Origin of the sequence: Aerosakkonema sp. BLCC-F183 (assembly GCF_041929145.1) — a bacterium.
In the GTDB taxonomy this organism is placed as follows: domain Bacteria; phylum Cyanobacteriota; class Cyanobacteriia; order Cyanobacteriales; family Aerosakkonemataceae; genus Aerosakkonema.
In genome coordinates this window covers 1-53,143 of the sequence record NZ_JBHFNU010000046.1, presented here as the reverse complement: position 1 = coordinate 53,143, position 53,143 = coordinate 1, and the positions used below count along the sequence as shown (strand labels likewise).

The 53,143-nt window shown below is 43.8% G+C and carries 45 protein-coding genes and 1 pseudogene; 23 read left to right on the top strand and 23 right to left on the bottom strand.

All coding sequences use genetic code 11. The features are described from left to right. A partial coding sequence (locus ACE1CD_RS12980; protein ID WP_374824534.1) for an RNA-guided endonuclease InsQ/TnpB family protein occupies nucleotides 1-834 on the bottom strand: 834 nt, incomplete at its 3' end. Nucleotides 835-1,083: 249 nt separating this feature from the next. On the opposite strand from ACE1CD_RS12980, the gene ACE1CD_RS12975 reads away from it, so the two are divergent. From ACE1CD_RS12975 to ACE1CD_RS12960, 4 genes are all read left to right on the top strand, one after another. Further along, complete coding sequence (locus ACE1CD_RS12975; protein WP_374794454.1) at nucleotides 1,084-3,189, top strand: AAA-like domain-containing protein; 2,106 nt, start codon at nucleotides 1,084-1,086, stop codon at nucleotides 3,187-3,189. Between the two features lie 184 nt (nucleotides 3,190-3,373). Next, nucleotides 3,374-6,226 (top strand): AAA-like domain-containing protein, encoded by a 2,853-nt coding sequence (locus ACE1CD_RS12970; RefSeq protein WP_374794453.1) that lies wholly within the window; start codon nucleotides 3,374-3,376, stop codon nucleotides 6,224-6,226. Between the two features lie 80 nt (nucleotides 6,227-6,306). Continuing rightward, nucleotides 6,307-9,822: an AAA-like domain-containing protein gene (locus ACE1CD_RS12965; RefSeq protein WP_374824531.1), complete on the top strand. Its 3,516-nt coding sequence runs from the start codon at nucleotides 6,307-6,309 to the stop codon at nucleotides 9,820-9,822. A 425-nt stretch (nucleotides 9,823-10,247) separates the two neighbouring features. Next, entirely contained in the window at nucleotides 10,248-10,487 is a 240-nt protein-coding gene (locus ACE1CD_RS12960; protein WP_374794451.1) for a hypothetical protein, read from the top strand. A gap of 254 nt (nucleotides 10,488-10,741) precedes the next feature. On the opposite strand, the gene ACE1CD_RS12955 is transcribed toward ACE1CD_RS12960, so the two are convergent. Beyond that, on the bottom strand, nucleotides 10,742-10,921 hold the full coding sequence (locus tag ACE1CD_RS12955; RefSeq protein ID WP_374794450.1) for a hypothetical protein: 180 nt from the start codon (nucleotides 10,919-10,921) through the stop codon (nucleotides 10,742-10,744). A gap of 170 nt (nucleotides 10,922-11,091) precedes the next feature. Between ACE1CD_RS12955 and ACE1CD_RS12950 the strand changes: the two genes are divergently transcribed. Next, nucleotides 11,092-11,904 carry an adenylate/guanylate cyclase domain-containing protein gene (locus ACE1CD_RS12950; RefSeq protein WP_374824528.1) on the top strand — a complete coding sequence of 271 codons (813 nt, stop codon included), beginning with the start codon at nucleotides 11,092-11,094 and terminating at the stop codon, nucleotides 11,902-11,904. 57 nt (nucleotides 11,905-11,961) lie between these two features. Continuing rightward, nucleotides 11,962-12,129, top strand: coding sequence for a hypothetical protein (locus tag ACE1CD_RS12945; RefSeq protein ID WP_374794458.1), 168 nt, complete (start codon nucleotides 11,962-11,964; stop codon nucleotides 12,127-12,129). 33 nt (nucleotides 12,130-12,162) lie between these two features. Here the strand turns inward: ACE1CD_RS12945 and ACE1CD_RS12940 are convergent, their stop codons facing one another. The 3 genes from ACE1CD_RS12940 to ACE1CD_RS12930 all read right to left on the bottom strand — a co-directional run bounded on the left by ACE1CD_RS12940 (nucleotide 12,163) and on the right by ACE1CD_RS12930 (nucleotide 18,542). After that, a complete protein-coding gene (locus ACE1CD_RS12940; protein ID WP_374824525.1) occupies nucleotides 12,163-14,931 on the bottom strand; it encodes a CHASE2 domain-containing protein in 2,769 nt (922 codons plus the stop codon). A 27-nt stretch (nucleotides 14,932-14,958) separates the two neighbouring features. Beyond that, on the bottom strand, nucleotides 14,959-15,738 hold the full coding sequence (locus ACE1CD_RS12935; RefSeq protein ID WP_374824522.1) for a DUF928 domain-containing protein: 780 nt from the start codon (nucleotides 15,736-15,738) through the stop codon (nucleotides 14,959-14,961). A gap of 122 nt (nucleotides 15,739-15,860) precedes the next feature. Next, nucleotides 15,861-18,542, bottom strand: a complete 2,682-nt coding sequence (locus ACE1CD_RS12930) for a CHAT domain-containing protein (protein ID WP_374824519.1) — start codon at nucleotides 18,540-18,542, stop codon at nucleotides 15,861-15,863. A gap of 499 nt (nucleotides 18,543-19,041) precedes the next feature. Here ACE1CD_RS12930 and fmdA point away from each other — a divergent pair, with 499 nt between their 5' ends. Continuing rightward, complete coding sequence (fmdA, locus tag ACE1CD_RS12925; RefSeq protein ID WP_374824516.1) at nucleotides 19,042-20,217, top strand: formamidase; 1,176 nt, start codon at nucleotides 19,042-19,044, stop codon at nucleotides 20,215-20,217. A 130-nt stretch (nucleotides 20,218-20,347) separates the two neighbouring features. Further along, nucleotides 20,348-20,629 (top strand): FmdB family zinc ribbon protein, encoded by a 282-nt coding sequence (locus tag ACE1CD_RS12920; RefSeq protein ID WP_374794444.1) that lies wholly within the window; start codon nucleotides 20,348-20,350, stop codon nucleotides 20,627-20,629. 46 nt (nucleotides 20,630-20,675) lie between these two features. Here the strand turns inward: ACE1CD_RS12920 and ACE1CD_RS12915 are convergent, their stop codons facing one another. From ACE1CD_RS12915 to ACE1CD_RS12870, 10 genes are all read right to left on the bottom strand, one after another. Further along, nucleotides 20,676-22,031, bottom strand: coding sequence for a photosystem II assembly protein (locus tag ACE1CD_RS12915; RefSeq protein ID WP_374794443.1), 1,356 nt, complete (start codon nucleotides 22,029-22,031; stop codon nucleotides 20,676-20,678). After that, the gene (gene iscB, locus ACE1CD_RS12910; protein ID WP_374794442.1) at nucleotides 22,021-23,295 is read right to left on the bottom strand and encodes an RNA-guided endonuclease IscB; all 1,275 of its coding nucleotides are present in this window, start codon (nucleotides 23,293-23,295) and stop codon (nucleotides 22,021-22,023) included. The genes ACE1CD_RS12915 and iscB overlap by 11 nt, the downstream gene beginning before the upstream one ends. Nucleotides 23,296-23,534: 239 nt before the next feature. Then, a complete protein-coding gene (locus ACE1CD_RS12905; RefSeq protein WP_374824514.1) occupies nucleotides 23,535-24,434 on the bottom strand; it encodes a radical SAM protein in 900 nt (299 codons plus the stop codon). Between the two features lies 1 nt (nucleotide 24,435). After that, a complete protein-coding gene (locus ACE1CD_RS12900) occupies nucleotides 24,436-25,236 on the bottom strand; it encodes a DUF6065 family protein (RefSeq protein ID WP_374824511.1) in 801 nt (266 codons plus the stop codon). A gap of 2 nt (nucleotides 25,237-25,238) precedes the next feature. Then, nucleotides 25,239-25,571, bottom strand: coding sequence for a hypothetical protein (locus ACE1CD_RS12895; protein ID WP_374824508.1), 333 nt, complete (start codon nucleotides 25,569-25,571; stop codon nucleotides 25,239-25,241). Between the two features lie 294 nt (nucleotides 25,572-25,865). Continuing rightward, a complete protein-coding gene (locus ACE1CD_RS12890; RefSeq protein ID WP_374824505.1) occupies nucleotides 25,866-27,884 on the bottom strand; it encodes an ATP-binding protein in 2,019 nt (672 codons plus the stop codon). Between the two features lie 440 nt (nucleotides 27,885-28,324). After that, complete coding sequence (gene urtE, locus ACE1CD_RS12885; RefSeq protein ID WP_374824502.1) at nucleotides 28,325-29,047, bottom strand: urea ABC transporter ATP-binding subunit UrtE; 723 nt, start codon at nucleotides 29,045-29,047, stop codon at nucleotides 28,325-28,327. Between the two features lie 301 nt (nucleotides 29,048-29,348). Then, on the bottom strand, nucleotides 29,349-29,573 hold the full coding sequence (locus tag ACE1CD_RS12880) for a DUF2811 domain-containing protein (protein ID WP_190462557.1): 225 nt from the start codon (nucleotides 29,571-29,573) through the stop codon (nucleotides 29,349-29,351). A gap of 477 nt (nucleotides 29,574-30,050) precedes the next feature. Beyond that, nucleotides 30,051-31,703 carry an HD-GYP domain-containing protein gene (locus ACE1CD_RS12875; protein ID WP_374794457.1) on the bottom strand — a complete coding sequence of 551 codons (1,653 nt, stop codon included), beginning with the start codon at nucleotides 31,701-31,703 and terminating at the stop codon, nucleotides 30,051-30,053. A 31-nt stretch (nucleotides 31,704-31,734) separates the two neighbouring features. Beyond that, complete coding sequence (locus ACE1CD_RS12870) at nucleotides 31,735-31,947, bottom strand: hypothetical protein (protein WP_374794436.1); 213 nt, start codon at nucleotides 31,945-31,947, stop codon at nucleotides 31,735-31,737. Between the two features lie 342 nt (nucleotides 31,948-32,289). Between ACE1CD_RS12870 and ACE1CD_RS12865 the strand changes: the two genes are divergently transcribed. Then, nucleotides 32,290-32,550 (top strand): hypothetical protein, encoded by a 261-nt coding sequence (locus ACE1CD_RS12865; RefSeq protein WP_374794435.1) that lies wholly within the window; start codon nucleotides 32,290-32,292, stop codon nucleotides 32,548-32,550. 343 nt (nucleotides 32,551-32,893) lie between these two features. Beyond that, nucleotides 32,894-33,682: a pentapeptide repeat-containing protein gene (locus ACE1CD_RS12860; protein ID WP_374794434.1), complete on the top strand. Its 789-nt coding sequence runs from the start codon at nucleotides 32,894-32,896 to the stop codon at nucleotides 33,680-33,682. 8 nt (nucleotides 33,683-33,690) lie between these two features. On the opposite strand, the gene ACE1CD_RS12855 is transcribed toward ACE1CD_RS12860, so the two are convergent. Genes ACE1CD_RS12855 through rsmA form a run of 3 tightly spaced genes read right to left on the bottom strand, consistent with a single transcriptional unit; the run spans nucleotide 33,691 to nucleotide 35,818 of the window. Then, the gene (locus tag ACE1CD_RS12855; protein ID WP_374794433.1) at nucleotides 33,691-34,035 is read right to left on the bottom strand and encodes a DUF3082 domain-containing protein; all 345 of its coding nucleotides are present in this window, start codon (nucleotides 34,033-34,035) and stop codon (nucleotides 33,691-33,693) included. A 10-nt stretch (nucleotides 34,036-34,045) separates the two neighbouring features. Next, complete coding sequence (ispE, locus tag ACE1CD_RS12850) at nucleotides 34,046-34,990, bottom strand: 4-(cytidine 5'-diphospho)-2-C-methyl-D-erythritol kinase (RefSeq protein WP_374794432.1); 945 nt, start codon at nucleotides 34,988-34,990, stop codon at nucleotides 34,046-34,048. A 9-nt stretch (nucleotides 34,991-34,999) separates the two neighbouring features. After that, complete coding sequence (gene rsmA / locus ACE1CD_RS12845) at nucleotides 35,000-35,818, bottom strand: 16S rRNA (adenine(1518)-N(6)/adenine(1519)-N(6))-dimethyltransferase RsmA (RefSeq protein WP_374824499.1); 819 nt, start codon at nucleotides 35,816-35,818, stop codon at nucleotides 35,000-35,002. A 161-nt stretch (nucleotides 35,819-35,979) separates the two neighbouring features. Here rsmA and ACE1CD_RS12840 point away from each other — a divergent pair, with 161 nt between their 5' ends. From ACE1CD_RS12840 to urtD, 7 genes are all read left to right on the top strand, one after another. Further along, nucleotides 35,980-37,806 (top strand): hypothetical protein, encoded by a 1,827-nt coding sequence (locus ACE1CD_RS12840; protein ID WP_374824496.1) that lies wholly within the window; start codon nucleotides 35,980-35,982, stop codon nucleotides 37,804-37,806. Between the two features lie 740 nt (nucleotides 37,807-38,546). Beyond that, nucleotides 38,547-38,777: a hypothetical protein gene (locus ACE1CD_RS12835; protein WP_374794429.1), complete on the top strand. Its 231-nt coding sequence runs from the start codon at nucleotides 38,547-38,549 to the stop codon at nucleotides 38,775-38,777. Between the two features lie 95 nt (nucleotides 38,778-38,872). Beyond that, complete coding sequence (locus ACE1CD_RS12830; RefSeq protein ID WP_374824493.1) at nucleotides 38,873-39,655, top strand: hypothetical protein; 783 nt, start codon at nucleotides 38,873-38,875, stop codon at nucleotides 39,653-39,655. Between the two features lie 364 nt (nucleotides 39,656-40,019). Then, the gene (urtA, locus tag ACE1CD_RS12825) at nucleotides 40,020-41,357 is read left to right on the top strand and encodes an urea ABC transporter substrate-binding protein (protein WP_374824490.1); all 1,338 of its coding nucleotides are present in this window, start codon (nucleotides 40,020-40,022) and stop codon (nucleotides 41,355-41,357) included. Nucleotides 41,358-41,494: 137 nt separating this feature from the next. Then, complete coding sequence (gene urtB, locus ACE1CD_RS12820) at nucleotides 41,495-42,655, top strand: urea ABC transporter permease subunit UrtB (protein ID WP_374794426.1); 1,161 nt, start codon at nucleotides 41,495-41,497, stop codon at nucleotides 42,653-42,655. A gap of 497 nt (nucleotides 42,656-43,152) precedes the next feature. Beyond that, on the top strand, nucleotides 43,153-44,298 hold the full coding sequence (urtC, locus tag ACE1CD_RS12815; protein WP_374794456.1) for an urea ABC transporter permease subunit UrtC: 1,146 nt from the start codon (nucleotides 43,153-43,155) through the stop codon (nucleotides 44,296-44,298). A gap of 224 nt (nucleotides 44,299-44,522) precedes the next feature. Continuing rightward, a complete protein-coding gene (urtD, locus tag ACE1CD_RS12810) occupies nucleotides 44,523-45,266 on the top strand; it encodes an urea ABC transporter ATP-binding protein UrtD (RefSeq protein WP_374794425.1) in 744 nt (247 codons plus the stop codon). A 158-nt stretch (nucleotides 45,267-45,424) separates the two neighbouring features. Here urtD and ACE1CD_RS12805 read toward each other — a convergent pair whose 3' ends face one another. Further along, nucleotides 45,425-46,282, bottom strand: a complete 858-nt coding sequence (locus tag ACE1CD_RS12805; RefSeq protein WP_374794424.1) for an acyl-CoA desaturase — start codon at nucleotides 46,280-46,282, stop codon at nucleotides 45,425-45,427. A 191-nt stretch (nucleotides 46,283-46,473) separates the two neighbouring features. Between ACE1CD_RS12805 and ACE1CD_RS12800 the strand changes: the two genes are divergently transcribed. From ACE1CD_RS12800 to ACE1CD_RS12790, 3 genes are all read left to right on the top strand, one after another. Then, nucleotides 46,474-47,721, top strand: coding sequence for a TetR family transcriptional regulator (locus ACE1CD_RS12800; protein WP_374824487.1), 1,248 nt, complete (start codon nucleotides 46,474-46,476; stop codon nucleotides 47,719-47,721). A 147-nt stretch (nucleotides 47,722-47,868) separates the two neighbouring features. Continuing rightward, nucleotides 47,869-48,039 (top strand): photosystem II assembly protein Psb34, encoded by a 171-nt coding sequence (gene psb34 / locus ACE1CD_RS12795; RefSeq protein ID WP_374794422.1) that lies wholly within the window; start codon nucleotides 47,869-47,871, stop codon nucleotides 48,037-48,039. Between the two features lie 50 nt (nucleotides 48,040-48,089). Continuing rightward, nucleotides 48,090-48,326 carry a hypothetical protein gene (locus ACE1CD_RS12790; RefSeq protein ID WP_374824484.1) on the top strand — a complete coding sequence of 79 codons (237 nt, stop codon included), beginning with the start codon at nucleotides 48,090-48,092 and terminating at the stop codon, nucleotides 48,324-48,326. 249 nt (nucleotides 48,327-48,575) lie between these two features. On the opposite strand, the gene ACE1CD_RS12785 is transcribed toward ACE1CD_RS12790, so the two are convergent. Together ACE1CD_RS12785 and ACE1CD_RS12780 are read right to left on the bottom strand one after the other, a co-directional pair. Continuing rightward, on the bottom strand, nucleotides 48,576-49,328 hold the full coding sequence (locus tag ACE1CD_RS12785) for a winged helix-turn-helix domain-containing protein (RefSeq protein ID WP_374824481.1): 753 nt from the start codon (nucleotides 49,326-49,328) through the stop codon (nucleotides 48,576-48,578). An 82-nt stretch (nucleotides 49,329-49,410) separates the two neighbouring features. Then, nucleotides 49,411-50,136, bottom strand: coding sequence for a response regulator transcription factor (locus ACE1CD_RS12780; protein WP_190462525.1), 726 nt, complete (start codon nucleotides 50,134-50,136; stop codon nucleotides 49,411-49,413). A gap of 556 nt (nucleotides 50,137-50,692) precedes the next feature. Here ACE1CD_RS12780 and ACE1CD_RS12775 point away from each other — a divergent pair. Then, nucleotides 50,693-51,328, top strand: a complete 636-nt coding sequence (locus tag ACE1CD_RS12775) for a CPP1-like family protein (RefSeq protein WP_374794420.1) — start codon at nucleotides 50,693-50,695, stop codon at nucleotides 51,326-51,328. A 2-nt stretch (nucleotides 51,329-51,330) separates the two neighbouring features. On the opposite strand, the gene ACE1CD_RS12770 is transcribed toward ACE1CD_RS12775, so the two are convergent. After that, nucleotides 51,331-51,507: a hypothetical protein gene (locus ACE1CD_RS12770; RefSeq protein WP_374794419.1), complete on the bottom strand. Its 177-nt coding sequence runs from the start codon at nucleotides 51,505-51,507 to the stop codon at nucleotides 51,331-51,333. A gap of 8 nt (nucleotides 51,508-51,515) precedes the next feature. Further along, nucleotides 51,516-52,631, bottom strand: a complete 1,116-nt coding sequence (gene hppD / locus ACE1CD_RS12765; protein ID WP_374794418.1) for a 4-hydroxyphenylpyruvate dioxygenase — start codon at nucleotides 52,629-52,631, stop codon at nucleotides 51,516-51,518. Nucleotides 52,632-52,675: 44 nt separating this feature from the next. Between hppD and ACE1CD_RS12760 the strand changes: the two genes are divergently transcribed. Both ACE1CD_RS12760 and ACE1CD_RS12755 read left to right on the top strand, forming a co-directional pair. Beyond that, complete coding sequence (locus ACE1CD_RS12760) at nucleotides 52,676-52,897, top strand: hypothetical protein (RefSeq protein WP_374794417.1); 222 nt, start codon at nucleotides 52,676-52,678, stop codon at nucleotides 52,895-52,897. 106 nt (nucleotides 52,898-53,003) lie between these two features. Beyond that, nucleotides 53,004-53,143, top strand: a pseudogene (locus ACE1CD_RS12755) (IS607 family transposase); the annotation flags it as partial.

Below are 53,143 nucleotides of genomic sequence, written 5' to 3'. Positions count from 1 at the left end.
GCGAACCATGCCCTTGACATGAAGATTTTCTACTATGACAGCTTGGCTATCGCTGACCAACTTGTAACTAAGTTTATGCAGAAAATCTTGCCGTGAGTTACTAACCCGTTCGGACACTTTGGCAACAACTTTACGATATTTGTTTCGAGAATTACTCCCTTTTTGTTTACGTGCTAATTTCTTTTGCTTGCGTTTCAGGTTTTTTTCATGTTTAGCAATGTGTCTGGGTTTGTCATATTTAGAAACCTTTTGGCCGTCAGTTACCACAGCGAAATGCTTGACTCCTAAATCAATGCCATAAATCTTTCCTTCTGTTGTAGTAGGGTATTTTTCTTCTACTTCAGTAAGGATAGATGCCAAATATTTACCTGATGGGGTTTGGCTGATAGTTACAGTCTTAATCTTCCCTTCAATTGGTCGATGTATCTTGGCTTTGATTATGCCAATATTGCCTGGGAGTTTTACATTACCATTTACGATTTTGACGTTTTGAGGATACTGAATAGACTGTTGACCGTGCTTAGATTTGAATTTAGGAAACCCAGCACGTTGCTCAAAAAAGTTTTTATATGCTGCGGTCAAATTGAGTGTTGTAGCTTGCAAAACTTGACTGTAACAATCAGCTAACCAACAAGTTTCTGCGGCTTTTTTTAGTTCAGGTAATAGTGCATTGAGTGCTGAACGTCCAAGTCCTTTACCTGTTTCTTTATAAGTTTCAATTGACTTATTCAAAGCATAATTCCACCACCACCGCGAGCATCCAAATGTTTGTGCTAGGGATGTTTGCTGCTCTTTGGTTGGATATAAACGGACTTTTACGGCTTGATGCAACACTCAATATTACCTCCTAGTTTTTTTATGATATCACAATATGTACTTAGCGATAAGACTAATCCGAAAATTGGGAAATAGCTCGGACTTACCGCAAGCGGTAAGTCCGAGCTATTTCCCGGCTATCCATCCCCACCACTAGGCGGATGGGGAATTCCGCCGCATTTGTTAAACATTTTCTCTCCTGCAATCCGATTAAACTGTACTCATTAGACTATCCCTCACTCTGCCGGTACTCGCGACACTGCGCCTATGGAACCAATAGAAAATGCCGCACTGCCGAATCTGGGAGCAGAAAGTACCCTCGCCGCCATCGTTTTTACAGATGTAGAGGGCTATACTTCCAGAGTGGCGATCGACCAAGCTCATGCCCTCGCTTTAACCAACCGCGACCTTGACCTGATGAGTGAAATATGTCAGCGTTTTCAAGGCCGGGTTGTTGCTGACACGGGTGATGGGTTATTTATGTGCTTTGCGAGTGCAGCCAATGCGGTGGCGTGCGCCATAGAAATTCAAAAAGCACTTTTTGTTGCTGCTGCCGAACTACCTGCCCATGATGTGCTAAAGCATCGGATTGGTATTCATCTGGGAGATGTAGCTTTTTTTGGCACTCAGGTCAAGGGAAATGGAGTGAATATCGCCGCTCGCCTGCAAGTAGTAGCGAAACCGGGAGGTATATGTATTTCCCAGACAGTTTACGATGTCGTCAAAAATCACCTGCCTTTGCCGGGAATGTATAAGGAGGTGCGGGAGCTAAAGGGAATAGCAGAACCGATGCTAGTTTACCAAATTCTGCCGTTATCTTTACCTAAAAGAGTTTTCATCAGCTATCGCAGCCACGAACCAGACGTGAGCCTCGCGCAGCAGTTTTACGAAGCTTTAAAAGCTGCCGGACACAAAGCATTTATGGCCGGACACAGCATTCGGCTGGGAGAAGGATGGCCGCAGCGCATTGATGCGGAATTAACGCAGTGCGATTATTTGCTGCTGCTGCTGTCCGAGCAGTCTGTTACCAGCGAAATGGTAACAGAGGAGGTGCGACGGGCCAAGGAATTGCGGGAAGCCAATCCGGAGGGTAAGCCAGTGATTTTACCGATCCGCGTCAATTTTCCGCTGAGTTCGCCGTTGAACTACAATCTGCGGGGTTATTTAAATCGCATTCAGCAGCGAGAGTGGCGATCGTCTGTCGATACTTCAAATCTTATTCAAGAAGTGATGCGTTTGGTGGCAGAAGGTCGAGTCCCGGAGGAATCGCCGGAACCTGGGCCAAACCCACCCCCAGCATCGTGTGGCCCGGATGGTAAACCAGTTCCGATGGCGACACCGGAACTGCCCCAAGTTCCAGAATTGCCAGAAGGTCAAGTAGATTTGGCTTCTGCTTTTTATGTAGAGCGACCGCCGATCGAATCTCGCTGCTACGAGACGATTTTACAACCGGGTGCCCTGATCCGCATCAAAGCACCGCGACAGATGGGCAAAACTTCGCTGATGGCGAGAATTCTCCATTATGCCTCCCAGTCTGGCTGCCAAATTGTGCCTTTAAGCTTTCAGCTAGCGGATGGAAAAGTGTTCGCAGACTTGGATAAATTCTTAAAATGGTTTTGTGCATCTATCTGTAGAAGACTGCGTTTGCCAAATCGCATCAATGATTATTGGGATGAAATTTTTGGCAGTAAAGATAACTGTACGGCTTACTTTGAAGAGTATTTGTTGGAAAATATAAACAATCCGTTGGTGTTGGGGTTGGATGAAGTCGATTATGTGTTCCAACATCCCGAAATTGCCTCAGACTTTTTCGGACTGTTGCGAGCGTGGCACGAGGATGCGAAAAACCGCGATATTTGGAAAAAGCTGCGTTTGGTAGTCGTACACTCGACGGAAGTTTACATTCCCCTGAGTATCAACCAATCGCCGTTTAATGTGGGTTTGCCGATCGAGTTGCCAGAGTTTACGCCGCAGCAGGTATACGATTTGACAAGATGGCACGATCTGGATTGGGATACTGCCCAAGTTGAGAAATTGATGACAATGGTAGGCGGACATCCTTATCTCGTGCGATTGGCTCTCTATCATATTCGGCGACGGGATATGACGCTAAAGCAGTTGCTGGAAACGTCTCCTACAGAAGCTGGAATGTACGGAGATCATTTGCGACGCCACTTGTGGAATTTGCAACAGCATCCAGATCTGGCAACAGCGATGGCACAGGTGGTTGCTCTTAATACGCCGGTGCGGTTAGAGTCGCTACAAGCGTTTAAGTTACACAGTATGGGTTTAGTGCATTTGCAAGGTAATGAGGTGACGCCTCGGTGCGATTTGTATCGATTCTATTTTCGCGATCGCTTAGAAATCGGCTAAAGTTTTGCCTTTGTTAAGGGCGACTGTTGGGGTCGCCTGTATTTGACTTTTTTGTGGAAGCCATTGTTTATTTTTGAACATTTTTGAATGCTTTATATAGCTTCCATCGACTCTAAGATGAAGTAAGGTGTTTGTGAGATGGGGACAATGCGATCGGTTGACCAAATTAATATCAAATTTATTTATGACGACCCTAGAAACCTCTGCCTCCCATTATCAAGTCGGAGGAAGTCTACCTGCTGATGCTTCTACTTACGTGCAGAGGCAGGCAGATACAGATTTCTACGAGGGATTGAAGGCGGGCGAATTTTGTTATGTTCTCAACTCTCGGCAAATGGGCAAGTCTAGCTTGCGGGTACAAACCATGCGCCGATTGCAACAGGAGGGTGTCGCCTGTGCGGGGATCGACTTGACGAAGATCGGTTCCCAAAATCTCACGGCGGATCAGTGGTATGCGGGTGTAGTTCGCAGTTTGACGATCGGTTTCAATATTGCGGATAAGATTAATTTGCGTACTTGGTGGCGCGATCGCGATTTACTTTCCCCCGTGCAACGCTTCAGCGAATTTATCGAGCAGGCATTGCTAGTAGAAATAAGCCAAAATATTGTCATTTTTATAGATGAAATCGATTGCATTCTCAGCTTAAATTTTAAAGTAGATGATTTTTTTGCAGCGATTCGGTCTTGTTATAACCATCGCGCCGACTACCCGGAGTACAAGCGTCTTACTTTCGCTTTAATTGGCGTAGCTACTCCTTCAGAATTAATTCAAGATAAAAACCGCACTCCTTTTAACATCGGTCGGGCAATTCAACTTAGTGGTTTTCAAGTGCATGAAAGCCTTCCTTTAGCGAAAGGATTGGCGGAAAAAACGAACAATCCCCAAGCGGTGTTAAAAGAGATATTAGGTTGGACGGGGGGTAAACCTTTTCTCACCCAAAAAGTTTGCAAACTTGTGCTTCAGGAAATTTCTTTTATTCCTCCATGTGCGGAAAGGTTATGGGTGGAAAAACTCGTGCGATCGCGAGTTATTGAAAATTGGGAAGCGCAGGACGAACCGGAGCATTTACGGACAATTAGCGATCGCTTGGTGCGAGGAAGTTCCGATCCGAGTCAGCTACTGACACTATATCAGCAAATTCTACTCAATGAAGAAATCCCGGCTGACGATACTCCCGCACAAATGGAATTGCGTCTTACCGGATTGGTAGTCAAGCAACCAGGAAAAAAATATTCTCAGTCTGTACTGAGAGTTTATAGTCGCATTTACGCAGAAATTTTTAATTTAAGCTGGGTTGAAACACAACTAGGTAATTTGCGTCCTTATAAAGTGGCGCTGACATCTTGGTTAGCTTCTGGTTGTCAGGATGAAACGCTTTTATTAACTGGGGAAGAATTACACAAAGGTTTAACTTGGGCGGCAGATAAAAAATTAAGCGCACAGGATAATCAATTTTTGAGCGCCAGTCAGCAAAAGGCTTCGGGAGTGAAAAAAAGTATACAAAACCTGGTCAAAATTACCAATGTTTTAGAAACGCAAACCCTCCCTCTCTTAAACCGAGACGAGAAGAAGAAAAAGTTAGAAAATCCGACAAATAACCAATCCCAAATCAACCATCAGCAATCGCTTATCAGTCATCAAAAATGGCTAAATAAAGATAACCGAGAACCGAAAGCCGATCGCCCATCCCTAACTACGAAATCTATTGCTTCTACTCCACCTCCCCTGATTCTAACTAACCCGGCTTCCCCTAAAATATCATCTCCCAAACTTTCTTACGAGCGCCGGACAGTCGGAGACGAACAAATTATATACGATCACTTACTTTATTGCGTCCAAAAGGAATCGCCAAGCGAATTGATCGAGCGTTTCCACAAATTATTTATCGATGGTGTGGGGTATCCCGACCCGGAGATTGAAGCTGCTTTATACAGAATTATCGCTATTTTATCCAACGAAATAGAGTTTAAAAATCTGCTTTGTCGTTGTTGCTATATTTTGATCAACCGCTGGCAAATACAATTTCAAAAGCAAGCTGCGATCGCAGAGCTAGTGGCTTTATTTAAAAATGCTTTGCCCCGCTTTCAAGGAGTAGCTTCTCGTTCTCGCGTAGTCATGCGTTTGCGAGAGCTAGTAAGTCAGTTCCGGGAAAGTAACGAGTATTTGGCTATGCAACGTTTGGTAAAAGTTGTCGAACCAATACACGAGGCAGAGCGCAAAGAAGACAATCCATCTTTGGGTAGATTAATTCATCGATATCCTTACTTATTTTCACATAATTTACTTGTGCAAAATAGCTCTTTCGAGCATCAGCAAATTATTCGGGAAATTCAAGCTCAAAAACAGCGACAATTTGAGGTTAATTTATCTCAATACGTACCTTATTTAATGAGAATATCGGAAATAGCTTCTCATCCTGTTAAAGATGTCCAAATTATACAACCACTGCCAAACCCAACCTTGTTGAGCGATCGCGAATTATTCTTGGCGTTGAAAAAGTTTGGTGGCAAAGTGGAAGGCTCTTACACTTATCGCGATTTAGCTGGAATCTTCCTGAATTATCATAAACAAACGAAATCTTACCAAGCTTTTAAAGCAGATTTATACGAATATTTAATTGCTTCTATACAGGCAGAATATGGAAATCGTCAATTCAATCAGCGGTTGTCTAAGTGCTTAAAAAACTCCTTTTCAGAAAATGATTCTCAGAAATTGAACGAGTTTTTACTTGTTCGCACTTGCAGCCAATTATTCAATTTTCTAGTTGTAGAAAGTCCGCAGCAACCCAACCACTATGTTTTTATAGATTTAATTTCTAACCTCGGTACGCTCGAAACAACAAGCTTGTTGCTCAAAATTGTGCTGCTTTCCCGTAAAGTTAAACCCGATTTAGAAAAGCGCTTTTCCATTTTATTCAATCATTATGAATCTCAGACTTTAAAAGATATTATGTGGTTTGTTAAGTCATTGGAAAATTTAAATGTAGCCTTGGTTGTTAATTTTGGTAGCGTAGATATATCCTGGCATCAAGCATAATATTTGGTTGACATATATGGATTAAAAATGCTAATAATGGAGATTTGAGTAATTATTTGCTAAACGCAGAACCAAACTTAATGTCTCAGTATCAAGTTGGCGGAAGTTTGCCTCCTGACTTTCCCACCTACGTGAGGCGAAAGGCAGATGAAGATTTATACAACGGTTTGAAGTCTGGCCAATTTTGTTACGTGCTGAATTGCCGACAAATGGGTAAGTCTAGCTTGCGAGTGCAAACTATGAAAAGGCTGCAAGCAGATGGAATTGCTTGTGCTGCGATCGATCTCAACAAGATTGGCAGTCAGCATATTACACCAGATCAATGGTATGCGAGTCTTATTCGTAACTTGGTCAGTAGTTTTAACCTCGGCGATAAATTTAATTTAAGAAATTGGTGGCCGGCTCGCGATCATCTTTCTTCCGTGCAACGTTTCAGCGAGTTTACCGAAGAAGTTTTGCTAACAGAAATATCGGCAAGTATTGTCATTTTTGTGGATGAAATTGATAGTGTTTTGGGTTTAAATTTTACTATAGACGATTTTTTTGCATTTATTAGAGCTTGCTATAACAAACGTGCCGACAAACCAGAATACAAACGTCTTTCTTTTGCTTTATTGGGAGTGGCAACACCAAGCGATTTGATTACCGATAAGAATCGGACGCCGTTTAATATTGGTCGAGCTATTGAATTAAAAGGCTTTCAGCTGCACGAAGCAGGATCGTTAGCGATAGGTTTATCAGGAAAAGTAAGCGATACTACCACTGTACTGAAAGAGATTTTAGCGTGGACGGGTGGACAACCGTTTCTCACACAAAAAGTTTGCCAACTAATTTTATCCGATACCTCATCTCCCAACTATTTGTTGGCAAAGCATCCAGAGAGAGAAGCCGAGTCGATTGAAGATTTGGTGCGATCGCGAATCATCGAGAATTGGGAAAACCAAGATGAACCAGAACATTTGAGAACAATATCCGATCGCATTTTTAAGAATGGGCAGCGCACAGCGAGGCTGCTGGGGCTGTATCACCAAATTTTACAACAGGGAGAACTAATCGCCGATGACAGTTCCGAGCAAATGGAGTTGCGCTTGTCGGGGTTGGTAGTAGAAGAACAAGGAAAGTTAAAAGTTTATAACCGCATCTATGAATGTGTTTTTAATCAAAATTGGGTTGAAAAAGAACTAGAAAATCTCAGACCTTATTCAGAAGGATTAACAGCTTGGTTAGCTTCAGATTGTCAAGATCGATCGCGCCTGTTGCACGGACAGGCTTTGCAAGATGCACTGGCGTGGGCAGCGGGTAAAAGTTTGAGCGATCGCGATTATCAATTCTTAGCTGCCAGTCAAGAATTAGACAAATTGCAAGTTCAAATTGCGCTAGATATACAGATAGAAGCTAATCGGATACTAGCTGAAGCAGAACAGAAAGCAAGGCGAACAATTCGCAAAGGTTTAGCGGGATTAGCTGTAATCTCAGTTTTGGCAATCGCAGTAGTAGTGTGGGCTAGCACAAACATAAAACAAGCACAGGAAAACTTGAACCAAGCACAGGAAAACTTGAACCAAGCACAAAAAAGCTTCGATCTAGAGCAGAAATCGGTTACTGCTGTCGGAAAATTTCTGATCGATCGTCAAGAAATAGAAGCCTTACTCTTAGGTATGGAGGCTGGACAAGGATTGAAAGAAATGGTGAAAGACTACCCAGGTATGAAAAACTATCCAGCCACCAGTCCTTTGTGGGTTTTACAAACGATTTTGGACAATATCCGCGAGCGAAGTCAGTTCATCGGTCATCGCGGTCGAGTCTACAGCGTCAGTTTCAGCCCCAATGGTAAACTCTTAGCTACCGTAGGAGAAGACGGCACCGCTCGACTTTGGAACCTTTCTGGCAAACAACTAGCTAAATTAACAGGTCATCAGGGTAAAGTCAGAGGAGTGAGTTTCAGTCCGGACGGACAGCGCCTCATCACCGCCGGCGAAGATGGCACCGTCCGACTTTGGAACCTTGCTGGCAAACAACTGGCTAAATTAACAGGTCATCAGGGTAAAGTCACGAGCATAAGTTTGAGTCCGAACGGACAGCGTTTAGTTACCGCAGCAGAAGACGGCATCGTCAGACTTTGGAACCTCTCTGGCAAGCAGCTGGCTGTATTCAAAGGCCATCAAACAGAAATCTGGAGCGTGAAATTCAGTCCCGATGGCCAGCGCATAGCCACAGCAGGAGAGGATCGTACCGCCAGACTTTGGAACTTGTCCGGCAAGCAGCTGGCTGTATTCAAAGGTCATCAACAGACAGTCCTCAGCCTCAGTTTTAGCCCGGATGGAAAAAGTTTAGTTACTACAGGATTAGATAGCACGATTCGATTTTGGAATTTGTCCGGCCAGCAGCTGGCTGAATGGAAAAATAAGGACTGGGTTTTGAGTGTGAGCTATAGCCCTGACGGTCAGAGCTTAGCTACTGGAAGTGCAGACGGCACAGTCCGACTTCGAGACTTATCCGGTAAGCAGCTGGCTGAATTAAACGGTCACGAAAACTGGGTTTTGAGCGTGAGTTTTAGCCCGGACGGACAAAGCTTAGCCACAGCAGGAGCAGACGGGACTGCGCGACTGTGGGACTTGTCTAACCCGCAGAAGCTATCAAGACAGCAACTGACTCAATGGCGAGGACATAAGAGCGAGGCTTGGAGCGTGAGTTTCAGTCCGGATGGTCAGCGTCTGGCGACAGCAGGACAGGATGGCAAAGCCCGACTCTGGAACTTGTCTGGCAAGCAGATGGCTGAGTTCAGCGGTCATACGGGTGGGGTTAATAGCGTCACTTTCAGTCCCGATGGCCAACGCCTCGCCACAGCAGGGAACGATGGTACGGTGAGAGTTTGGAACTTGTCTGGGCAGCAGCTAACTCTATTGAGCGGTCATCGTGGCAGAGTTTACGTTGTCAGTTTTAGCCCGGATGGAAAGCGCCTCGCCATAGCTGGGGAAAATGGCACGGCTCGACTTTGGAACTTCTCCGGGCAGCAGCCAATAGAATTTAAGGGTCATAAGAAATCAATCTGGAGTGTAAGTTTTAGTCCCGATGGGCAGCGCTTGGCCACAGCTGGAAGAGACGGCACAGTTCGACTGTGGAATTTGTCGGGGCAGGAGCTGCTTAGAATCAAGGCAGATGGAGATGGAGTGTTGAGCGTGAGCTTTAGCCCGGATGGACAGCGCCTCGTTACAACAGGCGCAGACACTACTGTTAAGCTTTGGAATTTGTCTGGGAAGCAGCTGGATGGATTTAATACTTATCAAGGCGGGGTTCTAAGTGCAGTTTTTAGCCCGGATGGACAGCGTTTGGCTACCGCAGGACAGGATGGTACGGCACAGATGCGTTTTCTGTCGGGGCAGCGGATTAATAAATTTGTTGGGCATCAAGGCAGCGTTTACAGTCTTAGCTTTAGCCGAGATGGGCGCTACCTGGCGACGGTAGGAATGGATGGTATGGTGCGGCTGTGGCGTGTGGAAGGATTGGACGAGCTGCTGAAGCGGGGCTGCGACTGGCTGAAGAATTACCTGGCTACTTATCCGGAAGCATCAAAAATTTGCTCCAAAGGCCGTTGAAGAGGCCGATCGCACTGATATCTCATCACAAAGGGATTGTCATCAGTGCTATACAGTGACTATAATTACTGTGCTCCCCTGGTAAATATGTAAAAATTAAGGTGGAGTGCATGACTTATCGGGGTGGCGATTAATATTTACCAGCATTTGCACAGCGAGAATTAGCTAGTACCGTAGAAATCTAAACTAGCGTCAATATACTCTTGAGTTGTGCCAGAGTTAGGGTCAGCACTTTCTGCGTTGAATCAATAATTGGCTGAAATTTTACGGGCAATAAAAATACCTCTCGAAATTGGGGTTATAACCTGATCTTTTCCATTTCATTAAACAATCTTTATCAAATCAATAAAAAGTGGGATGGAATATAAGGAACTCATCAGATAAACTTTTCATCTAAGAGCTTCAAATTGAAAAGGAAGGAACAAATGAACAAACTACTCATCATTCTTGGAATAGTCCTGCTTAGCGGTTCGGATGCCCTCAGCGCCGATTTGAAAAGTAATAAAAGCGTGCAATGCAGCTTGGAGACTGATAGCTGTGTCGCTAAAATGGCTATTAGAGGTGACATCCATATTGAGACGATCTTAGCCGCGTATGACCCGGCGTCTCCAGGGTCTCCGGATACGAGAGGGGGCCAAGGAGGTAGCTCCGGTGGGAGTCGATGAACCGACAATTGTTGAGTCAAGAGGTAACAGCGCATAACAAATGCGATCGAGTGCATCCCTACACAAGTTTAGTTTGGGTATAAAAAAATATCACTGATTCCGTGATTTTACTATTTTTCTTTATTAAGATAAACAGCAGGTAATGCCTGTAAAGTAATGTTATATGCAGCGGGTATTTATACTCGGATTAGGTGTACGATCGATTTTTGTATTAATAATTAATAATTTACAACAAAAAATTGAAAATTTTGATATTACAAAACAAAACTCAATTTGACGCTCATCACCAGTGGGAGTGTAGCAGCTGATGCTTGCAATCGCGTCAGTCTGGATGGCAACTTGGAGTAGCTGGATTTACTTAAGGTTCTCAAGTCAGTGATGTAAATCTCTCTACTATGTTGACGCAGGTCAATTATATCCATGTCGCTACTCATGGCGTCAAAAGCCTTTTACAGTCACTTTATATATAAGTACACTGACTGAAGCCTCCACTAAAACTGAAGTTGGCGATGTTTGGGGTGAGTTGGGACATCAGTGTGAGAAACCCTTTAGGAGTAGAATATAGCGCTATATGGCTCAGCAATTGATACAGGAGTTACCTAGAATGGATGAGGCCAAATTTCAGGGAGAGCGCCGGGATGTTTCGATTTTATTCTCAGGTATCCGCAGTTTCTCTACTTTGACGGAAAACATGGAGCCAGTAGAGGTAATCGGTCTGCTTAACGAATATTTTGAGGTAATGTCAAACGTCGTTATTAAATACAAAGGCACCTTAGATAAATACATTGGCGATTTAATAATGGTGACTTTTGGTGCAACCTCGCATTTAGAAGCTCGTGCCTGGATGACAGTGCAAAGTGCCCTAGAAATGCGCCAAAGTTTAGCAGAATTTAATGCCAATCTTGTGGCGAAGAAAAAACCAGCAATCCAAATAGGTATTGGCATCAATTCCGATCCCCTCATCACTGGTAATATTGGTTCCAGCAAACTAAACCAATTTACTGTCATCGGAGATGGCGTAAATATCGCGGCTTATCTGGAAGGTCTGAGTAAGGATTATGGCTGCGATATCGTTATTAGTAAAAGTACATACGAAAGTTGCTCGGAAAGGATCAGGGCTAGAGAACTCGATTACATTCATGCCAAAGGGAGAAACCAACCAATAGCTATTTACGAAGTTTTGGGGTTGTGTGCTGATGTAATTTCTGAGGAGAAGCAAAAAGCGATCGAACATTACAATCAAGGACGCGAACATTATCTGAATCGCAAGTTTCGGCGGGCAATGAATGAGTTTGCAGTTATTGTGGAGGATATGAAAATTAACGACAAACCCTCAGCTATGTTTCTGAAACGCTGTCAGTATTTGCTGCAACATCCTCCATCGGAAGATTGGGATGGGGTTTGGACGCTGACTTAATATTTTTTGGCTCTGAGATTACTTGTTTTTACAAGCTCGAACAAAAACGGTAGACTGGTGAGTGAAATTGAGCCTGCCGTTTCAGTCCAAATGAACTCAGCACAAAACTCAAACTACCAATATCAAGTTGGAGGGAGTCTGCCAGTTGACGCCCCTAGTTATGTGGTGCGACAGGCAGACTTCGATCTTTATGAGGCGCTGAAGGCGGGAGAATTTAGGCTTTGAGTAACTTTTTCAACATTTTACGTCCGCTACTTGCTATTCATTGATTAATTTCATACTTAAATCTATAAGTACGTCAAAGCGAAAGTCGTGCGCCAAATCGGTTAGGGCGCGAACCAAATTTGTATTTGATTGTGGAATTTCCTTGATTAGTTCCATGATTTGCCCATCATCGCAGGTTAATGCTGCGTCATATAGTTCTTGTACCCAAGAAGATGACATCACGCACAAATCTTCGATTGTTAGGGCAGAATAAAGATTTTTGGATGGTTGTGAATCGGTTTCTTCTTCTCCTGCATAGACGTAGGAAATACTTAAGTATTCCGCCATTTTCTTTAAAAGCAAATTTTCCGAAAATGGTTTGAGTAAAAAATCATCATAACCAGCTTCAGACATAAATTCGCGTTCGTGTTTCAAGGCGCTAGCAGTTAGGGCAATAATTATGGTGGATTTCCCTTGTGGTGTGGCTTTGATTATTTTAGTTGCTTCATAACCGTCCATAACTGGCATCTTTATATCCATCCAAATTAAGTGGGGTTCAAAATATGACCAAATCGCAATTGCTTCTTCACCGTTGCTAGCTTCGCGCACAAAGAAGCCGATGGATTCGAGTAATTTAACTAATAGTAGACGATTTTCATATCGATCGTCTACTACCAAGATGCGATATCTTGGGGTATTGGGTGCTAGTGCGATCGCTGTTGGTTCTGCTTTTATATTTTCGGTTGCCAACGCTGCTTGCACCTGAATACTGAATGTAAAAATGGTTCCTTTACCCACCTGGCTTTGAACGCTAATTTTTCCTCCCATCTGTTCTACAAATTGTTTGCTGATTGCTAATCCCAAACCTGTTCCTTGTTGAGATTTACGACCTGTTTCTGTTTGGACAAACGCTTCAAATAAACTATTTATTTCTTCTGGAGCAATGCCAAAGCCAGTATCTTCCACTTTAAATAATAAAGTGGAAAATTTTTGATTTAATTTAGCGTTATTTGGAGAGGATTCACTTAAACTGTTTACGTACAATATCACACTACCGCGCTCGGTAAATTTAATAGAGTTTGACAGTAAATTTATTAAAATTTGTCGTAATTTCTTGCCATCAGTAATGATATATTGAGGCACATCCATTTCTACATCAAATATTAACTCTAAGCCTTTGGATTCAGCTTTAAGTTGAAACAATTCTTTTACAGAGTCGATTAGGTTGTATAAATCTAAGTTATTTTCATTCAGTTCTAGCCGTCCTAATTCGATTTTGGACATTTCTAAAACATCGTTAATCAGACCCAATAAATGCTCGCCACTACGATTGATGATACCTATGTATTCTTGATTTTCTTTAGACAGAGAAGCATCGCGAGCCATCAGCTGGGTAAAGCCGAGAATAGCGTTGAGGGGGGTGCGAAGTTCGTGGCTCATACTTGCCAGGAAGGCGCTTTTGGCGGCGTTAGCGGCAACAGCAATTTCTTTGGCTTTGGCAAGTTCGATCGCCTGTTGCTCTAGCTCATCTTTTTTTCGTTCTAATTCCACTGTGCGTTCTTTTACTTTTTCTTCTAACGTGCGCGAATAATCCTCTAATTTTTTATGGTAAATTTGCAAATTTTCGATGAGAATATAGCCAGTATTAACAACAGCAGAACCCACCAAAGCTAAAAGTGAGGGAACTGCGGGAATCCACCAGCCACTCAAGAATGCTAGGTAATAACCGCTGCTCAAACCGCACCCAAGCAGGAAAATGCTCCCAAGTGTGTATCGTTTGAGAGGGAAAATTGAAGCTAAAATTGCGCCGCAGGTAGACCAAAAAAAAATCCACCACCACTCCAGCGGTTCAGGCCATACTTTTATGAGCGCCCGTCCTTCCAGTGCTGCACTTAAGGTCTGGCTGATTAAATTGGCATGAATAAATACACCAGGAATTTGCTTTGCAGTGCCGAGCGAACTGCGACTGTAAGGAGTTAGAAACAGGTCGTTAAAACTTTGTCCGGTTGCGCCGATCAGCACTATGCGATCGGACAGTAAGTCTAGCGATATTCGATTTGCCAAAACATCAGTTATTGATATTTGATGAAATTTATTCTCCAATCCGCGATAGTTCAACAAAACTTGGTAGCCACCATAATTAGCGCGAACATAGCCACCATCATTTCCTCTAAAAGGGGTAAATACAGCTTTACCTAATTGCAACTCGCCCGGTTTCTTCGTTTGTAAAGTAATTCCTTTGGCTTGCAAATACATTAAACTCAAACGAGCGCTCAAACTTAGTTTTGTTTGATTTTCTTCAAGTTTGACAGACATCAAACCTCGACGCACTTTGCCATCAGCATCCAATACTAAATCGGCGAAGGCAACTTGACCTAGTTTGCTCAAGGTTGGTGGTGGGGCAACGTTATTCCCAACCACTTTCTCAACACCGATCAAGTTCGGTGTGGACTTGAAAACTTGCTCTAATTTCTGATGACCGGGTTGTACTGGTAAGTCTCTATAAATATCTAAACCGATCGCTCGCGGTTGCTGTGCTTTCAAGTTCTCGATCGCTTTTGCCAACACAGTATCAGGAATGGGCCATTTGCCAATTTGTTTGATGTCGTACTCATCCACCCTGACAATAACGATCCGCTCGTCGATCGGCTCAAAAGGTCGCTGGCGAAAATATAAATCCAAAGTCGCCCATTCCAGCATTTGAAACAAACCTACTGAGTTAGCGAGAATTGCTAGCCCAGCAATGCTTGGTGCGGTAATCAGTACGCCGCGCCATTGTCCGATCGATCGTTGGAGTAGGCGAAGTATAGGATTGGGTAACATTCGGATTTCAAACTAGAAAAAAAGTTTCTAGTTTAATAGTGGCTTTTTTGAAACCGCTTCTAATCCCACCGATTTTAACAATTCTTCCCACATAGTTGTTATCTTTGTATCTTGGGGTTGCGATCGCTTTAGCTCAGCCACAGTTGCAATTGTATCGTACCAAAGCCCTTCGTTGTTGTACAAAGCTGCACGCTCTACTGGTGTCGCTTTTTCTATCTGACTGTTTAGTTCCGGATTCGGTTCGACTCGACGGATCTCTCCCTCCACTCCCGGACTATCTGGTCTGACTGTATTTCCACATACGACCACAAAGTACCACTTGTAATTCTTGCCGGTTTCTAACTCCGGTGCTTCATCCGGTATTTTAATACTGACAATACCCGCTTGGCCAGTAATTGTCAGCATTGTTCGATAAATATTTTTTTTGTTGTCATCCCTCAAACTAAAAAATACTTTTCTAGCTGAAGTTTCCGGCACATAAACAAATAATGTCGGACGCTTTGCGGCTGTTTTTGCTTGCGTACTGGTTGGCATCAGTGGGGCTATCCAAGGTGTGTTTGCTTTTGCATCTTGAGGACAAACCTTACCGTCCGGACTGCGCGATGCGCCCCCGGCAGTATCGCTCGGTTTTCCGTCGCTCGGCGGCTCAAAATTTATCTGGATTGATGACTTTAGTTGATTGTGATTTTCGTTACTCGGTATAAATTTTGCCTGTGATTGCTTTGCTACACCCAAACTCACCAGGATTTGTGAAGATAAGGCCAGCGAAAATATCGTCAGAGGTAGAAATTTTTTGGTTCCGCTCATAATTTAATCCCTGGAGCTAAAACATCTTAAGGTATTATAATCACTATATCTTGATTATGTATAACAATTACAAAGTTTTGATTAAGCTTATGTAAAAACATTTTTACATTTTTCCACCGCTCTTATAACCAATTTCCTACCAAAACAAAGGGAGACCAGTAGAACGGATGCTCGAATTGGGGTGTTTTTAACAATGATAGTTGAGCGCGACGGAGAGCTTCCGCTTTGGTAACATGAGGTTGGCCAAGTTGAGAGTAAAACTCGGTGATGAGGGTGGCGGTGGATAAATCTTTTACCGACCACAAGGTCGCTAAAGTAGTGCGTGCGCCGGATTTGAGCGCTACTCCTGCCAATCCCAAAGCAGCGCGATTATCCCCGGCGGCAGTTTGACAGGCACTCAGGACAAGCAATTCGATCGCACTGGTTTGTTTTCCTTCTCTAGACCGTAATATTTCTTCAAACCTGCGGACGTTCAGTTTCTTATCCCAAGCAAGAATAAATGTTTCATCTGGGTTAGAACTGAATTGACCGTGAGTGGCTAAATGTACGATCGGGAATGAAGCCGCTTTTATTTGCGTAGATAAGTTTTCTTCGCTAAACTGCTGATTCAAAAGTATTTGGGAAGGCAGTTCCGATGCGATTCTTTTTAACTCCGCCTCGACTCCCGGTAAAGCGGAAAACCCACTTCTAGACTCAGTAAGTCCGGCGGTTAAAACTTCTAGGTGCTTGCCAGAGATCGATCGCGTTGGTAGTAATTGCAAACCGGGAGTTAGAGCGATACTGTATTTTTCAATTAGATATTTTTGACCGTCATAAAGAATTGACATTGGCAGATTTCGCAAAGAACCATCCAGCACAAACACCAAAGTTTTAATTCCACTTGTAGCTAAATCTGTTTCTGCCGGTCGGATCAGCCAATCATAAACTTGTTGGGATACTTGCCAAAGCTCTTCGAGGGAAAAAACTGGGTTTATTGATTCTAGCAATTGCTCGAGAACACTTTCTACTTTACTTTCGGGCAAATCGGTTTTGTAGTGGCGCAGAGGTTTCCCAGGCAAAGATAAGATAACTTCTAAACGATCGCTCAAAATAATCGGGTAAATTACTGCGGCTTGCCGATCGATCGCATCAATTTGTTGCGGTTTGACATTTAAGCAAGCTTCTCGAAAATAATTGTCTAATTCTGCTAGTTGTAGCGCTTCAATTAACTCGCGAGCTTGAGCGATGCGATTGGGAATTTTGGATTTTGAATTTTCCGTTAATGCAGCAGAGTATTCGGAGCTTTCATCTAGCAATAACCCAACTAGCTCGCGATAGACAGGTTCGACACTTTCTCGAAAAGAAAACTGTAGGTTTGTATTAGTAGCTACCAAGTCGCTGCGGAGAATTTGCAAAGTTTTAACTGCTTGCGTGTAAGCAGCGATCGCATCCTCATTTCGACCTTCTTGTTTTAAAATTTTACCTAATTGCCAAGCAGCGCGAGCAGTAATATCATTGGCGCTAATAGCCTGTGCAATTGTTAACGCTTGCCGAGTCAAATTTTCCGCATCCGATTGCTGTTGATTTTGTTGATATAATTTACCCAACGCTACCAAAGCATAGGATTCCGCTCTGGCATCTTTGAGAGATCTTGCTTGTTGAACTGCTGTAGCTAATAATTTAGCAATGCTTGCATTACCTTCTCTTTTGTTGGTTATTTGTTCTGCTTGATTTAACCCTGGCCACTGGCTGACTAATGATAACTTCATCAAAGTTTCAGCAAAATTAACTTGAGCGTAAACAGCCGCTCGGCTGGGGTTTAGCTTAGAAATTTCCGTCTGAATTTGGGATATTAAAGATGGGATATTTTCTTGCTCTTTGGTTTCTATCCTTAAGTTAAATAGATTTAGTAAAGTTTCCAATTTGGCAATAGGACTGGGTGCGATCGCAGCTGCTTGTTGATAAAAATCCAAAGCCGCTTTACTATCTCCAGCACTTTTGGCATGATTTCCCAAACTAAAAAGAGCAGCGCTCGTTTCCGTAGGAGAATTTAATTTTTGCGCGAGTGCCAAACTTTGCTTTAATACTTCTTCAGACTTAGGCAAATCTCCCAAAACTTGCAGCGCTTCTCCCAGACTTCGCAATCCTACAGATTTTAAGATTGAATCTGGTAAAGATCCCAAGTTTTTATTTGCATTTTCTAAATTAGTTTTAGCACGCTGATATTGACCAAAAGCTTGCAAAGCTTGTGCTTGGTTAATTTTACTCCCCAGAATTCCCGCTGCATCACCAGCTTTTTCATAAGCATTTTCGGCTTGTTTCCAACTATCCAAAGCAGCTTCTGTTTGTCCCATAGCTAACTGAAGACTACCTTGAGAATTCAAAGCTTGAGCGAAAATTAGTGCTGAGTGCTGACGAGTTGCTGAATTTGTTAAGAGATTGAGGCTTTGCGCGATCGCATCTTTTGCCTTCTCCCACTGTCCCAACTCTTGATAAGCGTTAGAGAGATAATTTAAAGTGAGAGCCAGGTAGAGGCGATCGTTCTTTTCTCGATAACTTTCTGCCGCCTTTTCCCAGACAGCAACTGCATCCGAAAACCTTCCCGCATCGTATAATTTTTTTCCGTCTTCTAAAACAGTTGGAAAACCCTCTCGCCTATCCCTTCTCTTATCAATAGAAAGGATGGGAGACAGATTTTTCATTTCGCTAAAAGATATAATATTTGGAATCACCGAAAATCTAAAATCGGCAACTTGCGCGACTGCGGGAAAAATAGCCGTCACGAGCAGAAAAGTTAATAATGCCAGACAGATAAAAGATCTCATCTTTATAAGTCAACGCTTCCTGGTTATGGCGATCGCAGCGATCGAGCGAGGATGGAAAAAGAAAGGATAGGACGAGCGATCGCCACGCTCAGCCTGCTTGTCACAAGAACTTTTGCCTTACCCTCGTCTATGTCAATCTTGCTTCCAATAATTTTCTCTCATCGCAATAAAGGAGACCTGTCTCCCCGCAGGCTTCCGAAAAGAAACCGGGTTTTTGCCTTGAGAGTGCCTAACTCCTGAAGTAAATTTTCAATTCACAATTATACCTGACTTGGCCGCCTAAAAAACAAAACTTTTTATAATCAGTTTAAAAAACTATTTATTTTTTAAACTATCTCAATAATTTCTAGAGCGTTCGTAATCGATCCCATAAATAAATAGTTACAAATTCTCGTGATTTTCGGTATTAAAAGCTACAGTTTATTATCGCCGCAGGAATTTAATCTCAACTGAGGCGAGGGCAAAACATCAAATAAAAATAGAAAATCGCGGTACTACTATGCCTGAAGTTCTCTTCAAAGTAGACTTGAACAAGCCATTTACCGATCAACCGTTGGTAGGTCACAATCGCTGGCATCCCGATATTCCGGCAGTAGTTTCTGTCAATCCTGGCGCTGTATTTCGGATAGAATGCAAAGATTGGACGGACGGACAAATCGGCAACAACGACAGCCCCAACGATGTGCGCGATGTCGATTTAACAGTTGTTCACGTATTGAGCGGCCCTATTTATGTGAACGGTGCCGAGCCAGGAGATATCCTAATTGTTGATATCTTAGATGTAGGAACTTTACTGGATTACGAATGGGGTTTTACCGGAATTTTTGCTAGGGAAAATGGCGGCGGTTTCCTCACAGAACATTTCCCAGTCGCACAGAAAGCTATTTGGGATATTCAAGGAATTTATACAAAATCTCGTCATATTCCTAATGTGAAATTTGCCGGAATTCCGCACCCCGGATTGATCGGTTGTGCGCCATCTCACGATTTGTTAGCTACTTGGAATAAGCGGGAAGCCGATTTGGTAGCAACCAATCCCAATCGAGTACCGCCTTTAGCAGCATTGCCTAACCCGAAAAATGCGATTCTCGGTTCGTTAAAGGGTGCTGAATACGATCGAATTGCCCAAGAAGCGGCGCGAACTGTTCCACCCCGCGAACACGGCGGCAATTGCGATATCAAAAATTTGTCAAAAGGTTCGCGCATTTACTTTCCAGTTTATGTGGAAGGTGCGAAACTTTCAATGGGAGATATTCACTTTGCACAAGGGGATGGAGAGATTTCTTTCTGCGGTGCGATCGAAATGGCTGGTTACCTCGATTTGCACGTCGATTTGATTAAAGGCGGCGTGGAAAAATACGGTCTGACAAATCCAATTTTCAAACCTGGCCCAGTTGAGCCTCGCTATTCGGAATATTTGGTGTTTGAAGGCATTTCTGTTGATGAATTTACCGGACAGCAATATTATCTAGATGCTCATGTTGCTTATCGCCGTGCTTGTTTGAATGCGATCGAATATTTCAAGAAGTTTGGCTACACGGGAGAGCAGATTTATTTGCTTTTAGGTTCTGCACCAGTAGAGGGAAGAATTAGCGGAATTGTAGATATTCCCAATGCTTGTTGTACTATTGCAGTTCCGACAGCAATTTTTGAAAAGAATGTTCTACCGACGTAGAACCTCACCCCCTAGCCCCCTCTCCGCCACGGAGAGGGGGCTAGGGGGTGAGGTTCACCTGCTTCTAGAAACCCGATTTTTCTCAAAAACCGGGTTTCTCAAATCCAAAATCTAAAATCTAAAATTGATTATGCCTCTTTACGAATTTAAGTGCGAAAATTGCGGAACTTTTGAAGAATGGCGGAGTATGAAAGCAGCCAGCGAACCGATGCTTTGCCCAATTTGCGAGACTGTTGCCAAACGAATTTATTCGGTAGCTGGTTTGATGATGATGCCCAATTCTCTGCGGACTAGAATTGAGCAAAGTGCGGAACCTCGTGTAGTCGATCGCACTCAAGTTAAAAATTCCCATAACCACCATCATCATCACCATAAGCATAACGATACCCGACCTTGGATGATCGGTCATTAATAATTAGTCATTAGTCATTAGTTAATGGCTAATGATGACACTATCATCATTTTTTTGCCAAAATTACGTAATCATCAAGCGTGTAGTTTAAGTCAAAGTTTAATTTGAAGTATTGACGTAATAGCGGACTCATAAATTTCTGGTTAGGTAAGTTTTCTCGTGCAAATCTTCCAAACTCGGTAATCGGCTCTCTTCTATATCTTGATGTGAGGTATTTGTACCATACTAAATTCAAGCCAAGCTCTTCAACGAATTTTTTTACCACGCTTTCTTCCTCATTTCGACTTCCGATTTGTCGAACTCCGTATGCCTTAAATAACTTCTTTTCTTGAATTATCAGCAGTACATGACCATTTTCTTTAAGGCAATTCGTAAATATATCTTTATAAACAACTATAGATTTATCGCGTGCTTCAGAGTCAGAGAAGAAACAGTGAGAAATCACTATCAAGTTAAAGAAATTCAACGGCATTCTGGCGGACTGATTATCGTAATCGAAAATGCTACAAGTATCAAATCGAAAGTAAGCATTTGTAGCTCTTTCTTGAGGCTCTATGTATTTTCGCCAAAATTGCAATCCTCGATACTGAAAAGACTTCTGTTGCTCCAGAGAGTAGTAGGAAACGTGCATAGGAGGCGCAGATAAAAAGCTATTACTGCTTTGTAGCAATAACGCCAATCCGTAAGCGATCGTACCTGGACCCGCAGCAATATCAAGAATATTAATTTTAGATGGTAATAAGCCAGATTTGTAGATCAGAAACCAAGCGAGATAGGCACAATAAACATTATCTAAAAAATACCTCATCAAATAGATATGGGGACTTAGTTCAAACCTATATTGAGGATCTTGTCCACCTTTTAATCTGTTGATATCGTTAATCGCATCATCTAGTAAAAAATGGAAGTTCTTTTTCCGACTTTGTTGGCTAAACTCTTCTTTGATAAAATCAGCTAAGCTTTCCTCAAAGTCATCAAAAACCCGCCGATCGATCCCTGTGCATTGGAGCATATTTTCATCATGCTCCACAAACTTAAAGTTTTTGGATATAAATTCGATAAATTCCGGCTCCGGTGTTAATATATCGGTAGGGATTTCCCCAAGTGCTTGACTCGGCTCTATCTGTTCGAGTTGTTGACGCAGTTGACTTAGCTGTCGGTATTGTGCGGAAATTTGTTGGCGGTAATCTCGCGTAGTTTGTTCGAGTTGCAGCTTATCTTTAAATAACTTTTCGAGCGATGAAAGTCTCGCTCCCGATTTTTGTATTTCTTGTAATAGTTCTTCTGCGCGACGTAGGTTACCTTTTTTGATGGCGGTGCGGAACTGATAAGAACGCCACCAATTTGCGATCAGATCGCCTCTAATCGCCGAATGAGTGGACAAATGTGGACTATGCGGCATAATTGTATCCATCAACTCGATGAACTATTTGGCAGTATTTAGCTCTGACTGGGCTAACCTTGCCCTTGGCCGTCACCATTTCAAACACACCTGTAGCTCGAACAGTTAAGCGTCCAATGTGAGTGCCCGCAAACTTTCCACTCGGTAGAATAGCGCGGACTATATCCCCAGTTTGAAACCCGAAAAAAGCTTTCTGTCTGGTGCGGTGTTTTATGGGAAAACCATATTTGTTGGTAGTAGACATTTGGCGCACTCCCCAACCCTTAGCAGTAATCAGTAAGGGCTTAGTAGTTTTCAAAGTTAATTTCTCAACCACGCCCACACAGGCTGCATCCAGATAGTGGCACTTTTGGATACCTAATTTAACGCGATTAAATTTAGTTCTACCACCAGTACCTACTGAAACTGGCAATCCAGTCTCTTGCAACCTTTGATATAATTTCCACCGAGTTGAATTCACAGTAGCAGCGTCTTTTAATGGTGCTTTTGCTTGAGCTAAAACCTGTCTTAAAATACTTGGTTTATGCTTCAGAAATTTCTCAATCGGCTGATTACCTTTTTTCTGATTACAAGGATGACAAGCTAGGGTAAGATTGCTAACTCTATCCGTCCCACCTCTGCTTTTAGCCAAAATATGTTCAATCTCTAGGGGCGTATTTTCTGCTCCACAATAAACACATTTTCTGCCCCATTTCGCTAGTAAATATTCTTTCACTTCAAAACCTGCTAATTCACCTCTCTGGTATTCAGTACCACTAATTTCTGGATTAACTAAGGCTTGCGTGTCAAACCGTACTAATTCTTGAGAAATGCCTGTAATTGGTACAAATTTCCTCAGTCTATTTACCCAAGTTAGAGTAGTTTGTACTCGGTGTTCAAGACTGGGAGCTAACCAGCCGTTAGGACGAGTTCTATTCAAAAACCGTGGTTGGCGATAACGGGTCTTACGATTTCGCCTGCCTCGACGCAGTGAACGCCGAGACTCAAGATTAGCTTTAATTGCTTGACCGCGATGGGTTAGTTCTGCACCCCAAATAACTGCATTCTCAGATACCAATGCGATGCCCGTAGTTTGGCTCCCAGGATCTATTTTTAACTGAATCGGTTTAGTTATTTGTGTTGATGCAGTTTTTACGACGATCGTAAATGGAAACCGACGATAAACAGCGGCTTTACCCTGAGTTAACCACAGGCGTGCTTGTGCTGGATGAACAGGATTAATAGGGCGCTTGTTGGTGTCGATTACAAAAACAAAATTAGACATAGTTGAAACTCTGATTGCTCAGGTAATTGTTTCCTCGTCAATGTTACTTAGGCTTGTTTGGTTCAGTTCACTTTCTTAGCTAAATAGGAATGTTTAAAACTGAACGGCAGAGCTACAAGCTGGAAAGCACTCGTAGGTGCCATGACCTGAATAACGTAGTCCAATTTTGAACTGAGACTGGCCATCTCTACACTTTATGTACTGGTTGTCCAGATATGTTCAGTGTCTAGCGGATAGCATTACTCGAAGCCAAATCCTTCTTTACCTTCCTTTATCTCAATGTCAGAGAGCAGAGAAACTAAATTCTCCTTAAACTTCAAATAGTTTACTCGTTCGTTATCGTACCACCAAGAGTATTTTTGCTTAATAGTTTCTGCTTCTTGGCGCGTTCCCGCCACAAGGGAACGAGTTTGAGTGGCGTGAAATTCCTGAATTACTACTCGATCGACAATTTCGAGTTTGCGAATGAACTCTATTTGATGTTCTGGAAAAGTAGGCAGTAGCGGCGTAATCGTAACGGAAAATCTGATATCGCGGTCTTTTTGGTAAGGAATGCTGTATCTGAGGGTTTCGATCGCTTTTAGTCGAGCTGATATACTGGGAGTGCGCGGCTCAAAATCTTTCCTGACTTGTTCGCTACCAGTAGGAATGCTCATATTAATCCGCAACCGCTGAAACTGTTGTAAAATATCAACATCTTTAGCAATCAAAGGACTGCGAGTTTGAATTACCAGTATAGGTTGATACTTCACCATTGTCTCTAACAAGCTTCGCGTTAGCATTTGTTTGGATTCGATCGGCTGATAGGGATCGGTAACACTACTCATATAAATACTGGCAGGTTTATCTGGATTTTTATTCTGCCATTTTTGCAATTCTTTTTCCAAAATTTCCACTGCATTCTTTTTGATAATCACCCAGTTACCCCAATCTTGGCGCATTTTAGAATTGGGACTAAATGCCGCTGCATAGCAATAGCTACATCCGTACTGACAGCCTCGATAAGGGTTCAGTGTAAAGTCGTAATAATCGATAAAACCCGTCGCTTTGTTGAGAATTGATTGGGCATTATTTATATACACTTTGGCAGTACCAAAGCTTTCCTGCTGGGAATTTCCTTCAGACTGTGACTTTGCCATATTATGTTTTATCTTTTACTCCTTCCCACCATTTACCATTATCCAAAACCTTTTGATGATGGTCAAATTTTATGCCATAAATATCTTCGCCATTCATGTACCTCAATCCTGGCATACCTTGGTCTATCTCACTTCTTTCTTTGGAAAAATATTGCATCGTTTTGCGAACCACCTCTAGTTGTTCCGGCTCTGTTAGTTCTTCTAACTTATAATTATCAATAAAATATCTTGGATATGGTACAATACAACCCAATGGTATACCTTTTTTTATATAGATATCATAATTAGCTCTTGTAACTTTGATATTAAAAGTAAAATCCCGTCGCAAATTATCAGTTTCAACAACAGCATTCATCCAACTTAAACCGTCCACCGGATAATTTGGCGGTTCCTTAACCATTAAGTTGACATTTTTAGGAGTCCGGAACATATAGCGAGGATGAACAGTTAAAATTCCATATCCAAAATGAGATTTGACTGCCAAAAAGTTTGGGTTAGGAACGTCTCCAATTTGATGGATATACAATCCCGATACGCTATTTGTCCCATCCCACCGAATCACAAGATCGGAAGTAGCGACAACAACAAATCCGTGTTGATTCCCAAATGCCAAAGGAAGGCAAAAGTAAAAGTGCTGAGTAAACCAATCTCGTTTTTGGTCTAATTTTTTAAGATTATCAGGATTTTTGAAAACCTCTTGGTCTGGGATAACTAAAATAGTGTTATCTGGAACTTCCAAGTTATCTGGCAAAGTTTCTGGAGGGATTAATCTTTTTTGCGGAAAGTTGTAATTGCTGTTCATACTTACTTGTCCATTTGAGTAAATTTGACGTAAAAGTAAGGTTCGACTATTGTGTCGTCTTCTGTAGAAAAGGTTAATTCGGATGTTTCTGATGAATCTTTTTTTGGGGAAGAATAAAAGAAACATTGCGCCGATTTGAAACAAAGCATTAATCCCAATTTAGGAGTAATGATAAAATCTGAAATAGTAATTGGATTGGATTCGCCAAATAAATTAAATTTTATGTTGGAATTTTCAATTTTTGTTTCCGAGCCTGTGGAAATGAGCCTTAACACTTCCAAAAAACTTAAAATATTTTCGCTGCAATGATAGTTGTATATCAGAATGTCGGACACAAATAAAGACTGTTTTGACGTCAGTTTGAGAACCCGGCTAAAAATTGGCTTTTCCGAAATGTTAGCAGATATTTGCTCAGAGAAAGACTGCATAAATTAGCGACGAACTCAACAAATATTATATCCTAACAAAGTGTGAAATATCGATGGCTGCTAGGTCATCCGCTTCGATCGCTTTTTTTATTAAAAGAAGCTGTAGAGACGTTTCATAAAACATTTCTACACGATCGGGAAACGTTTGCCGTTTTATAGTATATGCTTTCTTATTTTCCTCCTCCTAAAGAAGTAGCTTTGTTAAAATTGCTTTATGGGTAGAACGATCGCAAACTCCGCACCGCAGCCAGGTTCGGAAATTACATCTATGTAACCACCATGCTTTTCAATAATTTGGTAGGCAATGGAAAGTCCCAAACCAGTACCTTTTCCAACTGGCTTCGTAGTGAAAAAAGGATCGAATATTTTATGTTTTACTTCTCTTGATATCCCAGAACCGTTATCGCGAATTGTGATGCGGATTTCATTTTCTGTTTGCACTTCTGTTTCGATCGTAATTTGTTTATTTTGTTGTTCTTTTTGCTTTTCCAGTTCATCAATTGCATTGCTAATAATATTCATAAATACCTGATTTATCTGTCTGGGATAGCATTCTACTAGGGGTAAATTGCCGTATTTTTGAATTAATTCAATATCGGTATATCCTTTGTTCATTTTCAAACGACTTTGTAAAATTAGCAAAGTACTATCGAGCCCTTCATGAATATTAACAAGCTTCATCTCGGCTTCATCTAACCGGGAGAAGTTTCGCAAAGATAGGACAATTTTACTGATGCGATCGGCCCCACTTTGCATAGAAGAGATAATTTTAGGCAAATCGATCCTTAAAAAATCTAGCTCTATCTGTTCAATAACTTGTTCAATTTCATTACTCGAATAGTTTTCTTGGTAAATATCTACTAAATCTAGCAAATTTTGCGTATAGCGATTGACATAGCTGAGGTTAGCGTAGATAAAGTTAATCGGGTTATTGATCTCGTGAGCAATCCCAGCAACCAATTGACCCAAACTGGACATTTTTTCAGTTTGAACCAATTGAACTTGAGCCTTTTTAAGGTTTTTCAGGGCTTGAGAAAGTTGCTCGGCTTTAGTGGATATTTCTAAATTTAATTGCTGTAATTGGTCATGGGCTGACTGCAATTGCTGATTTTTTTGCCAAAGTTCTTCAGTTCGTTCCTTTACTCGTTCTTCCAAAGTTTGACGGGCTAATTCTAACTCTTGAGTGCGTTCTGCCACCCGTTGCTCTAAGTTACAGATGAGCGTTTTTAAAGCTTTAGCCATCTCCTGATAAGCATTCGCCAATTGACCGATTTCGCCGCCAGAATCAATACCGGGAATGGGTGAATCTAAATCCCCAGTGGCGAGAGTTTTGCTCCGAAGAGCTAATTGTTTAATCGGCTCTCCAATTTGCCTTGCTAACAGGCGAGCGATCGCAATCGATAATACGATCGCCATCGCTAAGCCAATCCAAATTACGCGATTGAGAACTAAAGATGCTTGCTGAAAATACTGGGACGAAATCTGAATTTTAGCGATCGCCACAGGTTTACCCCCAGACTTAATGGGAGCGTAGATCGTATTATGTCCGGATTCCGGTTCCATGCGGTACACCGACTCACCTAGTTTAATTGCTGGTAACACCTTCGCAGTTAAATTATTTTCCTCCCAAGTATCCCTACTCATCTTTTCAATACTCGAAAGCATTAACTGTCCATCCAGAGAAATAATTGCCAGCTTAGTAGTGGGTTGGGAAAAATTCAAAAACTTTCGCAACCAAGCATCATTCAGTGTTTGACCTACAATCAAGGTTCCGGGTGAATTACCTTTACCGTCGCTTTGAAAAATAGGTGCTGCCACCAAGATTAACATCTGCCGATCGTCATATGTAACTAACTCCTGTAATGGTTTCTTCTTCGCGATCGCACCAACAACCCTTTCTTGCACCGCCATCGATCGCCAAGCAATTCCCCGTTCTGCTAGAGTTTCGCCAAAGCGATTCACCACCTGCACGTTATCCACATCTGTGGAAAAAACCAGTTGGTCTGTTACCTCCTCCTTCATCCAAGCTCGATCGCGCTTCTGTACCGCATTATATAAAGCTGTCCAGATTGCATAGCCGTTAGCTAAATCTTGCAATCCCTTCCCCGTAGCAGATGTGAATCCCCGAAAAGCGAGGACTTGATCGTCAAGTCGAGTTTTTTCCAAATCTGTCAGAGGTTGATACACAAATCGCCAAGCTATCCCGAATACCAAAACCACTGGCAGTAGGGATGCGCCAAAGGTAAAAATGAGAATTTTGGGTTGGAGTCTTTGTGGAATCCCCGATATGGTTGATTTAACGTTTTTTAATATCACTATATATTTAGGCTCGCGCTTCACGAAAGAGTGAACGTCAACCAAGTTAACTTGGCTAGCAAAATAACCCCGATCGCAGGCAGATAGCTGTTGACATTTTCAGTAATACAACTAACTTAACCAAACGTCATCCGACCTTTACAGCAATTATGATTTTTTTGTCAGCAATCAACAACAAAAAAGCATACTTTTTAACGCTGACTTTTTGTTCATTATGTTGTATATTTATAAGTTTATCGATTAAATCCCAAAGATAGCATCGTTGCACCCCACCCCAGCCCCTCCCCGTCCACGGGGAGGGGTTAGACTTTGGGTAAGTCTTTTGTAACGGAGTTAATTGACAGTTATACTGCCAGAAACCTTTGAATCACATCTTGGCTGAGTTCATTAGTTGGCCCTGAAGCGACAATACCGCCTTTTTGCATAGCGTAGTAGCGATCGGCTTGCCGTACAAAATGCAGGTGTTGCTCGACTAACAACACAGAAATACCTGTAGACTCAACAATCCGGCGCACAGCCGCCTCAATCTCCAAAATAATTGAAGGTTGAATGCCTTCCGTCGGTTCGTCAAGTACGAGTAAGCGCGGGCGTCCCATCAAAGCGCGAGCGATCGCTAACTGTTGCTGCTGTCCGCCACTCAAATCCCCACCCATACGAGAAAGCATCGTTTTCAGAACTGGAAACAGCCCAAAGATTTCCTCTGGAATTTCCTGCTTATTCTCAGGCAATTGTGGCCCAGTCATCCTGCGATCGTCCCTCGCCTCCAAACCCAACAGCAAATTTTCCTTCACCGACAAACGGGGAATAATTTCCCGTCCTTGGGGAACGTAACCAATGCCCAACTTTGCCCGTTTGTCCGGCGATTTACCGTCGATCGACTCACCCGCAAAATTAATCGAACCAGTACGAGGTTTGAGCAAACCCATAATCGTTTTCAGCAGAGTAGTTTTACCCACACCGTTGCGTCCGATCAAGCACACCATTTCCCCAGAGGATATGCTCAAATCCACATTGCGGAGAATGTGACTTTCGCCATAGTAGACATTTAGCCCAGAAACGTGCAGCATTTGATTAATTTTAGATTTTAGATTTTGGATTTTGGATTATAGATTGATGTCGCTCGGTCAAACAGAATTCTTAAGTAAATTTTCAGCTTTTCGCAAATTTAATCATAGCAAAGCTGATTGGCTGCACGATTTGACCTGACGGGGTGACAACTATGGCTGAAAGCTTGACAGGTATGGCTTTTCAACTCACTCACATCTGAGCTTCGCTTCTGAGTTAGTTGGTCGTCATTCATCCCCAACTAAATCAGAGATTTTAGTTGGGGACTTCTGCCGACATTCCTGTTAAATTTTCGATCGACTTTTAAACAGAATTGCGGAAAAGCGTTTCCAGATATACCTGGGCAGCCCGACGATAGCTGCGCGACGCTTCTGGGGTGTTTCCAGTTCCGTTTTGTAGCAAAAACAAAGAGAGAGCAGCAGCAAAAACCCGGTCTTGATCCCAGTCTGGATGAGTTTCCAAATAGCTTTTGAGCGATTCGTGGAGTACTTCCGGGATTTCAGCCAGCATACTAACGGTTGTGTTCATAGACACCTGCTCCAAAGAAGGGGGGAGAGTGGGGAAGCTAGAAAGCGGGGGAGCAGGGCAAATAGAGAGAATGACACCCACCTATGTTCCATTGCCTTGTCCCCTCTTCCTTATTCCCCGATCGTCTGATCGGTCAGCCGCATCATTGTCTGCGATCTGGGGGTGGGGTTGTCAATGATGCGAAATATTACAAAATTCTTCACATTAACAAAATGTCTACGAAACAATAAGCTTTTTGACCTATATTTTGTTACATATCTTTATAAAAACTCAGCATACCCCAGATGCTGAACCGTTTGCCAAAAAAATCCCCAGATGGACAGAAACACTTCATCCGACCGTGACAACCTGTGGAAAACTATATAAGCGCTGTGGAAAATTTTGAACTCCTTTGTGGAAAGGTTGTGGAATCTGTGGGGAAAATTTTGGCAAAGGATAAGAATTGCAAAAAATTAGAAACTTTTGACTTCCTAGCCCCTACTCAAGGAAATGACCCAGGACTGCGAAAACCTGGCGTTGCTCGAAAAGATCGACCAGATCGCTGTTGATTTTGTTTTTGCTGGCTTCTTGTCGGAGAATCTCAAGGGAGGTTTGCACCGGCAATCTGTGTTTGTAAGGGCGATCGCTGGCGGTAAGGGCGTCGTAGATATCGGCAACCGTCAAAATCTGCGCTTGAATGGGAATGTCTTTATCTTTCAAACCTTGAGGGTAACCGCTGCCATCGAGCTTTTCGTGATGGGCGTAGGCGATCGTGGGGAGGTTTTTGAAATGCGTTGTCCAGGGTATGCGTTGGAGAAATGTGTAGGTGTGGGTGACGTGAGCTTCGATCTCCAAACGCTCTTCGGGAGTGAGGTTGCCTCTAGGTATCATCAATTGTGCCATCTCTTGTAACGAAACTAGGGGCTTGAGCTGACCGTCGATGTCTCGATATGTGTATTGAGATAGTTCTGTCAGTTGTGCGAGAGCTTCCTCAGAAAAAGCATGAAATTCCTCATGTTCAAATGTTTCTGGTTCATTGACCTCTACTAGCAGTCGCCAGTAGCGATCGAGTTTTTCGATCTCTTGAGCGAGCTGAGTATCTAATTTTTCTATGTCTTGGCAATAAGGACAGGCTGCCTCAGAGCTAGCTCCCATAATATGCTGGAGGGGCTTCCTAAGCAAATACTGGTATTTAGCTTGAGCTGTTTCCAATTCCAAAGTTCTTTTAGTGAGCGCAAAACGGTGACGAATGCTCTCTAGTTGTTCGGGATAAAGTTTTTTCCGCTTTCCCAAAATCGCTTCGGGGACGCAGACTTTCCCGAAGTCGTGCAAGAGTGCGGCATAGCGAATTTCTTTAATTTGGCGATCGGTAAAATAAAATTGTCTTAGCAGACCTGTACTAACTGAATTGACCTCTTTAGTCAGATGAACTACCAGTTGAGCCACTCGCTCAGAATGACCTGAAGTAGTCGGGTCTCGCATTTCAATCAGTTCTACAGACGCTTTGACAAAGCTCTCGAAGAGGTTTTCAATGCTTTCTTGCAACTGATTGCGTTCGATCGAGATAGCCGCCTGCGAAGCAAGCGATCGCAAAATCCTCTCTTCCCACTCTGAATAAGGCTGAGTTACTTCCTCAACATTTTCGGCATTGACGATCGCATCGGGTCTGATTTTACGATTGATTAGCTGAAGCACCCCAATGATTTCCCCATTTTGGTCTTGCATTGGCAACACCAGAACTGAGCGAGTGCGGTAGGAGAAGTCACGGTCAAAACTGAGGTCGATCTGGTAGGGAACATCTGATGGTAAATTATAGGCATCCGACAGATTTAAGCATTTGCCCGTAAGCGCTACATACCCTGCCAGACTTTTACGGCTCAGAGGCATGGCAAATTCGTTTAAAGTTGCACTGGGTTGAGAATCATTCTGCGCTACCTTAAATAGCAGCTTGGGAATTGCGTCAGTCCGATCTAGTAAATAGACGCTGCCAGCATCGCTACAAGTAATTTCCCGGCTCTTAGATAAGATTAAGTTGAGCAATTCTTCCAGATTCTGGCTGCTGGAAAGGGCGGTGCCAATCGCCAAAAGCTGCTCGATCGGTTCAACCCGTTGAGCAGATTGTGGCACAAGTTCGTCGTTTTCAAAGGTCATTAAGTGGGAATCGAGAACTGTCATGTATTTTTCACCCTAATATCACAGTCAGACTGGATAAATTGTGCGATCGCTTCCGAGTTATAGCTGGTACAAACCAAGCATATAATTTTCCCTCCATCGACATTCTCATCACTTTACTACCAACGCAGTATAGAGAATCATTTTCAACCGCGAACAGATGGCTTGCCAGCCTAAGCAATACGGTGCTGACTACCTTACCGTTAATGCGGTTCTTGTTCATATTCCAAGCTAGCAAGATTTCATCTCACTGGGGGAAGGAAATATTGCTTTGAAAGTGCAGTTTGCGCCGATTTACAGGGATTTCGATCGCAACTGTTAAGTTCTAAGACAGTTACTTGACTAAAGAGAAAAAATTTCTGTAGCGTAAGTTACAGAAATAAAAACGTTTTAAACCATTAGCTAAGACCGCTTCGGTCGAAACGCGAAGGACGCGATCTGTTCAAACAAGACTGATGCTGGACAGGGTGAGAAACCGGGTCGATCGATCGGGTTTGTCCAAATCGGGTTCCGCTGGGCGATCGGAAAGGCTTGGCAGCAAGCTGCTTACCGAGGCAAGAAGATTATGAAACTCGACATCTGCGAACTGAAAGTTGCTGGAAAATCCCGTTTGCATCCCTGTAATTGGTCAGTAGATACCGAACTGACCCCTTTGTCAGCGGAACTTCAACCTTCCACATGGGTAAAACTTTTAGAGCTTCCCAGCCAGTTCAGTTTTGATGAAGCACTACTTCTTTGTGAGCTTTCCGAGAGCGAGTGGTTAGCTTGGATTCCAGATTGCGGAGAAACTGTACTCCACACCCGTCAGTTTTGCATAATTGGTTAGCTGACTGTAGCTTCCGGTGCCTTACCCCAGATCCGGATGAAAACCCAACACCTGTGTATTTAGTAGAGAGGATTTGTGCATAACTCTCTACTATTTTTTTGGCAACATCCAAAGCTGACAAGTTGTTGCGCGAGTTACCAGACAATCCATACAGTTGAGTCTTATTGTCAACTATCTACAGGATGGCTTGTGTTTTCAACATAAACACAAGCCATTTTGCAGATTTTTGTTTATGATGTGGAAAGCAAATGAGGGGTGGTACCCCTCACCCCAAAAGTGAAAAAATATGGATAGGGGTTTTAGTCTAAAAAAATTTCGCGGTTTGGTCTAGAGTGGCAGACATATGGGTGGAAATAGCGTACACGTCAAAAGATTGCTAGAAACCAAACAATGCCAGGGGGGCGACTTGAGTGAAGCAACCTTGGCGAGGCTGAATTTGAGTGGTGCTGATTTGAGCGGTGCCAACTTGATTTTTGCCAATCTCAATGGTGTAAACTTGAGCGGTGCTAACTTGAGCGGTGTCGATCTAAGTTTTGCTAACCTGGTTTCGGCAAATATGGTTAATGCTGACTTAAGCGGTGCGGACTGCAAAGGGCTAAACCTTTTTGATTGCCAGATGAATAATGCCAACCTGTCCGGCGCTGACTTGGGATTTGCCAACTTGGTGAATGCCAATTTGAGCGAAGCCAACCTGAGCGGTGCGGATTTAGATGGTGCTAATCTGATTGGAGTTAATCTGAATCGTGCTAATCTCTGTGGTGCCGATTTGGGTGGTGCTAATTTGGGAAATGCCAATTTGACAGGTGCTAATCTGTCCAATGCCACTCTATGCGATGGCCGCTTAGTGGGTGCTAATTTGAAAGATGCTAATCTCAGTGGTGCGGATTTGAGAGATGCTAACCTGCTGAATGCTAATTTGAGCGGTGCCAACCTCAGCAACGCCAATCTCAGCGGTGCGAATTTAGCGAATGCACGACTGGATGGCGCGATCGGACTCTACAGAGATGAACCGATCGTGGTACGGCAGAATGAGTCACCCAGGTCTGGTATGGCTCATGTCAGTTTTTCTCACCCTATGTATGCCCCTGTTGCTAACGGCTTCAGCCTGCCACGCCCAGGATTGCCGTCTTGAATTGAAAGTTAATTTTGGGGTGGGGCAGGCTGGTTTTTCACCTGTTGAATGGAAATTTGAATGGCTAGGGCGATCAGACCGATCGCAATTATGCCAAACACGAAGGTTGCCAAGGAGCTGATGCCGACAACCAAGGTGCGGACGGCAACGGTGATATTAATAACTGTAACGTTGTGGGATTGAATTGGTTTGGCGGCAAAAGTCTGGGCAATGGAAGAGGTGAGAAAATAAATTCCGATCGTCATTGCTGTAGCAATGAGGGAACCGATCAAACAACGCAAAGGGCTCGGAGAGCTAGCGCTAGCGAGATCGGATGGCGAGGGGGTATTTTGAGTGGGAGTGGGATTATTCATCAATTTTTAGCTAATTAGCGACGCGAATGCCGCTAGGAGTAAATTGGGCTACCCAGAAGTCGAGATCGGGGTCAGCGATCGCATTGGCGACTTCTTTTTGAATTTGCTGTGCTTGGGGTAGTGACTCGCTCAGGGCAAAGACTGTGGGGCCAGAACCTGACATCATTGTGCCTAAAACCCCTGTGCGTTGGAAGGCTTCCCGCAGTTGCAATACTTGGGGATAAGTTGGCAGGACGACTTTTTCTAAGTCGTTGTACAGGCACTCACCGATTTTAGCGTTATCTTTGTGGGCGATCGCACTCACGAGGCAGCCTGAATTTACCTTGGCAGAACGCGCTTCCATGCTTTGGGTGTCGCAGGCATATGTATTGCCGAATTCTTTTCGGTAGGTAGAGTACGCCCAAGCTGTAGAAACTTCCAAATGGCGATATTTTGCCAAAATCACGTAAATTTTAGCTAAATCCGGTAAGGGAGCGAGTTTTTCGCCGCGTCCAGTCGCTATTGCCGTCCCGCCCGCGACACAAAAAGGCACATCCGAACCGAGTTGGGCTGCTAGTTCTTGCAATTCCGATTGAGTTAAACCCAAATTCCACATTAAATCCAAGCCGACCAAAACTGCTGCTGCATCTGTAGATCCACCTGCCAAACCAGCGGCGATGGGAATGTGCTTGTCAATTTCGATTTCGACGCCGCCATACTGTGCGAAGGTGTTGGGAAATTGCTTTGTCATCAGTACAGCGGCGCGGTAAGCTAAATTAGTTTTGTCTTGCGGTACGCCGGGATGGTTGCAGTGAATGCGGATAACATCGGTGCCGTTGGAGCGCAGATGGATACGATCGGCTAGATCTATGGTTTGCATTACCATCGCCAGCTCGTGATAGCCATCGGGGCGATCGCCGAGTATTTCTAGATACAGATTAATTTTGGCTGGGGCAATTAGGGTGTAAGAGCGCATTTCTAGGGGCTAGGGGCTAGGGGCTAGGGAGTTACTCAGGGTTACCCACTGGGCGACACTGAGGTCTTCGGCGCGGACTTGGGGGTTTATTTCTAATTGTTCCAGCAAGTGGGTCAGCCGATCGCGATCGACTATACTTTTCAAATTATTTCGCAACATTTTACGTTTTTCGGCAAAGCCCTGTTTCACGATCGTCTCTAGGTGTTTGGGGTTTTGGGCAGCAAAGCGGCTGTGGGGACGCAACCGCACTACGGCAGAATCTACCTTCGGTGGTGGGGAAAAATCTCTGGCTGGTACATTGCAAATTAACTCACAATCTGCTATATATTGAACTCGCACTGACAAAGCTCCAAATGCTTTTGATGAAGGTTGGGCATATAATCGTTCTGCCACTTCTTTTTGCACTAGCAACACGATTAAATCGTAAGGTTCGGGATTGGGATTAGCAATTGTACCTAATAGGTTCTCTAGAATTGGGCCGGTAATATTGTAGGGGATATTGGCAACAATTTTATTCGGCTTTTGGAAATTGGCGAAGTTAACGAGATTAGCAGCTAAGTCGATGGTGAGGATATCGCCTTGCAAAAGTAAAAAATTTTCTCTTTTTCCCAGTTGTTTGGCTAATAACTCGCACAAGTCGCGATCGATTTCGACGGCGACGACTGCTTGAGCTAATGGCAATAAGCGCCGCGTCAGGATACCTGTGCCTGGGCCAATTTCCAGGATGCGATCGCGATTGGTAATTTCTGCGGCGGCGACGATTTGGTTTAATGCTTTGTCGCTTTTGAGCCAGTGCTGAGCAAATTGTTTGCGAGCTTGGGGCGGCATAGGAATTTGAGATTTTAGATTTGAGATTTTAGATTTTATCTTGGTGAGTGGCAGGTTAACATAACATTGGGAAGATATTATTTAATTTTACCGGACATCAGTACCTAGTGATGTCTAATAATCTTATCTATTAGATGAGAATCTATCGGGAGGCTGTGTTTATGTCTGCTTCGTCAATTTTGTCACCGCGCACGATTACCAACAGTGAGGGTCTAGCTGAATTCAATGCACTTTTCAACAACCAACAAGCGGCTGACGATGCAGCACTAAAGTTAAAAGTATATTGGGATAAGTGGGCTGTTGCATTTGATGCTCAGTGGTTTGAAGCTACTGAGATTAATGCCAAAATTTTGACGGGCAAAAAGTTGGCGCAGGAAGTAGAAAACGCCAAGATTAAAGTAGCGACAGCAGTACAACAGGCGCTGGAGGGACAACAGGTAACAGCACCGATCGATCTGCCGACAAATGCAGTGAATAATGATGAAGCTGTGGCAGCTTTTTACTCGATATTTAAAAGTCAGCAAGTCGCTGATAAAGAGGTGGAAACATTAGTTGCTAATTGGGATAAGTGGGCGATCGCATTTGGCGGACGGTGGTATGCCCCAGAAATCTTTAATGCGAAAGTTGTTGTCGGTCGTTTGATTGCGAAAGCGATGGCGGATGCGAGATCTAAAGTAACTAAAGCAATAATGGAGGCGATAGAAGGCAAACAAATTAGCTTATTTGCAGAGTCAGCAACAAACACTGAAGATAAACCTCTTCCTGTAGCAGATAATAAGCTAGAAAAAGCTAAAGACCGAGCGCAAGTTTTTAAGGATTTCATGAAAATTGAGATTAATATGGGCGCTACCGCCGATCGGCTGGCGTTCTTGTATCGGGGAGTGCAGAAATCGCCGTACAAAGAACAAATTAAAGATTATCCGGAACGCCTCAAAGCTAAGCCTGATGGCCAAACTATCGTTTCGTATGGAGAAACGGTTGTGCTGAAAGGTTCGGATCGGACAGTAACTTTTAGTTCTTACCCAGAAGTGGGAAAACTACCAGAAATCGATCCTAAAGGTTTGGACTTTTTACATGGAGATATTAAAGAGGCGTGCGTTTGCGTTGGCAGTTTTGTAGGTGATAAGATTAAGGCGCATTGGTTGGGGAAAAACGCACTTGCTAAAGGTCAGTTTTGGAGTTCTACGAAAATTTTACCGCTTCTCAATGTTGTGTGTAAAGTAAATGGAAATTCGCTGGATACAGATATCGATAATTGCGTCATTAGAGACCAAGATCGTCGCAAACGAGATGTGCCGTTTTATGAGATGGCATGGGATGTGGTAAGTTATGGCGATCGCATCGCCAGTTCCAATTCTTTAGCGGCAATGTTCAAACGCTTTGAAACTCGTCCGGGATTGGAAAATTGGGTGAGAAAAATCACAGGCAATCCTAATTTAGATTTCCGTGGTAGCTACGGTCAACCTGCATTTATCTATCGTCCCGAAGTTTACGATTTGAAAAAAGGAAAAGTTATCCTGGCTCCCGCATCAGAAGGTTCTCCGGGAGAAAATCTGCTGACTGCATACGATCTGACTCGTTTTATTTCTATGTTGGGATGGCATCATCACATAACCGCACCAGCAAGGTTACCGAGCGCACAATGGCACAGCCTTGAAAGTATCGTGAGAGCGATGGGAACAGATGCTTGTCGGTATATGGATGTAGCGATCGAGATGTTGGGACTGCAAAATTATATTAGTTCGCCAGTCATTATTTCTAAGTTGGGTAACGGGTACAGCAGTAGCAGAAACAGGTATGAATATGTATACGTGGCGCTGGTACAATTTATCGACGAGCTTCCCAAGGGTGAGGCAAAGCCGGTTAAGTTAAGAACTGTCAGCATGGTTTTGCGGGGAGCGAGTCGAGATGCCGTTCAACTGGACGCCAGAATGGCAGCAGAAGTGACAGAGATTCTTCGCCGAGTGGTAACAGAGGAACTTGCTTAACAAAATTGTTGAAATTATACCTGCTGGCCCGATCTAATTTGATGCGAACATTAAAAGTCCGCAGACTCAAAATATTTACAGCCAAAGTTAATCTTTTAATTAAAGCTCTCAGCACTTTATTCGTCTGAGTGTCAAAAAATATACTTTCTTTTACAATATATGTATTTTATACCAAATCCGGGTTATTTACCCCCTTTATATTTTTACTCTTCTCCCCCCTGCTCCCCTGCTCCCCTGCTCAGAAAGCGTTTCACTATAACGGGGGTCGTTAACCCGGATTTAGTATTAGAATACTATTTAGCATGAGTAAGTCAGCTAAATTAGACGCTTTAATGGCCTGGGTTCCATATTTGTGGTTTTAAAAAAATTTATTTAGGATTATTGCAAAGTTTTTAGTCTGATTAACTTGCTTTAAAGGGGTTAAATTCGCCTAATTTATTTGAAAATGTTCTCTATACTAAATTTGGAAAGCGGCAAAGTCTTTGGGAGCGTTATGGCTGAATACAAGGTGCTAAATGCTGCAATACATCTCCCCTATACCTACTACTCAGTATAAGGGGTTGGGTAAATTTTCTTAAGCTCGATCGGCAGCTAATATCCCGTATTTAAGGAAAATCTAGTGCTTTCCCAAATTACTCGCCCCCAGCGGTGCGTATCAAGGAATATCGGTAAATCACACAAATTAGATACCAGTATATACCACTTAGCTTTTCTATCGCAGTTTTTCGTGAGGGTGTATCATGTTTTTTATTCGCGAAGTTGTCCAACAAGCTCTTACAACTGGTTATCTAAGTTTGGAAGCAGAAGCTCAACTGCGGGGAATTTTGCAGAAAAAGTACGATATGGAAGACCTAGATGCTTTCATAACGTTGCCACAAGCAGCAGTGGCAGGTTTGCTAAAGCAGGAATCTCGTGAGTTAAGAGGCTACCAGTGTTTGGGCGATCGGGAAAAAGTTGCTAGAGGGGAATAAAAAGCACAAATTAAGCAAATTGGCAATATCTCGCTTTTTAAGAAAAGCAATTTAAACTTCGTCTACTCTTGCAAGTATTTTGAGCGGAAGCAAATATGATGACGAGTCTAAAAGAGTTAGCGATCGATTCTACCGAAGCAACAATTCTAACGCCAGCAGTGTGTGCTGTACCAGTTCAAACGCCAAATTTTTATTGCGTTAGAAGCTTGTCCGAAGCTTACAGCGATGGAGTATCAAAACAAGATACGGGTACGCTGAATAACGTTCTCAGTACAAATTCATCGGCAAAAGTTACCGCAGTACATCGTAACGGTGGACGCAGCTGCGCTGAGACTTTCTGCAATGCTGCTATAGGTATGCTGGGTGCCTATGCAAAAACTGTTACGAACGATACCTATTATAGTGAGTTGGTGGCTATTGCTTTTAGTTCGGCATATTTTCACGATACGATCGCCGTTCGATCGCATAATTTAGCGATCGGATCTCCTGTTACGCTTATTTTCAGTCAGGTTGTGGCAGGTGCATTCGAGATGGGCGAAGGTGAATCTCAAGGCACAGTTCAGTCAACTTTTAGGATCGACAATGAATTACTCTATTATGCAAGCAACATAGACTCTCAGTCAGATACAACACAAACATCTGATTCCCAGATCCTTGTGGTTAACACGACTGTTGGTAGTACAATTAATATTTGCGGAAGATTGGATGCGATCGTACAAGTCCATAACGGTGGTTCGATTGTTGCCGATTACAGCAACACAACTACTTTCTATGCCGACTCGCAAACACCAGAAGTAATACTCGTCAGCGCCAGCGGTCACGATTATTCACATATAATGCCTGAATGCGATCGTTTGTCTCGATCCTGGAGAGCTTGAGGATACTGGGCTGAGTTTCCGGCTAGTTTTACAGCACAATTTGTCCTCTTTTGTCAACTATAGAGCTTAGGCATACTCTGGCTGTAGAGCTAATTCATGAATTAGCTGTACGGCTTTTGGTGTGATTCATGAATTACCCCAAAAGCCATACTGTTTAAAATTGGAGATTGCCTAAGCCTCAACTAGATTGCAAAAAAAGCGATCGGCCTAAGTTTACCAAAATTCTTAAATAAAAAAAAACTTTGCCATTTACTTAAATTTTTGTATCAAACAGCACTTTTAATTCAAAGTAAAGTAACATACCATAACATATTTGCTCAGTCTATATATCTGTTGACTGATTGACCAAGGAGTAGTGAACGGTATGACAATGCGATTCAATCGACGTAAATTTCTTTTGTACGGTTCCGCCACATTTGTAACCAGTCTTCTCCTCAAAGCTTGCGGTGGCGGCGATACCGCCAGCAATACACCCACTCCGGCGGCGACAGCCAGTCCAACGACAGCTGCATCTCCCGTAGCTGCTAGTAGTGGTGCAACTGGAGAGACCATCAAGGTAGGAATTTTACACTCTCTCAGCGGCACAATGGCAATTAGCGAAAAAAGCGTCGTGGATGCCGAACAACTGGCGATCGACGAAATCAACGCTGCTGGTGGTGTGTTAGGCAAGAAAATCGAGCCTGTAATCGAAGATGGAGCCTCAGATTGGCCGACTTTTGCAGAAAAAGCGAAAAAGCTCATCGATCAGGATAAAGTAGTCACCATTTTTGGTTGCTGGACTTCTGCTAGCCGTAAAGCAGTATTGCCTGTTTTTGAAGAAAAGAAACATATGCTCTGGTATCCTGTGCAATATGAAGGCCAGGAGTGTTCTCAGAACATTTTCTATACCGGTGCTGCACCCAACCAACAAATTGAACCTGCGGTTGATTGGCTGTTGCAAAATAAGGGCAAAGAGTTTTTCTTAGTTGGCTCTGACTATGTGTTTCCCCGCACCGCAAACACGATTATCAAAGCACAGGTAGCTGCCAAAGGTGGCAAAATAGTTGGAGAAGATTACCTACCGCTTGGTAACACGGAAGTTACGGCTATCATCACCAAAATAAAACAAGCTTTACCCAAGGGCGGCGTTATTTTTAACACGCTCAACGGCGATAGTAACGTGGCTTTCTTCAAACAGATGCAAGGTGCGGGTTTGGGGCCAGACAAATATCCAGTCATGTCTGTAAGTATTGCTGAAGAAGAAGTGAAAGCGATCGGCCCTGAATATCTCAAAGGTCACTACGCGGCATGGAATTATTTCCAAACAGTCGATACACCTGAAAACCAAAAGTTTGTGCAAGCCTTTAAAGCTAAATACGGTGCAGATCGGGTAACCAATGACCCAATGGAAGCAGCGTATATTATGGTTTACCTATGGAAGCAAGCGGTCGAACAAGCTAAAACAACTGAATTGGAAGCAGTCAGAAAAGCTGCTTTAGGTCAGACGTTTAATGCCCCAGAAGGTAAAGTGTCATTGGACAACAGCCATCACTTATCTAAGTTTGTGCGGATTGGTGAAGTTGCTGAAGATGGCTTGTTTAAAATTGTTTATGCCACCAAGGAAGCAGTTAAGCCAATTCCTTGGAATCAATACGTTGCGGAAACTAAAGGTTATGCCTGCGATTGGTCAGATCCTAAGAAAGGAGGTAAGTACAAAATCTAACTAGGGCGCAAAATGCCAACCCTTGTGGGCAATGCCCACCTAATCAAAATTGGCAATCAAAGGTGAGTATTGCTCACCCTAGTAAAAATTGTTAATCAAAGGTGGGCATTGCCCACCCTACTAAAGGGAGGAAGGGTGTGCTAGCAGGATTGTTTGACGGCATATTTAACGGTATTAGCATTGGCGCAGTTCTGTTAATTTCAGCGCTGGGTTTAGCTATTGTATTTGGCTTGATGGGCGTGATTAATATGGCTCACGGCGAATTAATGATGCTGGGAGCATACACGACTTTTTTGGTGCAAAATGGCTTCAAAATAGTCGGTGGGCCGTTGTTTGAAAGCTATATATTTTTCGCTCTACCTGTGGCTTTCTTGGTGGCGGCTGCTGTAGGAGTAATTCTGGAAAGAGGAGTGATTCGCTATCTCTACGGGCGACCTTTGGAAACGTTGCTGGCGACTTGGGGAGTTAGCTTAATTTTGCAGCAGTTTGTTCGCAGTGTAAGCTGGGTGCTGGTGATTGGAATTGCCCTGTTTTCTATCTTGTTTTTTGGCGGTTTGTGGGTAATATCTCGGCGTCCGGATTTCGATCGCATTCGCAAATTGGCCATAGGCATTATGTTACCGCTTGCGGGTGCGATCGCATTGACAACTGGCGCATTATTAAGCCAAACTTTTAAACTCGCAGTCAACAAACCTTGGTTTGGCGCTCAAAACGTTGATGTTACAGCACCAAAATGGTTGCGCGGCGGCTTACCTTTGGGCGATTTCCAAGTGCCTTACGCACGCCTATTCATTATTGTACTAACGATTATTTGCCTTGTCGGTATTTACCAGTTCTTGCAACGTTCTGCTTGGGGTTTGCGAATTCGTGCGGTAACGCAAAATCGCACAATGAGCGCTTGTCTGGGTATCGCCACCCAAAAAGTTGACGCTCTCACTTTTGCGCTAGGTTCCGGTTTAGCTGGCGTAGCAGGATGCGCGGTAAGTTTGCTCGGTTCTGTAGGGCCAAATACAGGGCAAAATTATATCGTGGATACGTTTATGGTTGTAGTTGTGGGCGGTGTTGGTAAATTGGTGGGCAGTATTGTCGCAGCAATGGCGATCGGTACGCTCAACTATATTATCGGTTCTGGAACTTTGGCTTCGCTGCTGGCACCGATACAACCTCTAGCTGATTTCTTTACTTTCTTTGCCACAACGAGTATGGCAAAGGTGATGGTATTTGCGCTGATTATTGGTTTTCTGCAAGTTCGTCCTGCTGGTATTTTCCCGCAAAAAGGGCGTACTGTTGATGCCTAGTTGATTGATAGCAAGAAAGGGAGATAGGGAAAATGCAAGAGGAGGAAAACGGGAGAAGTCGGAAAATATACCACTTTCCTCTCGTGAGAAAGGACGACACAGAAAATACCGAAACTGCTGGAGCTTCGGAACCTAATAATTTGTCTATTTCCAACGCAAATGTGCCAAGTTCCGATTCGGAACAAAGTAAAGTTTCAGGAAATAACAAAGACGAAAAAGAGAAAGCTAAAGATTTGCCTGTCAGAAAAAAAGCAGAAGAGATAAATAGTAAAACGCAACAAATATCTCATTCTGCGAACGCGACAACAACTTCAGCGCAGTCACTTAACTCGTTCGAGAAAGAGAGAATGGCAGGGCCGGAAAAGGGAGAAAATCAGAAAATATACCACTACCCTTACGTAAAAAGGGGAAATCGGCCAAATAAAAGGAATTTAGAATCCTCCCACTCTAGCAATATCTCCTCAGTTCAATCTCCTCAGCAACTGTTTCAGGTGCTGATGCAACAAAAGCGATCGCTCTTGATTGAAGCAGCTGCGGTAGTGGCGATCGCTCTCATCCTGATCCTGCTAATTCCCCCTTTTCTAAGCATCATAGGGCAAGGATTTCGCGTCAACTTGCTAGGCCGATTTTTAGCCTTAGCGATTGTCGCCCTTGGCATAGATTTAATTTGGGGATATACGGGAATGCTTAGTTTAGGTCATGGCGTATTTTTTGCCCTCGGCGGTTATGCGCTAGCCATGCACCTGAAATTGCAACTTCCCCCGGATGCCAGCGTCCAATTACCGGAATTTATGAGCCTTTATGGGGTAACAGAACTGCCTTGGTTTTGGCAACCATTTTATTCTTTTCCGTTCACTGCGGCAGCTATATTCATTCTACCATCTGTGTTGGCTGGAATACTTGGATATTTGGTATTTCGCAACCGGATTCGCGGCGTTTATTTTTCCATCTTGACGCAAGCAGCCACAATTGTATTTTTCAATTTCTTTAACGGTCAGCAGAAACTTTTCAACGGTACTAATGGGCTAACCAATTTCAAGACTTTCTTGGGAAGTAATGTCAACGACAATCAAACGCAGTTTGCTTTTTATACGCTCACAGTAGTGTTGCTTGTAGCTGCTTATGCCCTTTGCCGTTGGCTGACAAGTGGAAGATTCGGTCGCCTCTTAATTGCGATTCGCGATGATGAAGCCAGGGTGCGTTTTTCCGGTTACGATCCTACAGGCTTTAAGGTTTTGGTATTTGCGATTTCAGCGGGTTTAGCTGGCATTGCCGGTGCTATGTTTACGCTGCAAACTGGTTTAATATCCCCCAAAGCGATGGATATTGCCTTTTCAATTGAAATGGTAATTTGGGTAGCTGTGGGAGGTCGCGCTACTTTAATGGGAGCAGTGCTGGGTGCGATCGCGGTAAATTTTGGCAAGAGTATTTTGAGCGAACAATTCCCGGAAATTTGGCTATTTTTCCAAGGCGCATTATTCTTGATTGTGGTAATGGTGCTTCCCAACGGTGTGGTGGGTTGGCTGCAAACTCAAGGAATTGAGAATATGCGATCGCTATTAGGAATCCGCAAGTACGCCACTACATATCCCAGTTTGGCAGAAAATCCCGAAGTCGAGATCGAACGGGAAGAATTAGAGTAGGTAAAAGTCAAGAAAGGGACTAGGGCGTCGGGGTTAGGGGAACAGGGACGAGGAACCAGGAAAAAGGGCATAAAATTTCAGATTTTAGATTTAAAAGGGAAGATTTTGATAAATCTGAAATCTGAAAGAAAGAAATTTTAAATCTCCCACTCCCCCACTCCCCCACTCCCCCACTCCACTCCCCCCGATGCCCGACGCCCTAACCCCTAACCCCTAGCCCTCTTATGAATGGAAAAATCTTAGAAACTGAGAACGTAACCGTTAGTTTTGATGGCTTTAAAGCCCTGAGAAACTTAAATTTCAATATGGACGCTGGGGAATTGCGCGTAGTAATTGGCCCCAACGGTGCTGGCAAAACAACATTCCTGGATGTGATTACCGGCAAAGTCCAACCAACGGAAGGACGAGTACTATTTAAAGGGCGAAATACTAAACGCCTTTCCGAACATCAAATCGCTCGTTTGGGAATTGGTCGCAAGTTTCAAACTCCCCGAATTTATCTAAATCTAACGCCTTGGGAAAATCTAGAACTTACCTGTAACCGCAATAAAAATGTGTTGGCAAGTTTATTTGGCAATTCTCCTAGTGAAGAACGTCGCACGGTGGCAGGTTTGTTGGAAACTATTGGCTTATCGGCTAAAGCAGATATCAAAGCCGGATTACTTTCCCACGGGGAGAAGCAACGTTTAGAAATTGGGATGTTAGTAGCTCAATCTCCGGATTTGTTATTAGTTGATGAACCAGTAGCGGGTTTAACCGATGAAGAAACTTACAACATTGGGGAGTTACTACTCGCACTAGCCCAAAGTCATTCTATTTTGGTAATCGAACACGATATGGAATTCGTGCGCCAAATTGCTCGCAAGGTGACGGTGTTGCACGAGGGTTCGGTGTTGTGCGAAGGCACTATTGAAGAGGTGCAGAACGATCCTCGTGTGATTGAGGTATATTTGGGTTCTCATCAATAATTGTCATACTTAATGGTTTATGGCAATAGCCAATTTTTACCGCAGATGACAACAGATAAACGCAGCCTATAGCAGATGGGAAAGTAGAGACGTTTCATGAAACGTCTCTACTATGAAATGGCCAAAAATTAAAGGGGGTAACAAACTCGGATTTGGTATCACAGATCGGCGATAACTTCTGCGGGGGGGCGAATAATGCGCTGAGCCAATCCCACAGTTTCCAATGCTTCGATCGCCCACCAAGTCATATCTAATTCCCACCATTTCCAACCGGCTTTGGCTACATTAGGATAAGCGTGGTGGTTATTGTGCCATCCTTCGCCGTAGGTGAGAATTGCCGCCCACCAAAGGTTGCGGGAACCGTCTGCAACTTCAAAGCGACGATCGCCTGTCATGTGAGTGGCGGAGTTAATCAACCAAGTGGTGTGCCATAAAATCACAGCTCGCAGGAAGACTCCATAGATGACAAAAGACCATCCTCCCAAGGCATAGAGCAATAGAGCGACTGGAATTTGCAGCATCAAGAAATTGCGATCGAGCCAGGTGTAATATGGGTCGCGAGACATATCCGGAGCGTATTTCCGATAGGTATCGCGATCGAAAAACTCCGCGCGAGGATAGAAAATCCACAGCATATGGCTCCACCAAAAACCCCGCGACGCTGCATAGGGATCTTTATCTTTATCCTCTGTATGCAAGTGGTGCTGGCGGTGTCCGGAGACCCAAAATATCGGCCCTCCTTGAAGAGCCAAAGCTCCAATGGTAGCCAGGATATACTCTAACCACTTAGGAACTTGCAAACTGCGGTGCGTGAGCAGGCGATGGTATCCCAAACAAATGCCGATGCTGCCAAACAACCAGTGCAGAAAAATCATCACACCCAAGGCAGACCAAGAAAAGAACCAGGGAGCCAGCAGCGCTACAGCATGAACAGTCCCGAAAAAGGCAACATTCGTCCAACTCAGTTTGAGTGATTCCGAGGATTTTTGTAATGTTGCGCTCGAATTTGAGGTCATAAACTTTCCTATTTGAGAGTCTTGCATCCTGTTTGCCCGATTCAGGACTAGCTTGTGCTGCTCCTTCTGTTTCGATCGCGCTTGTTCGATCTTGGGAATAGCGCTACAGTGGACGCAAGTATGCAAGTGTTGCTTGCTTTCAGCCTAACAATTTTTTCCCTGACCTGCAAGTAGTACTTGCAAATAATTTTATGACAGCTCAACGCAAATCCGCTCGACAGCGCTTAGTGCAAGCAGCACTGCAACTGTTTGCCGCTCAGGGGGTGACTGAGACTACAACTCGGCAGATTGCTGAATTGGCTGATGTAAATGAAGTAACGTTATTCCGTAATTTTGGCAGTAAGCATGGCTTGCTTCTGGCTGTGATTGAGGAAGCAGAGGTTTTTACGCAACTTGGGGAAGCTCTGGGACAACAGGCAAATCAAATTCAGGGCTTGGCTCAAGGGCTGCAAGCTTATGCAGAGGGTTATTTGGGAGCGCTGGAAGAAATTCCAGAATTTGTGCGATCGCTGGTGGGAGAGGCGGGTCACTATCCACCAGAAAACCGACAGGCAATCGGACGAGGGTTGGCCCAAATTCATCGTTACACGGTGCAGTATTTAACTGCGGTGATGTCACGGGAACAGGTGCGATCGCAGATGGAAGTGGCAAAGGTGGCAAGCTTGCTCAATACGCTGTTACTGGGGTATGCGGCGATCGAATTTACGGCTGAATTTCACGAACTCTGGTCAAATAAAGCCGCATTTATCGCCGATTTAGTAGAGCTGTTTCTCGCCACGGAACGTTTTGAGGCGACAGCAGCAGAACAAACAAGCAGTTTAACAACGGTAGATTGCAATGCGAGTGTACTGGCGGGAGAGGTTCTCGATTTACCAGCGCCTTTGGTGCGGGCGATCCTGCAAAAGGCTCGCAAATCCGGTTCCCAAGACTACGCTTTGGTTTACGTGCTGTTTGCGACTGGCTTAAGTCCTGGGGAAATTGCCAGTCTCCAGCGATCGCACTCTATTTTTGACGAGCGACAACATCTGCTGCAAATCCCTCAAGGAGCAAAACGCCAAGTGCCTGTCAATCAATGGATTATGGGACATCGCTATGGCACCTACACGAAAAATCCCCTCACTCAATGGCTCAAGACGCGAAGGGACGAACAGCCAGCTTTATTTATCAACGAGAACGGAAGAGCGATATCTGAAGTAGAGGTACGTCTGCGCTGGCAGCAGCTCGTCGCAGAGATCGTCACACCGTCAGGATTTCCTCCGGCGATCGAACAAGCCCAACAAACTTGGTGTCTTGAGATGTTGATGCGGGGGATGAATTTAGAAGGTTTAAGCATCCTGACTGGCTGCGATCCAGAGCAATTGCAACCCTATACACGTAGGGCGCAAGAAAAGGCAGCTTTGGAACAAGCCATCCGATTAGATCGACCGGTTAGGGGTTAGGGGCTAGGGGAAGAAGGAGATCCCCGACTCCTGGAAGGAGATCCCCGACTTCTTGGAGAAGTCGGGGATCTTTTTTAAAAGATCCTCTTGACATTTCTTTACAATCTGTTACATTAGTTAATATAAAGAAACAACAAGGAGACAGAGATGAGCTACACCAAAGAAGAAACCGGACTATTGAACAACTTTGCCATTGAGCCAAAGATGTACGTTGCCGACTACCCCACCAAAGCACAGCAGCGGGGCTACCTGTTTCAAGGCTTCGCGGCGATCGTTTTACTAGCTGGTGTGGTACTGACTGCCTTTGCTGTCAGCTAGATTATTTTTGCCGTTAATCGCTTTTCAATTTCATAATGAGGAGATTTGAAATGAAAACTGACTTTGACATTGCGCGTAGCTACGTTTGTGCGGCGACCATTTTTAATCCTGAATTCAACAACTTTGCCAACATCACCGCCAATCAAGCTTGGTCGCTGTTTTTCACCGCAGGTCGCGATGATGCAGCTCTGGGCGATAATCCAGAAGTAGGGCAATTTTTCAACAATGTTTTGATAGCTGTCGTCACAGCAGTTGTCGCCGCCTCATTTTTCTTCCGCTCGTTCTAAAGAGGCGATCGTGCGGGGTATTTGTAAAACTCCAGCCTATACTCCTACTATTCGCTCATTTGGCAGCGAATTAGAGAAATTCAAGTATAGGCACCATTTATTGAAGGCAGAATAATTATTCCCAAAAGGAAGAATTATTCTGCCTACGCTTATGAAAGTGTTTGCTCTCAATAGTCAAATCGCTATTAATGGTAAGTTTTCCTAAACAATAGTTAAAACTTAGGTATCAGCACTAGCAACAGAAGTATTTTAAGACTGAGACCTTTCCAGAGCTTGGGTGGCGGGAACCACAAGCTTATAGCCCACGTTTCGGACAGTCTGAATCAATTTCGGCTGACTCGCATCTAGTTCTATCTTTTTGCGGATTTGACCGATGTGAACATCTACAACTCGGTCTTCTTCTCCTTCTACTCCTGTGTGTTCGTAACCCCACACCTCTCGAATCAGTTCGCCGCGCCGCCACACTTTTCCCGGATGACTAGCTAAAAAATGGAGCAAATTAAATTCTAAAGCAGTTAATAGTACAGTTTGATTGTTGAGGGTGACCTCCCGACGTACAGGGTCGATGATTAAATTTTCCAAAACTAAAGGCTGCTGTTGAAGCCCAGCAGTCACCGTCACTGTAATTCGCCGCAAAAGAGCTTGCACTTGTTTTTCCAAGACTTCCACATAAAAAGGCTTGGTGACATAAGCGTCGGCTGACTCCAATCCAGTGACTTGGGATTTTACGTCTGTTAAACTTGTGAGCAGCATGACAAGAACATCACTGCGGCTCTTCATTTCCTCACAGAGTTTAAAGCCGATCGCATCTGGCAAAATGACATCCAAAATTACCAAATCAGGGTGGAATTGCTCAAAAATATCCCAGGCGTTCTTACCATCTGCGGCGCATTCTATCTGATAGTTCTGCTTGCTCTGGCTTAAGAACCTATAAATTAAATTCCGGATTGCTGGGTCGTCATCAACAACTAATATCTTTCTGCGGGGGACATCGGTTTTCATGGTAAAGTCTCAAGCAGCACAGTTAAAATTGCAAGAGTTGATTTGGGGAACTGGCCCGCAAGGAGCCAGAAACCTCATTACTTCACGGCTGAGATTGGTTGCTTGCACCTGTATTTTCGGGAACCTCAAACTGGTAGCCAACGCCGCGAATCGTCCGAATCATCTTATCTGGCTGAAGTAAATCTGTGCCGAGCTTTTTACGAATTTGGCCAACATGAACGTCAACTACCCGTTGATCGCCAACGTATTCGTAATCCCATACAGCTTGGATCAGTTCGGAACGACGCCAAACTTTACCGGGATGACTGGCTAAAAAGTGCAGCAGATCGAACTCTAGGGCGGTTAAGGGTACGCTCTGATTGTTGAGCGTTACCTCCCTACGCACCGGATCGATCATTAATTGGTCAACTATGATACGTTGTTGCTCGGCTGTAGTCACGACCCGCTGACGTTTCAAAATAGCTGCTACTCTGACTCCCAATTCACTTAGACTAAATGGTTTTGTGATGTAGTCATCGGCACCTTTGGAAAATCCTGTAATTTTATCAGCTTCGTCTGTCCGGCTTGTTAGCATTAGCACAAATACACCAGTGCGGCTCTGCATTTCTTGACAGAGGTTATAGCCATTGGCGTCAGGCAAATTTACATCCAGAATTACTAAGTCTGGATTGAATTGCTCAAACACGGCTATGGCCGTCTTACCATCCGCAGCAGACTCCATCTGGTAATTTTGCTTAGTCAAGAAGCGCTGGATTAAGTTTCGGACCGCAGGGTCGTCATCAACGACAAGAATCTTGGCGAGAGACATGGCCACCACTTTTACAGTTATAAGTTAAAGTTGAGGATAAACTAGCGAACAGAAAAGCTGGATGCGAGCTTTGGGAACGAGTACAGCAGCATGGCTGAAGACAGATTCGCGTATTTATTGTGTATCCAGCATTTTAAAGGATTTCATAGGAGCCCAGCATTATTAGTATGCCCTACTCAGTAACTACACTTTCGATGATTGACAAACCTCTTTTCCTTCTTCTGTCAACAATTTACCGCCTATTGGATCGGGTAGAGGGAGAGTTTCAAATCTAGTGGCAGTGGCTGTGAGTCTATGTTAATAGACCTGTTGGGGTAGATAGGACTTTGAAATGCGTTATTGCACTGACTGGCGGTCTGAGCGAGAAAATAAGGCAACGATCGCTTTCCAGATCTCAGGCTAAACTACTTGCAGCAGTAATTACTTTTTTAACCAATCACAACTAACTGCGACGTGCGACCAGTCATGTGGGGGCAGAATATAGATCGCGCAAAACCGCAAGCAGCTTGGGGTCGATAACGATAGGTGGCAAGATGGGATGTCTTGGAGGTTTTAAATGAGTACGGAAAATCACTATAAACAATTGGGACTGAACGAGGACGCGACATTCGACGAGATTCAAGCGGCTCGCAATCGCTTGACTCAGGAGAATAGTGGCGACCCGAAACGTCAGGAAACGATCGAAGCAGCCTACGATGCCATTTTGATGGAACGTCTGCGAATGCGCCAGGAAGGAAAAATAAAGGTTCCGGAAGGTATCCGATTTGCGGAACGCTTAGCTCAGGCTCCCCCTCCTGCTTCGCCAGCTCCTGTAAAGCAATCTAGCCCTTGGCTGCAAGGGCTGCTCGATACTCCCAGTCGGGCCGATATTTTGTGGCCTGCTGGTATTTTCTCGGTTTTGGCCGGTCTGAGTTTTTACTACCCGCCTTCGGCATCTGGAATATTGGCCGCAGCGGTTTTGGTCAGCCTTTATTTCCTTTCTCGCAAGGAAGGAAAGCTGGGGCGAGCTGTCGTGGTGTCGCTGTCTAGCTTGACTGGTGGCTTACTGTTTTCGGCTTTCGTTAACGCCTTGATTCAAAGTCAATTTCCAAATCTCGCTTTGGCAACGCAAAGCCCTCAAAGCGTCGCTTTGGTAATCCAAACTTGGGTAACTTTGTTTATCCTGTGGTTGGTTACTAGCTTTCTACGCTGAGGTCAGCAAAGTCGGCACTGTCTTGTCGCTTTGGTTCGCTGTGGAAATGCGTCGCGTCCCGATATTGTGGCCGCGATTGGCTCAAAACTACGTCCTACAGCCTCGCTGAGATCGGCAACGATCGCATCGGGGCTGTATGTTTGTATAGAGTTGCGATCGCTTAGCTTGAGAAGCTCCAACTATACCGTTAGGTTAGTTGGGGTAGTTCACCTTTTCGATCGCGCTTGATTTGTTCTTGTTCGATCGCTTCAAATAGGGCGCGGAAGTTCCTTTCGCCAAAGCCCTGCGCTTGCTTCTGTTGCCCGTTAACATAGCAGATTCGCCGCTCAATTACCTCAAAGAAGAAAGTTGGCTGCGTAAAAATTGGCTTTGTAAAGGTCTGAAGCAATAGCGGCGCAGTTTCTCTTGTATGTGGGTAAATATCTTCCCAATCCACCAGAATTTCGTGGTTGGCAATTTCTTGCAATTCTGTAGGCGATAGAGGCAGTCTTTCTCTTTGCTGTAACTGAGTGTAGTAAGTACGAGGAACTTTAATGAAACTTACACCAGAGGTTTTCAGTTGCGCGATCGCTTGTATGAGATTTGATGTCTGCAAAGCGATATGCTGGATTCCTGGCCCTCCATTGATATCCAAAAACTCTTGAATTTGAGAATTGACAGATGAAGGCTGATTAATCGGAAATTTTACCAAGTGGCTGGGATGAAGCATTACCTGACTCTGCAAGCCAGATCGAGACGTTTGAATGTCAAATGTCTGTTGGCGACGAAATCCCAGCACATTTTCATACCAAGTTGCCGCACGTTCCAAATCTCCACTACCCACATTCAGCACCACATGATCGATGCCGATAAAGGGCGAGGGAGAGACGGAAAGAGGTGAAGAAGGCGAAAAATTTGCACTTATCCATTCTCCATTTCCCATTTGCTCTATTAAAGTGTGACTGAGACACCCCCAAGCAGCAATTTTTGCCCACTTTAAATAGGAATCACCTTGTTGTTTGTACTGGATGGGTTGCAGGACTGTAACACCGTGACTGACTGCCTTTGCGATCGCCGATTCAATATCATTGACAAGAAAAGCAATATCTGCAATACCTGGAGAATGCGATCGCAGAAAATCTGCAACCGGGCTAGCAGAGGTGAGCGCTGAAGAAAGAAGAATGCAGACAGGCCCGCTTTTGACTGCTTCCGTGCGAGTATGGTTGCTGGTATCGCTTCCTAGCGATTGAAAGCCGATGCCAACAAACCAGTCACGCCATTTCTGCGCGTTCTCTACATAGAAGTGAAAGTGGTCAATTTGCATATAATTTGGGAATAATTTGCACAGAAGCTTTTCAACGCACGATTATGTTCAATAATCCTTTTATCAGAGCAGCTGGAGTGGCTGCAATTGCTTATGTTTTGTTTAAGGTTCTTGTCCAAGCATTATTCGCATTTGCCCAAATAACTCAAAGTTTTGCGTACTGGTTGAAGTGGCATTTTGTCCCCTGGAGTGAGGAAATAGCGATCGGTCTGGGCCTAGCCTTTTTGATTTTAACCGCAGTTACAACCAGTCGCGATCGCAGCTAAAGCGCCTTGATATGGTAAGCTTGCAGCACGACTAGAAGGAATTTGCCAGCTTATTTTCGCGATTTCAATCTGTCTGGAGAGAGATTGATTTAATTTCAAATTTTGTGTCGTCCTCTATGCCAGAGTTAGCAGTCGTGCCCAGCAACCAGAGCTTAACCGACAAGTCGCAGCACTCAGCAACCTCTACCCGCAAGCTGAAATCATCTCGGAAATCGGAGGGGGACTCAACTTCAAGCGGAAAAAACT

Bases quoted from the DNA above. Each gene is read 5' to 3' on its own strand.
- ACE1CD_RS12975 (WP_374794454.1), top strand. From the start codon at position 1,084: ATGGAACCAATAGAAAATGCCGCACTGCCGAATCTGGGAGCAGAAAGT.
- ACE1CD_RS12955 (WP_374794450.1), bottom strand. From the start codon at position 10,921: ATGAGTAGCGACATGGATATAATTGACCTGCGTCAACATAGTAGAGAG.
- ACE1CD_RS12900 (WP_374824511.1), bottom strand. From the start codon at position 25,236: ATGAACAGCAATTACAACTTTCCGCAAAAAAGATTAATCCCTCCAGAA.
- ACE1CD_RS12880 (WP_190462557.1), bottom strand. From the start codon at position 29,573: ATGAACACAACCGTTAGTATGCTGGCTGAAATCCCGGAAGTACTCCAC.
- urtD (WP_374794425.1), top strand. From the start codon at position 44,523: ATGAATGGAAAAATCTTAGAAACTGAGAACGTAACCGTTAGTTTTGAT.
- ACE1CD_RS12780 (WP_190462525.1), bottom strand. From the start codon at position 50,136: ATGTCTCTCGCCAAGATTCTTGTCGTTGATGACGACCCTGCGGTCCGA.
- ACE1CD_RS12805 (WP_374794424.1), bottom strand. From the start codon at position 46,282: ATGACCTCAAATTCGAGCGCAACATTACAAAAATCCTCGGAATCACTC.
- ACE1CD_RS12950 (WP_374824528.1), top strand. From the start codon at position 11,092: ATGGATGAGGCCAAATTTCAGGGAGAGCGCCGGGATGTTTCGATTTTA.
- ACE1CD_RS12915 (WP_374794443.1), bottom strand. From the start codon at position 22,031: ATGCCGCATAGTCCACATTTGTCCACTCATTCGGCGATTAGAGGCGAT.
- ACE1CD_RS12965 (WP_374824531.1), top strand. From the start codon at position 6,307: ATGTCTCAGTATCAAGTTGGCGGAAGTTTGCCTCCTGACTTTCCCACC.
- hppD (WP_374794418.1), bottom strand. From the start codon at position 52,631: ATGCAAATTGACCACTTTCACTTCTATGTAGAGAACGCGCAGAAATGG.
- urtC (WP_374794456.1), top strand. From the start codon at position 43,153: ATGCAACAAAAGCGATCGCTCTTGATTGAAGCAGCTGCGGTAGTGGCG.
- ispE (WP_374794432.1), bottom strand. From the start codon at position 34,990: ATGCGCTCTTACACCCTAATTGCCCCAGCCAAAATTAATCTGTATCTA.
- ACE1CD_RS12830 (WP_374824493.1), top strand. From the start codon at position 38,873: ATGATGACGAGTCTAAAAGAGTTAGCGATCGATTCTACCGAAGCAACA.
- urtE (WP_374824502.1), bottom strand. From the start codon at position 29,047: ATGCTGCACGTTTCTGGGCTAAATGTCTACTATGGCGAAAGTCACATT.
- urtA (WP_374824490.1), top strand. From the start codon at position 40,020: ATGACAATGCGATTCAATCGACGTAAATTTCTTTTGTACGGTTCCGCC.
- ACE1CD_RS12800 (WP_374824487.1), top strand. From the start codon at position 46,474: ATGACAGCTCAACGCAAATCCGCTCGACAGCGCTTAGTGCAAGCAGCA.
- ACE1CD_RS12790 (WP_374824484.1), top strand. From the start codon at position 48,090: ATGAAAACTGACTTTGACATTGCGCGTAGCTACGTTTGTGCGGCGACC.
- ACE1CD_RS12760 (WP_374794417.1), top strand. From the start codon at position 52,676: ATGTTCAATAATCCTTTTATCAGAGCAGCTGGAGTGGCTGCAATTGCT.
- ACE1CD_RS12860 (WP_374794434.1), top strand. From the start codon at position 32,894: ATGGGTGGAAATAGCGTACACGTCAAAAGATTGCTAGAAACCAAACAA.
- ACE1CD_RS12875 (WP_374794457.1), bottom strand. From the start codon at position 31,703: ATGACCTTTGAAAACGACGAACTTGTGCCACAATCTGCTCAACGGGTT.
- fmdA (WP_374824516.1), top strand. From the start codon at position 19,042: ATGCCTGAAGTTCTCTTCAAAGTAGACTTGAACAAGCCATTTACCGAT.
- ACE1CD_RS12970 (WP_374794453.1), top strand. From the start codon at position 3,374: ATGACGACCCTAGAAACCTCTGCCTCCCATTATCAAGTCGGAGGAAGT.
- ACE1CD_RS12855 (WP_374794433.1), bottom strand. From the start codon at position 34,035: ATGAATAATCCCACTCCCACTCAAAATACCCCCTCGCCATCCGATCTC.
- ACE1CD_RS12905 (WP_374824514.1), bottom strand. From the start codon at position 24,434: ATGGCAAAGTCACAGTCTGAAGGAAATTCCCAGCAGGAAAGCTTTGGT.
- psb34 (WP_374794422.1), top strand. From the start codon at position 47,869: ATGAGCTACACCAAAGAAGAAACCGGACTATTGAACAACTTTGCCATT.
- ACE1CD_RS12865 (WP_374794435.1), top strand. From the start codon at position 32,290: ATGAAACTCGACATCTGCGAACTGAAAGTTGCTGGAAAATCCCGTTTG.
- ACE1CD_RS12785 (WP_374824481.1), bottom strand. From the start codon at position 49,328: ATGAAAACCGATGTCCCCCGCAGAAAGATATTAGTTGTTGATGACGAC.
- iscB (WP_374794442.1), bottom strand. From the start codon at position 23,295: ATGTCTAATTTTGTTTTTGTAATCGACACCAACAAGCGCCCTATTAAT.
- ACE1CD_RS12920 (WP_374794444.1), top strand. From the start codon at position 20,348: ATGCCTCTTTACGAATTTAAGTGCGAAAATTGCGGAACTTTTGAAGAA.
- ACE1CD_RS12840 (WP_374824496.1), top strand. From the start codon at position 35,980: ATGTCTGCTTCGTCAATTTTGTCACCGCGCACGATTACCAACAGTGAG.
- ACE1CD_RS12870 (WP_374794436.1), bottom strand. From the start codon at position 31,947: ATGAACAAGAACCGCATTAACGGTAAGGTAGTCAGCACCGTATTGCTT.
- ACE1CD_RS12940 (WP_374824525.1), bottom strand. From the start codon at position 14,931: ATGTTACCCAATCCTATACTTCGCCTACTCCAACGATCGATCGGACAA.
- ACE1CD_RS12775 (WP_374794420.1), top strand. From the start codon at position 50,693: ATGAGTACGGAAAATCACTATAAACAATTGGGACTGAACGAGGACGCG.
- ACE1CD_RS12835 (WP_374794429.1), top strand. From the start codon at position 38,547: ATGTTTTTTATTCGCGAAGTTGTCCAACAAGCTCTTACAACTGGTTAT.
- ACE1CD_RS12930 (WP_374824519.1), bottom strand. From the start codon at position 18,542: ATGAGATCTTTTATCTGTCTGGCATTATTAACTTTTCTGCTCGTGACG.
- rsmA (WP_374824499.1), bottom strand. From the start codon at position 35,818: ATGCCGCCCCAAGCTCGCAAACAATTTGCTCAGCACTGGCTCAAAAGC.
- ACE1CD_RS12935 (WP_374824522.1), bottom strand. From the start codon at position 15,738: ATGAGCGGAACCAAAAAATTTCTACCTCTGACGATATTTTCGCTGGCC.
- ACE1CD_RS12960 (WP_374794451.1), top strand. From the start codon at position 10,248: ATGAACAAACTACTCATCATTCTTGGAATAGTCCTGCTTAGCGGTTCG.